General features: G+C 66.2%; 50 protein-coding genes (2 of these 50 cut by a window edge). 41 read left to right on the forward strand and 9 right to left on the reverse strand.

Annotated features, from left to right (window positions below):
* From BLR03_RS07995 to BLR03_RS08005, 3 genes are all read left to right on the forward strand, one after another.
* Window positions 1-752 carry the 3' portion of an ABC transporter permease gene (locus BLR03_RS07995; protein WP_091251480.1) on the forward strand. Its footprint begins 298 nt before the window's first position, so 752 of the gene's 1,050 nt are visible here — the last part of the coding sequence; its start codon lies beyond the left edge, outside the window; its stop codon occupies window positions 750-752.
* A 13-nt stretch (window positions 753-765) separates the two neighbouring features.
* Window positions 766-1,683, forward strand: a complete 918-nt coding sequence (locus tag BLR03_RS08000; RefSeq protein ID WP_091251482.1) for an ATP-binding cassette domain-containing protein — start codon at window positions 766-768, stop codon at window positions 1,681-1,683.
* Window positions 1,684-1,763: 80 nt separating this feature from the next.
* On the forward strand, window positions 1,764-2,798 hold the full coding sequence (locus tag BLR03_RS08005; protein WP_091251483.1) for a Gfo/Idh/MocA family oxidoreductase: 1,035 nt from the start codon (window positions 1,764-1,766) through the stop codon (window positions 2,796-2,798).
* 90 nt (window positions 2,799-2,888) lie between these two features.
* Here BLR03_RS08005 and BLR03_RS08010 read toward each other — a convergent pair whose 3' ends face one another.
* The gene (locus BLR03_RS08010; protein WP_091251485.1) at window positions 2,889-3,662 is read right to left on the reverse strand and encodes a gamma-glutamyl-gamma-aminobutyrate hydrolase family protein; all 774 of its coding nucleotides are present in this window, start codon (window positions 3,660-3,662) and stop codon (window positions 2,889-2,891) included.
* A 40-nt stretch (window positions 3,663-3,702) separates the two neighbouring features.
* Here BLR03_RS08010 and BLR03_RS08015 point away from each other — a divergent pair, with 40 nt between their 5' ends.
* The 8 genes from BLR03_RS08015 to BLR03_RS08050 all read left to right on the forward strand — a co-directional run bounded on the left by BLR03_RS08015 (window position 3,703) and on the right by BLR03_RS08050 (window position 12,330).
* Window positions 3,703-4,158 (forward strand): SRPBCC family protein, encoded by a 456-nt coding sequence (locus BLR03_RS08015; RefSeq protein WP_091251487.1) that lies wholly within the window; start codon window positions 3,703-3,705, stop codon window positions 4,156-4,158.
* Between the two features lie 68 nt (window positions 4,159-4,226).
* Entirely contained in the window at window positions 4,227-4,934 is a 708-nt protein-coding gene (locus tag BLR03_RS08020; protein WP_091251489.1) for a FadR/GntR family transcriptional regulator, read from the forward strand.
* Between the two features lie 239 nt (window positions 4,935-5,173).
* Window positions 5,174-6,544 carry an MFS transporter gene (locus BLR03_RS08025; protein WP_091251591.1) on the forward strand — a complete coding sequence of 457 codons (1,371 nt, stop codon included), beginning with the start codon at window positions 5,174-5,176 and terminating at the stop codon, window positions 6,542-6,544.
* 28 nt (window positions 6,545-6,572) lie between these two features.
* On the forward strand, window positions 6,573-7,349 hold the full coding sequence (locus BLR03_RS08030; RefSeq protein ID WP_091251491.1) for an SDR family NAD(P)-dependent oxidoreductase: 777 nt from the start codon (window positions 6,573-6,575) through the stop codon (window positions 7,347-7,349).
* A 664-nt stretch (window positions 7,350-8,013) separates the two neighbouring features.
* Entirely contained in the window at window positions 8,014-9,441 is a 1,428-nt protein-coding gene (locus BLR03_RS08035) for a glycosyltransferase family 2 protein (protein WP_091251493.1), read from the forward strand.
* Window positions 9,442-9,443: 2 nt separating this feature from the next.
* Window positions 9,444-9,782, forward strand: a complete 339-nt coding sequence (locus BLR03_RS08040; RefSeq protein ID WP_091251494.1) for a hypothetical protein — start codon at window positions 9,444-9,446, stop codon at window positions 9,780-9,782.
* A 78-nt stretch (window positions 9,783-9,860) separates the two neighbouring features.
* Window positions 9,861-10,928: a glycoside hydrolase family 26 protein gene (locus BLR03_RS08045; RefSeq protein ID WP_091251496.1), complete on the forward strand. Its 1,068-nt coding sequence runs from the start codon at window positions 9,861-9,863 to the stop codon at window positions 10,926-10,928.
* A gap of 268 nt (window positions 10,929-11,196) precedes the next feature.
* Window positions 11,197-12,330 carry an LOG family protein gene (locus BLR03_RS08050; protein ID WP_091251498.1) on the forward strand — a complete coding sequence of 378 codons (1,134 nt, stop codon included), beginning with the start codon at window positions 11,197-11,199 and terminating at the stop codon, window positions 12,328-12,330.
* A gap of 18 nt (window positions 12,331-12,348) precedes the next feature.
* On the opposite strand, the gene BLR03_RS08055 is transcribed toward BLR03_RS08050, so the two are convergent.
* Together BLR03_RS08055 and BLR03_RS08060 are read right to left on the reverse strand one after the other, a co-directional pair.
* Complete coding sequence (locus tag BLR03_RS08055) at window positions 12,349-13,305, reverse strand: matrixin family metalloprotease (RefSeq protein ID WP_254788275.1); 957 nt, start codon at window positions 13,303-13,305, stop codon at window positions 12,349-12,351.
* Window positions 13,305-14,432, reverse strand: coding sequence for a VIT1/CCC1 transporter family protein (locus tag BLR03_RS08060; protein WP_091251594.1), 1,128 nt, complete (start codon window positions 14,430-14,432; stop codon window positions 13,305-13,307). Before BLR03_RS08060 ends, BLR03_RS08055 begins: the two co-directional genes overlap by 1 nt.
* A gap of 410 nt (window positions 14,433-14,842) precedes the next feature.
* Here BLR03_RS08060 and BLR03_RS08065 point away from each other — a divergent pair, with 410 nt between their 5' ends.
* On the forward strand, window positions 14,843-15,076 hold the full coding sequence (locus tag BLR03_RS08065) for a hypothetical protein (RefSeq protein WP_091251500.1): 234 nt from the start codon (window positions 14,843-14,845) through the stop codon (window positions 15,074-15,076).
* A 99-nt stretch (window positions 15,077-15,175) separates the two neighbouring features.
* Here BLR03_RS08065 and BLR03_RS08070 read toward each other — a convergent pair whose 3' ends face one another.
* Window positions 15,176-16,699 (reverse strand): sodium:solute symporter family protein, encoded by a 1,524-nt coding sequence (locus BLR03_RS08070; RefSeq protein WP_091251502.1) that lies wholly within the window; start codon window positions 16,697-16,699, stop codon window positions 15,176-15,178.
* A gap of 281 nt (window positions 16,700-16,980) precedes the next feature.
* Here BLR03_RS08070 and BLR03_RS08075 point away from each other — a divergent pair, with 281 nt between their 5' ends.
* The 14 genes from BLR03_RS08075 (at window position 16,981) to BLR03_RS08145 (ending at window position 35,078) form a co-directional block, all read left to right on the forward strand.
* Window positions 16,981-17,556 carry a helix-turn-helix domain-containing protein gene (locus tag BLR03_RS08075; RefSeq protein ID WP_091251504.1) on the forward strand — a complete coding sequence of 192 codons (576 nt, stop codon included), beginning with the start codon at window positions 16,981-16,983 and terminating at the stop codon, window positions 17,554-17,556.
* A gap of 131 nt (window positions 17,557-17,687) precedes the next feature.
* On the forward strand, window positions 17,688-18,452 hold the full coding sequence (locus BLR03_RS23910) for a hypothetical protein (protein WP_139184484.1): 765 nt from the start codon (window positions 17,688-17,690) through the stop codon (window positions 18,450-18,452).
* A 241-nt stretch (window positions 18,453-18,693) separates the two neighbouring features.
* The gene (locus BLR03_RS08090) at window positions 18,694-20,133 is read left to right on the forward strand and encodes an ammonium transporter (protein ID WP_091251512.1); all 1,440 of its coding nucleotides are present in this window, start codon (window positions 18,694-18,696) and stop codon (window positions 20,131-20,133) included.
* Window positions 20,130-20,471, forward strand: coding sequence for a P-II family nitrogen regulator (locus BLR03_RS08095; protein WP_091251513.1), 342 nt, complete (start codon window positions 20,130-20,132; stop codon window positions 20,469-20,471). Before BLR03_RS08090 ends, BLR03_RS08095 begins: the two co-directional genes overlap by 4 nt.
* A gap of 178 nt (window positions 20,472-20,649) precedes the next feature.
* Window positions 20,650-21,729: an agmatinase gene (speB, locus tag BLR03_RS08100; RefSeq protein WP_091251515.1), complete on the forward strand. Its 1,080-nt coding sequence runs from the start codon at window positions 20,650-20,652 to the stop codon at window positions 21,727-21,729.
* Window positions 21,726-23,378: a thiamine pyrophosphate-binding protein gene (locus tag BLR03_RS08105; protein WP_175460452.1), complete on the forward strand. Its 1,653-nt coding sequence runs from the start codon at window positions 21,726-21,728 to the stop codon at window positions 23,376-23,378. The genes speB and BLR03_RS08105 overlap by 4 nt, the downstream gene beginning before the upstream one ends.
* Before the next feature lie 262 nt (window positions 23,379-23,640).
* Window positions 23,641-24,126, forward strand: coding sequence for a MarR family winged helix-turn-helix transcriptional regulator (locus BLR03_RS08110; RefSeq protein WP_091251596.1), 486 nt, complete (start codon window positions 23,641-23,643; stop codon window positions 24,124-24,126).
* A gap of 103 nt (window positions 24,127-24,229) precedes the next feature.
* On the forward strand, window positions 24,230-26,299 hold the full coding sequence (locus tag BLR03_RS08115; protein WP_091251517.1) for an MDR family MFS transporter: 2,070 nt from the start codon (window positions 24,230-24,232) through the stop codon (window positions 26,297-26,299).
* 337 nt (window positions 26,300-26,636) lie between these two features.
* Window positions 26,637-28,370, forward strand: coding sequence for an ABC transporter ATP-binding protein (locus BLR03_RS08120; protein ID WP_091251518.1), 1,734 nt, complete (start codon window positions 26,637-26,639; stop codon window positions 28,368-28,370).
* Complete coding sequence (locus tag BLR03_RS08125; protein WP_091251520.1) at window positions 28,367-30,457, forward strand: ABC transporter ATP-binding protein; 2,091 nt, start codon at window positions 28,367-28,369, stop codon at window positions 30,455-30,457. The genes BLR03_RS08120 and BLR03_RS08125 overlap by 4 nt, the downstream gene beginning before the upstream one ends.
* An 89-nt stretch (window positions 30,458-30,546) precedes the next feature.
* Entirely contained in the window at window positions 30,547-30,978 is a 432-nt protein-coding gene (locus tag BLR03_RS08130; RefSeq protein WP_091251521.1) for an acyl-CoA thioesterase, read from the forward strand.
* 110 nt (window positions 30,979-31,088) lie between these two features.
* Window positions 31,089-31,346 carry a hypothetical protein gene (locus tag BLR03_RS08135; protein WP_175460457.1) on the forward strand — a complete coding sequence of 86 codons (258 nt, stop codon included), beginning with the start codon at window positions 31,089-31,091 and terminating at the stop codon, window positions 31,344-31,346.
* Window positions 31,347-31,438: 92 nt separating this feature from the next.
* Window positions 31,439-33,670, forward strand: a complete 2,232-nt coding sequence (locus tag BLR03_RS08140; protein ID WP_091251523.1) for an McrB family protein — start codon at window positions 31,439-31,441, stop codon at window positions 33,668-33,670.
* Between the two features lie 130 nt (window positions 33,671-33,800).
* The gene (locus BLR03_RS08145) at window positions 33,801-35,078 is read left to right on the forward strand and encodes an McrC family protein (protein WP_254788277.1); all 1,278 of its coding nucleotides are present in this window, start codon (window positions 33,801-33,803) and stop codon (window positions 35,076-35,078) included.
* Window positions 35,079-35,091: 13 nt separating this feature from the next.
* Here the strand turns inward: BLR03_RS08145 and BLR03_RS08150 are convergent, their stop codons facing one another.
* The 3 genes from BLR03_RS08150 to BLR03_RS08160 form a co-directional block, all read right to left on the reverse strand.
* Window positions 35,092-35,451: a hypothetical protein gene (locus tag BLR03_RS08150; RefSeq protein ID WP_091251525.1), complete on the reverse strand. Its 360-nt coding sequence runs from the start codon at window positions 35,449-35,451 to the stop codon at window positions 35,092-35,094.
* A gap of 188 nt (window positions 35,452-35,639) precedes the next feature.
* On the reverse strand, window positions 35,640-36,074 hold the full coding sequence (locus BLR03_RS08155) for a very short patch repair endonuclease (protein WP_091251526.1): 435 nt from the start codon (window positions 36,072-36,074) through the stop codon (window positions 35,640-35,642).
* Between the two features lie 134 nt (window positions 36,075-36,208).
* Window positions 36,209-36,643 (reverse strand): pyridoxamine 5'-phosphate oxidase family protein, encoded by a 435-nt coding sequence (locus BLR03_RS08160; protein ID WP_091251527.1) that lies wholly within the window; start codon window positions 36,641-36,643, stop codon window positions 36,209-36,211.
* A 327-nt stretch (window positions 36,644-36,970) separates the two neighbouring features.
* On the opposite strand from BLR03_RS08160, the gene BLR03_RS24875 reads away from it, so the two are divergent.
* Window positions 36,971-37,564 (forward strand): DUF6318 family protein, encoded by a 594-nt coding sequence (locus tag BLR03_RS24875; RefSeq protein WP_254788285.1) that lies wholly within the window; start codon window positions 36,971-36,973, stop codon window positions 37,562-37,564.
* Window positions 37,565-38,040: 476 nt separating this feature from the next.
* Complete coding sequence (locus tag BLR03_RS08170; RefSeq protein ID WP_091251530.1) at window positions 38,041-38,487, forward strand: PKD domain-containing protein; 447 nt, start codon at window positions 38,041-38,043, stop codon at window positions 38,485-38,487.
* A gap of 19 nt (window positions 38,488-38,506) precedes the next feature.
* On the opposite strand, the gene BLR03_RS08175 is transcribed toward BLR03_RS08170, so the two are convergent.
* Entirely contained in the window at window positions 38,507-39,850 is a 1,344-nt protein-coding gene (locus BLR03_RS08175) for a helix-turn-helix domain-containing protein (protein ID WP_368086955.1), read from the reverse strand.
* A gap of 210 nt (window positions 39,851-40,060) precedes the next feature.
* Between BLR03_RS08175 and BLR03_RS08180 the strand changes: the two genes are divergently transcribed.
* From BLR03_RS08180 to BLR03_RS08230, 12 genes are all read left to right on the forward strand, one after another.
* Window positions 40,061-41,851 (forward strand): NAD(P)/FAD-dependent oxidoreductase, encoded by a 1,791-nt coding sequence (locus BLR03_RS08180; RefSeq protein WP_091251534.1) that lies wholly within the window; start codon window positions 40,061-40,063, stop codon window positions 41,849-41,851.
* Between the two features lie 143 nt (window positions 41,852-41,994).
* Window positions 41,995-43,050, forward strand: coding sequence for a 2,3-butanediol dehydrogenase (locus BLR03_RS08185; RefSeq protein ID WP_091251536.1), 1,056 nt, complete (start codon window positions 41,995-41,997; stop codon window positions 43,048-43,050).
* A gap of 82 nt (window positions 43,051-43,132) precedes the next feature.
* On the forward strand, window positions 43,133-44,203 hold the full coding sequence (locus BLR03_RS08190; protein ID WP_091251539.1) for an alkene reductase: 1,071 nt from the start codon (window positions 43,133-43,135) through the stop codon (window positions 44,201-44,203).
* 496 nt (window positions 44,204-44,699) lie between these two features.
* A complete protein-coding gene (locus BLR03_RS08195; RefSeq protein ID WP_091251541.1) occupies window positions 44,700-45,410 on the forward strand; it encodes a GntR family transcriptional regulator in 711 nt (236 codons plus the stop codon).
* A 146-nt stretch (window positions 45,411-45,556) separates the two neighbouring features.
* A complete protein-coding gene (locus tag BLR03_RS08200) occupies window positions 45,557-46,561 on the forward strand; it encodes a sugar phosphate isomerase/epimerase family protein (RefSeq protein WP_091251543.1) in 1,005 nt (334 codons plus the stop codon).
* A gap of 98 nt (window positions 46,562-46,659) precedes the next feature.
* Window positions 46,660-48,447, forward strand: coding sequence for a dihydroxyacetone kinase family protein (locus BLR03_RS08205; RefSeq protein WP_091251544.1), 1,788 nt, complete (start codon window positions 46,660-46,662; stop codon window positions 48,445-48,447).
* Window positions 48,444-48,926, forward strand: coding sequence for a ribose-5-phosphate isomerase (locus tag BLR03_RS08210; RefSeq protein ID WP_091251546.1), 483 nt, complete (start codon window positions 48,444-48,446; stop codon window positions 48,924-48,926). The genes BLR03_RS08205 and BLR03_RS08210 overlap by 4 nt, the downstream gene beginning before the upstream one ends.
* A gap of 2 nt (window positions 48,927-48,928) precedes the next feature.
* A complete protein-coding gene (locus BLR03_RS08215) occupies window positions 48,929-49,951 on the forward strand; it encodes a 3-hydroxyacyl-CoA dehydrogenase family protein (protein ID WP_302846576.1) in 1,023 nt (340 codons plus the stop codon).
* Window positions 49,952-49,988: 37 nt separating this feature from the next.
* Window positions 49,989-50,756: an SDR family NAD(P)-dependent oxidoreductase gene (locus BLR03_RS08220; protein ID WP_091251548.1), complete on the forward strand. Its 768-nt coding sequence runs from the start codon at window positions 49,989-49,991 to the stop codon at window positions 50,754-50,756.
* Window positions 50,757-50,768: 12 nt separating this feature from the next.
* Complete coding sequence (locus BLR03_RS25175) at window positions 50,769-50,897, forward strand: hypothetical protein (protein ID WP_302846577.1); 129 nt, start codon at window positions 50,769-50,771, stop codon at window positions 50,895-50,897.
* Between the two features lie 154 nt (window positions 50,898-51,051).
* Window positions 51,052-52,401, forward strand: coding sequence for an MFS transporter (locus BLR03_RS08225; RefSeq protein ID WP_091251550.1), 1,350 nt, complete (start codon window positions 51,052-51,054; stop codon window positions 52,399-52,401).
* A 60-nt stretch (window positions 52,402-52,461) separates the two neighbouring features.
* Window positions 52,462-53,319, forward strand: a complete 858-nt coding sequence (locus tag BLR03_RS08230; RefSeq protein ID WP_091251552.1) for a triose-phosphate isomerase family protein — start codon at window positions 52,462-52,464, stop codon at window positions 53,317-53,319.
* Window positions 53,320-53,431: 112 nt separating this feature from the next.
* Here the strand turns inward: BLR03_RS08230 and BLR03_RS08235 are convergent, their stop codons facing one another.
* Entirely contained in the window at window positions 53,432-57,058 is a 3,627-nt protein-coding gene (locus BLR03_RS08235) for a TM0106 family RecB-like putative nuclease (RefSeq protein ID WP_091251553.1), read from the reverse strand.
* A gap of 160 nt (window positions 57,059-57,218) precedes the next feature.
* Here BLR03_RS08235 and BLR03_RS08240 point away from each other — a divergent pair, with 160 nt between their 5' ends.
* Window positions 57,219-57,671: the 5' portion of an SOUL family heme-binding protein gene (locus tag BLR03_RS08240; RefSeq protein ID WP_091251555.1), read on the forward strand. It continues 153 nt past the right edge of the window; only the first 453 of its 606 coding nucleotides appear in the window; its start codon is at window positions 57,219-57,221; its stop codon lies off the right edge, out of view.

Raw genomic sequence — 57,671 nt, forward strand, 5'->3', positions numbered from 1 at the left:
CGCTGTTCAGCTGGTACTTCACCACGAACGTCTGGGTCGGTGTCGGCCTGGCCCTGGTGGTCTCGTTGTCCATCGGCTTCATCAACGGCTGGATCCTGATGAAGACCAAGCTGCCTTCCTTCATCGTGACCCTGGCGACGTTCCTGATGCTGACCGGCCTGAACCTGGGCCTGACCCGGTTGATCGGCGGCTCGGTGTCCTCGCCCTCGATCGCGTCCATGGACGGCTTCGACTCGGCCCGGGCGGTGTTCGCCTCCTCCATCAACATCGGCGGCGTCGACGTCAAAATCACGGTGTTCTACTGGTTCGCGCTCGTCGCGGTGGCCACCTGGGTGCTGATGCGGACCCGCGTGGGGAACTGGATCTTCGCCGTCGGCGGCGACGCGAACGCGGCCCGCGCCGTGGGCGTGCCGGTCAAGGCCACCAAGATCGGCCTGTTCATGGCCGTCGGGTTCTGCGGCTGGATCCTGGGCATGCACAACCTCTTTGCCTTCGACACCGTGCAGTCCGGTGAAGGAGTAGGCAACGAGTTCCTCTACATCATCGCCGCAGTAATCGGCGGCTGCCTGCTCACCGGCGGGTACGGCTCGGCGATCGGCGGCGCGATCGGCGCGTTCATCTTCGGCATGGCCAACAAGGGCATCGTCTACGCGCAGTGGAACCCGGACTGGTTCAAGTTCTTCCTGGGCCTGATGCTGCTGCTGGCCACCATCGTCAACCTCATCGTCAAGCGCCGCGCGGAACTGAAGTAAAAGGGGCCCGGAAATGAACGCCAAAGAGATCGACCAGCAGACCCTGCTGCAGAACGAAAAAGACCCCCTCACCCACACCCCGGTGCACCTGCTCTCCCTCGACGGGATCGCCAAGCACTACGGCAACATCATCGCCCTGTCCGAGGTCACCATGGCCGTGGACAACGGCCGCGTCACTTGCGTCCTCGGCGACAACGGTGCGGGCAAGTCCACCCTGATCAAGATCATCGCCGGCCTGCACCAGCACGACGCCGGGGTAATGAAGGTCATGGGCGAGGAACGGAAGTTCACCTCGCCCCGTGACGCCCTGGACGCCGGCATCGCCACGGTCTACCAGGACCTCGCGGTGGTGCCCCTGATGCCGATCTGGCGGAACTTCTTCCTCGGCTCGGAACTCACGTCCGGCTTCGGCCCGTTCAAGAGCATGGACGTCGAGAAGATGAAGGACATCACACTCAAGGAACTCGCCGCGATGGGCATCGACCTGCGCGACGTCGAGCAGCCCATCGGCCAGCTTTCCGGCGGTGAGCGCCAGTGTGTCGCGATCGCCCGGGCCGTGTACTTCGGCGCGAAGGTCCTGATCCTGGACGAGCCCACCGCAGCCCTGGGTGTGAAGCAGTCCGGGGTGGTGCTGCGCTACATCCTGCAGGCCCGCGACCGCGGCCTCGGGGTCATCTTCATCACCCACAACCCGCACCACGCCTTCCCGGTCGGTGACCGGTTCCTGCTGCTCAAGCGCGGCAAGTCGATCGGCTACTACGACAAGAAGGACATCACCCTCGACGAACTCACCGCCCAAATGGCCGGCGGCGCCGAACTCGCCGAACTCGCCCACGAACTCGAACAGCTCGGCGGCCACGGCGACATCGTCAAGGAAGTCCAGGGCGAGGTCGCTGACGTGGCCGAGACCACCGGCAACACGTACGCGTAGCGGCCATGCCCCAGCCTTGAAAGGGCTGGGGCGTCCCGGGCAGCATCCACCGTGCCCGCACCACACATGAGAGTAGAAGCATGAAAGATGTAATCCTGGGGCTCGTTGGCGTTGGGCGGATCGGCGTCATGCACGCCAACAACATCGCCGCCCTCAACGAGGTCCTGAACCCGCAGGGGATCCGTGTCCGCCTCCGGCTCACGGATGTTGCCGTAGAGCATGCCCGGACGGTGGCATCCGGTCTCGGTGCCGAATTCCTGCCGTCGGTCGAGGCACTGCTTGCCTCCGGGCTGGACGGTCTGGTCATCGCCACGGGAACCGGAACCCACCCCGAGCTCATCAAGGCCGGTGTGGACGCCGGAATCCCGGTCTTCTGCGAAAAGCCCGTGGCCCTGAACGTGGACGACGCCCTGCCGGTGCTCGATTACATCCGGGACCGCAACGGCGTGGTGCAGATCGGGCATCAGCGCCGGTTCGACGCCGGCTACCTTGAGGCCCGCCGCGCCTACCAGGCCGGCGAGCTGGGCTGGATCCATTCCCTGCGCGCCGTCACGTGCGACATGACGCCGCCCCCGGTCGAATTCCTGGCCAGCTCAGGCGGCCTGTTCCGGGACTGCTCAGTCCACGATTTCGACATCCTGCGCTGGCTCACCGGCCGCGAAATCGTCGAGGTCTACGCCAAGGGCTCCAACAACGGGGATCCGGCGATCGGTGAGGCCGGCGATGTGGACACCGCCCTCGCGCTGGTGACGTTCGACGACGGCACCGTGGGCACGGTCTCCGCGACCCGCTACAACGGGGCAGGCCACGACGTCCGGCTCGAAATCCAGGGTTCCCGCAGTTCGCTGATGGTGGGCCTGGACGACAAGACGGCGATGGCCTCCGCCGAAGCGGGGATTACTTTCCCCTCTGGAAAGCCCCACCAGACGTTTGCCGAACGGTTCGACCAGGCGTACCGCTCCGAGATGGAGGCTTTCGTCGAACTGATCCTTGGCCGCCGGGACAACCCCTGCACCCCGGAGGACGCCGTGGCGGCGTCCCGGGTGGCGGACGCGGCCCAGGAATCGCTGGCCACAGGTGTCCCGGTCAAGGTGGCGGTGAGCGTCGTCAGCTGACCGGCGCCCCGTGCGGGACCCCTGGCCCGTATGGAATTGAACGAACCGGAACCCCCGGGGCCCAGAGCCCCGGGGGTTCCGCCGTCTCCCTCAGGGCCGGTTCCGGCACACCTCGACGAAGGCCCGGAACGGTGCCAGCCGCTCCGCCGCAGAAAGTTCCAACGCCTCGGGGTGCCACTGCACCGACGCCACCCAGCGGTCCGGATCCTCCAGCGCTTCAACGGTCCCGTCCTCGGCGACGGCCGTCACCCGCAGTGCTCCGGCCACCCGGGCCACGGCCTGATGGTGGCCCGAGGCGATCTTCACCGTCACGGCACCGGATCCACCGCCGTAGAGGGCTGCCACTTTGGAGCCGGCCTGGACCGCTACCTCGTGCCATGCCCACGGGCCCGCCCCGTGTGCCGGCGCGGGCTCGCGGTGCGCCACCGTCCCCGGAGCCATGTCCTGGATGAGGGTTCCGCCATAGAGGACATTGAGCAGCTGATGCCCCCTGCAGATGCCCAATAGCGGCAGGCCGGCGTCGATCGCCTGCCGCGCCACCTCCGCGTCCAGCTCATCCTGGGCATGATTTACGTCGTAACAGACTCCGCTTCGCTCCTCGCCGTAGAGGCCGGGGTCGAGGTCGCCGCCGCCGGGAAGCACGACGCCGTCGAGAGACTCCAGCGCAGCCGCGAGGCCGCCGTCGTCGGTCACCGCAGCGGTGAGCAGCACCGGTTCGCCGCCGCCCTCACGCAACAGCTCCACGATGTATTCGAACAATGCGTTGGCTTCCGCCACTCGCGGGTCGGGATCGGATGAGCTGGTGAGCCGGACAGGAACGCCTATGCGCGGCCGGTTGGCCGGGCTGCTGCGGAAAATCTGCATGCCTCATTCTGCAACACCCTCTCCGGACTAGGATTGCCAGATGAAAGCCCGCTATCTCGTGTCCCGCAGCCGGTTCACCGCCGCCGCCCCGGATGCCATCTTCGACGTGCTCGCCACGCCCGCCCTGCACAGCGCGATCGACGGCTCAGGCACCGTGAAGGGAGCCCAGCCGCGCGGGCCCGAACGGCTCTACCTCGGCGCCAAGTTCGGCATGCAAATGCGGATGCGGGTGAACTACAAGATCCTGAACAGGGTCTGCGAGTTCGAGGAAGGCCACCGGATCGCCTGGCGGCACTTCTACGGCCACGTGTGGCGTTACCTGCTCGAACCGTCCACGGGTCCGGACGGCACCGCCGGCACCCTCGTCACGGAACAGTGGGACGCGCGGCGGGTCCGCGGCAAGAGCCTGCTCCGGCTGGCCGGCTACCTTCGCCGCCATCCGGTCAACCTGGAACAGACGCTGGCCAAGCTCGACGCCTACATGGCTGCGCGGTGACTTGGGCGACGCAGGGACTTGGGTAATGTGGATGGAAGCACGAGCCGCGACTGAAGGTGGGAACTGGGATGGGCCGCAGGACACTGGTCGACGATCTCGTCGACGGCCTGCTGACCGAGATCCTCGATGGAAAGCTCCCGCCCCACACTGCGATTCCGCCGGAAGCCGACATCGCCAAGGCCTACGGCGTCAGCAGGCTGACCGCGCGTGAAGCCCTCAAGGCGCTCCGCGCGCAAAACATCCTCTATGTGAAGGCCGGCCGGGGAACCTTCGTCAATCCCACGGACAACTGGACCGGCCTGGACGCGATCTTCAGGGCGGCCTCGCACGGCAATGCGGCCGAGCAGGTCTCCGTGGGGCTGATCGAGATGCGCCGCATGGTGGAAACCGGGGCGGCTGCACTCGCCGCCACACGCTATACCCCGGAGCACGCCGAGCGGATGCGCGAGTGCATCGAGGACATGAAGCGCTCCCACGAGTCCGGCGACCTGGACCGCTTCGTGGAAGCGGATATTGGATTCCACGACGCCGTCCTGAGGGCCTCCGGCAACCCCTTTGTCCGCGCCCTGTTCGCCCAGCTGGGCCAGCTGCTGTACATGACGCGACGCGAAACATCCGCCGTCGACGTGATCCAGCAGCACGCCATCGACTACCACCAGAGGGTCCTGGACGGCATCCTGAGCGGCGACGCCGAGCGCTCGCGGCAGGCGATGGATGCGCACATGGACCAGACCAATGCGGACTACGAACGCTACGTACGGGGCGCCAAGTCCTGACGCCCGCCTGCGGACTCCTGGCGTAATCCAACAGACTCTTGACGTAATCCAACAGACTCTTGACGTAATCCGAATCACATTCTAAGCTCGTGCCTAGTTCATGAGTCAGATGTCTGACATCTGACTCAAAGGTTGATCCTGATTCCGCAGTCGCAGCTGCGGACAGGACGTCCCCCACATACCCACGAATCCCTGCCCGGCAAAGCTGCCCCAGGGAACTGCACGTAAGAAGGTCGATGATGACTCTATTAGCACCCAAGTCCTCGGGACTCGGCGAACTGGGTGACCGCACGCTCCGCAAGGTCCGCCGCCGCGTCATGCCCCTGATTGTCCTGCTCTACTTCGTTGCCTATCTGGACCGCAACAACGTCGGATTCGCCAAACTCACCATGAGCGAGGACATCGGCCTGAACTCCGCTGCCTACGGCCTTGGCGCCGGAATCTTCTTCCTCGGATACGCACTCCTTGAGGTTCCCAGCAACGCGGGCATGTACCGGTTCGGGGCCCGGAAGTGGTTGGCGCGCATCCTGATCACGTGGGGGCTCTTCGCCACCGCCATGTGCCTGGTCAACGGCGAAAGCACCTACTACATCGTCCGGTTCCTGCTGGGCGCAGCCGAGGCCGGATTCTTCCCGGCGATTCTGTTCTACCTGACGCTGTGGTTCCCCGCTGCGCAGCGCGTGACCGTGCTGGGCATCTTCATCCTCGCCCAGCCCGTCTCCAACGCGCTCGGCGCCCCGGTATCCGGGCTCCTCCTGCAGCTGGACGGCGTCATGGGCCTCCAAGGCTGGCAGTGGCTCTACATCGTCGAAGGCATCCCCGCGATCCTCCTCGGCGTCCTGACGCCCCTCCTCATGACGGACCGCCCGCGGGACGCCAAATGGCTTGAGACTGACGAGCGCAGCTGGCTCGCCGCCACCATGGACGCTGAACTGGCGGCCAAGTCCCAGTCCGGAAAGCACAGCTTCCTGGCCGGGCTCAAGGACAAGCGCACCCTGGTCTACTCCGCCCTGTACTTCGGCCTGGTGTGTGGAATCTACGGCCTGGGCCTGTGGATGCCCACCATCGTCGCGGCCCTCGGCAAGTTCTCCACGGCCGAGGTCGGCTTCATCGTCTTTATCCCCTATGCCGTGGCCGCAGTATTCGTCTACTTCTGGAGCAAGCGCGCCGACCGGACCGGCAAGCGCGCCTGGCACTCCGCCGTCAGCATGGTGATCGCGGGCGTGGGACTTCTGGCCGCCGGCTACCTGCTGCCGGTCAACCCTGTCCTCGCGATGATCGGCCTGACGGTCTCGGCCATGGGGATCTACGGGGCCATCGCCCCGTTCCTCTCGATGCCCTCTGCCGCCCTGACCGGCGCGGCTGCCGCTTCCGGCCTCGCCCTGGTGAACTCCCTCGGAAACCTCGGCGGCTTCATCTCCCCGTACGCCGTCGGCCTCCTCAAGGACGCCACCGGCAGCAACCAGAGCGGACTGCTGTTCCTCTCCCTCTGCCTCTGCCTCACCGCGGCGGCCACGTACCTCTACGCCCGCAAGCGCCCTGAAGGTGATGCCGCCCTTGACCCCGCCGTCGCAGCGGCGGCCGCCGTCAACCCCGCCAAAGTCTCCTAACCCCGAAATCCCAGAAGGAACCTTCGTCATGACATCAATTACTCCTTTCCCGACTGAACGCACCGTGGTCCTGACCGGCGCCGCCTCGGCCCGCGGCATCGGCCGCGCCGCCGCCGACCGCCTGGCCAGCGAGGGCTGGTCCATTGCGATCCTGGACATCAATGCCGAGGACGCTGCCGCAGCTGCCGCCGAAATCGGCTCCAACCGCGCGGTCAAGGCCATCGGCGTCGGCGCGGACGTCTCCGACGCCGCATCGGTAGACCGGGCCATCACGGAGATCGAGGGCTCGCTGCCCCCGATCGTCGCCCTGGCCAACCTGGCCGGCATCAGCTCCCCGACGCCGTTCATGGAGACCACGGTCGAAGAATGGGACAAGGTCTTCGCCATCAACATGCGCGGATCCTTCATCGTCTCCCAGCGGGTGCTCAAGGGCATGATCGAGCGCAGGCTCGGCAGGATTGTGAGCATCTCCTCGATTTCGGCACAGCGGGGCGGCGGCACCTACTCCAAGGTCGCCTACAGCGCATCGAAGGCCGGCATCATCGGATTCACCCGCGCCCTGGCCCGCGAGGTGGGCGAATTCGGGGTCACCGTCAACGCCATCGCCCCCGGCCCCATCGACACCGACATCATGGGCGGCACGCTGAGCGAGGAACGCAAGGCCCAGATGTCCGAGGGCATCATGATGGGACGGGTCGGCAGCCGCGAGGAAGTGGCGGCGCTCATCGCCTTCCTACTCGGCCCGGACGCCGGCTACATCACCGCGGCCACCTACGACATCAACGGCGGCCTCCAGGTCTCCTGACCGTCTATCCACACCCCGTTGCGCTATCACTCTTGGGCCTTAAACATGCCGGAATGGCCGCCAAAAGTGATAGCGCAACGGGGTTCCTCTATGTTTTTGGTCGGGCACGCGGGCCGGGTCAGGGGCGCCCGGTGTGGGGTGGGTTTGGGTTGTCCGTAGCAGGGGCAGGAGAGGGGGTGCGGGGACCGTTCCCGTCTGGCGGCGAGGCACGGCACGGGTGGCTGGATTCGCGGGCTTGGCTGGCTCCGCCGCGAACGTAGGGGTTGGTGGAGTGCTACCTGGGTCTCAGGGCCTCGGCGGCTTCCGAAACGAGTGGCCGCGGGCCGGAAATACTTGGCACAACCATTCAGGGGCGCTTGGGCGCTACTTAGGTGGCGAGTAATTTGCGTTGGTTTTTCGAGTAGTCACTACTCGTGTGGTCGTGCGGTTCTCTTCCCTAGGGTCAGAGTCATTGAGGAAGCGGCCGGAAACGGAGCGAGCCCCGATGCATGGTTCCCGGTCGAGACCGCCGAGACCCAGATAATCGGGCCGCTCATTTGTTTCTGGTGTTCATCGTATCCCCGTGCGATGTCGATCCCCGTCGACCGGCGGCCATCCGGTAGCGGTGCATCTGAGCGTATTCCTCGTGCCCCGGAAAGCTGCCAATTCACTGGAACGGTGCCCCATGCCCGATTCGATCAGCCCTGTCCTGTCCATCCTCGGCCCCGTCGTGTTCGTCGGTGTTTCGATCATCGGTGTGCGGATGGCCTTCTACTGGTGGAGTTTCCTCTTCCGATGGAGGCGCTACCGGCGCGGTGATTCAGTGTCGACCAGAGCCCTCCACGCTGTCGACGTGCCGTTCGTCAAAATTCAGATCACCACACGTGGATCGGCCGGCAGCACCGGGGTGATTGCGCGGGGAATCCGCAACGTCGTCGCTCTGGCTCTGGAGGATCCGTCGTTCTATGGCCGGTTCCTGTCTGTTGAAGTGGTGACCGAATCGGCGGAGCAGTCCAAATACCTCCGGGAAACCTTCCACGGATCACCAATCACGGTCGACATCCTGGTGGTGCCACGGGACTACGAAACCCCGAACGGAACGATGATGAAGGCCCGGGGCCTGCATTATGTCGTGGAGCAGCGTCGCGCGCTGTGGAACTGGAAGCCGGGACGGACATTTATCGTCCACTATGACGAGGAATCCGTCATGACGCCGTCCGAGCTCCGCAAGCTCATTGACTGCCTGGCCACGACCGAAAAGAAGATCCTCGAAGGCCCGATCTACTACCCCCTCGAATACATGCGTGCCTCCGCACTCTGCCGTGCGATGGAAGCCAACCGGCCGATCGGATGCTATGAGTGCCGCCATGTCATGGAATCCGGGGCGCCCCTGCATCTGCACGGGTCCAACCTGGTGATCGAGGAGTCGCTGGAGAACGACATCGGCTGGGACATCGGGCGTTTGGACGGGCAGCCGTTCATTGCCGAGGACTATGTGTTCGGCATGAAGGCGTTCACCGCGTACGGGAAGGACGTGTTTGGCTGGCACGGGTGCGTCATGCTCGAACAACCTCCGTTCTCCGTCCATAGCGCCTTCAAGCAGCGCTACCGCTGGATCTTCGGGGTTCTGCAAGGCTTAACGGCAACGTGCCGCAACCCCCTCTTTGCGTTGCTGCCGTGGCGGACCCGAACAAGTCTTGTGTGGGGCACCCGGTACCGGATCGGCACCTTTGCGCTCGGGGCAGTCGTCGGCGCCCTGTCCGCGGTCATCTTTCCCATGTTCCTGATCCTTGCCATGAAGTCGCTGCTCCTGGACGACGAGGCACCATTGCCAGCTGCGGGCAGCGCCTGGCTCGCCCTGGTGGGAATCATGTGGATGGGCTCGGTCTTCATCGGAGCCTGGCACAACGTCGCCGACGCGGGCCTGGACCGGTGGACCCGCGCGGCGGAGATAGCCCGCGCCCTCGTCAGCGCTCCTGTCGCGGGACTCATCGAAAGTTCCGCTGCACTCTGGGCCGTGCTCGAATGGGCCGGCGGCAAACGAGAAGTCAGCTGGGTCCCCACCCCCAAGACCAAGAAAGCAGACCTTCAAAGCATCAGGAGCGGTGAATAGCCATGGAACACAACACATCAGTTCTCATAAACAGCGCGCAGACAGCTGCCGAGAGTAATTTCCTGGTAGAGACGCACCTCCACTCGCCCTTGGAAATGGTCCATCTGCTGGCACCGTCCGCGCGGCGGCGGGCCATCCTCAGGGCACGGGTCAGCGGTGCTGCGTTGATCTTCGCCGCGCTGGTGGTCGCGTCAGCTTACATCCTCGTCCCTCTCGCCATGGCCGTGCACGTCGCCATGCATCCGGTCCTTCTGGCACTGGCGATATCCGCAGCGGTCCTGATCGAAGTTGCGCTGGTCGTGACGTTCATCATCCTGAAAACCGAAGGCCCAGCGGAGTAAACGATGCTGCAGCCCACAATGTTCAGGCATCTCACACTTTTGATGTCAGCGGTCGCACTGAGCGCGGGCGGTCTCGCAATGACCCTCAATGAGGCATCCGGCCGGTTCCCCGTTCCCCCGGACGGCCGGACTTACTTCGGCATCCAGCTGGATTCCGAATTCGACACCGTGGGAGCATACGCGGGCCGGCTGGGAGCCACACCCGCCCTTTACGGGCGCTACGTGAACTTTCCGCTCGACGCCGCCGAGGAGGCATCTATCAGCAGCGAGATCCAGGACCTCGCAGAGCACCATTCGTCCCTGATGCTCACCATCGAACCACGCGAGGGGCTCATGGCGGTCACCCCGCAGTCGCTGACGGACCTGACCGGTGACCTCGCAGCTTGGAACCGCAAGGGTGTGTCGGTCATGGTCCGGTTCGGCCACGAGATGAACGGCTCCTGGTATCCCTGGGCCCAGCAGCCAACGGCCTACATCGAGAAGTTCCGCCAGGTCGCCGCCGCCGTCCATAAGGCCCCCGCATCGGCGATGCTCTGGTCCCCGAATGAGGCCGGCGGCTACCCCTTCGACGGCGGACCCCACGAAATCCAGCCCGGCAGCCCGGACTTCCAGGTTCTGGATACCAATCATGACGGGAAACTCACCATGGACGATGACCCCTACGCCCCATACTGGCCAGGGGACGACGCCGTGGACTGGGTCGGACTGTCCGTCTACCACTTCGGCAACGCCTACCCCTGGGGAGAGAACACCGTCCCGGAACCGGGAAAGCTCGCCGCCAAGATTTCCGGGACGTACAAGAGTGGCTACGTCGACGAAACCGCGCTGCCTGACTTCTACGCCGTCTACGCGGCCGGGCACCACAAACCGTTCGCGATCTCCGAGACGGGAGCCTTCTACAATACCTCGCGCATCGACGGCGCACCGGCCCTGTCGATCAAGGAAGCATGGTGGGACCAGCTCTTTGACCCGGGACTGCAGACCAGGTTCCCCCAGCTCAAACTCGCCGTCTGGTTCGAATTCTCGAAACAGGAAAACCAGCCCGGAAATCCCGTGGTCGACTGGAGAACCACGACAGATCCGCAGATCAGGGACGCCTTCACCACTGCGCTCCCCGGCAGGTTCGTCATGGCGCCGCTGAAATAAAACGAAAATCGTCCGGCGGCATGGCCGCCGCCGGCGGGCCGCCGGATCATGGACCGGCTGGCAGGAGGGCGGGGCCGGCGGAGCCGCACCGGTACACCCGGAAAGCAGGCACTGCCGGTCCCTCCCGGGCCTTCCGGACATGACCAGAGCCATTGTCATTGCCATGACGGGGCCGCCGGAGCTTCCGGTGACGGGGTAGGGAGCCGGGGTTAGAACGGCGACGACGTCCATCCGCATCGGGAGCCCGGCCACGGTCTAGGCTGGCTCCATGAGCGCCGCCCGCAGCCTGCACCCCAGCCCCCGCACCCTGGAGGTCGAGAGCCTGGCCGGGTTCGACCGGCTGGTCGCCGCCGGAGCGCGCAGCATGCACGGCTGGCATGTCCAGTCGCTGGACCTGCGGGGCCGCCGGCACCAGCTCGAGGTGCTGGACGTGCAGGGTGCGATCTTCCTGGGCTGCACGTTCGACGACGGCGTGGAGGATTCGCTGCGCAACCGGGGGGCCCTGCTCTTTCCGCGGCTCGAGGCCGTGCCGTTCAACCCCTACCGCGGCAAGCTGTACACGCCGCAGGAACTGTACGCCGGGATCAGCACGTCACGCTATGAGGACACTCTCGACGCGCGGATCTACCAGTGGAGCATCCGGCCCGGCCAGCGCCACCGCCTCGGTGCCACCCTGGCTGCGGCCCTGCACGACCACTCGATCGGCGATGCCCTCGACGAGCTGACCCGCTCGGACTTCTGCGCGAGCCGCACGATGGTGGGCGTCATGGGCGGGCACGCTGCCCGCCGCGGCACAGCCCTCTTCGAAGAAGCCGCCCTGCTCGGCCGGCTGCTGGCCCGGAACAACCGAGTGGTTGCCACCGGCGGCGGCCCCGGGACCATGGAGGCCGCCAACCTGGGCGCCTTCCTCAGCGAAGCCCCGGAGCAGGAATTCCGGCAGGCCCTTGCCGACCTCGCGGCGGTGCCGGCCTTCCGCCCCTCAGTGTCCGCCTGGGCACGGGCGGCCGCCGCCGTCGTCGAACGCTACCCGGGGGGAACGCCGTCGCTCGGGATTCCCACGTGGTACTACGGTCACGAGCCGCCCAACTTCTTCGCCACGCACGTGGCCAAATACTTCGCGAATGCCATCCGGGAGGCGATCCTGCTCGAGCTCTGCAACGGCGGTATCGTGTTCCTGCCGGGCTCCGGCGGCACGGTTCAGGAGATCTTCCAGGACGCCTGCGAAAACTACTACGGCGCCCCCGAAACCATCACCCCCATGGTCCTCGTGGGGCAGGAGCACTGGCTGCGGCGGTTCCCGGCATGGCCGCTCCTGCAGAGCCTGGCCTCCGGCCGCCGCATGGAAGGACGGATCTTCCTGGTCGACACCGTGGAGGAAGCGCTCGACGCGCTGGCGCGCTAGCTGTCCTGTGCCATCCGGCTAGAGGTCTTTGCGGCACTGGGCGTGGCCGAGCTCGTACAGACCGTTCAGGTCGCCGGCGGCAAGCCCGTCGGCGGTTCCAATCTCCGGATACATCAGCTGGGCGGGGTCATCGACGTGTTCCAGGCCCATGACATGGCCGAGTTCGTGCAGGATCACCGCTGTGGCATACGACGCACCCTCGGACCGGCCCAGATCTTCCGTGATTTGCGGGGCATCCAGTTCCAGGCTGCCGGTGACGAAGCTCTTGGGACCGTCGCCGAAACTGAAGTGGGTGCTGCCGCCGGTGCCGATCACCGGGCCCTTGAGCTGCGGGGCCTGTTCCGGTGTGGTCCAGGCAATCAGCAGCGGCGCCCACCTGTCCCCGTAGACGTCCTTCTGATATGGCGCACGGTTTGGTGAGGGGAGCTCGCCCGTGGGGCCGTCATTGATGAACTTGATCCCGGTGGCCTCCGAGATGGTCCGGATGGAGTCGTCCACGAGCCGTTCGGACCCTTGCGGAGCCAGGGCTGCATTGACTACATAGTGCAGCGGCCGGCACGGCGAGTAGCCCACCGGGCTGCCGTCCTTGTTCGTTGCGAGGAACTTGTAGGAGGTGCTGGCGACGTCCGGTTTCCGGGCCGAGCCGAGGGGTTTGTCCTGTTCCTCGAGCCCGGGGGGGGGAGTGTCGGTCCGGGATTCTCCGGCCGGAACGGCAGGCTGGCCCGACACCTGGCCGGTCCGCGGCGGCTGCACGTGAGCACCCTGGCTGTGGCCTGCATTCTGCCCTGCGTTGTGCCCTGTGCCGCGCGAGACCTCGAAGAGCCCCGTGAACCCGGGATCGCCGTAGATGAGTCCGGCCGCGAGGGACGCCGCACCGGCGATCACGGCGGCGGCGACCAGGTTCCTGACCACCCGCAATGCCGTGGCGGGCCGGCTGTGCTGCGGCCCGCGGTCCCGAAATTCAGGACCGTCCACTAGCCCACCACGGCGCCAAAGACCATGCCCAGCAGGTACGTCACGCCGGCGGCGCCCATGCCGATGCCCAGCTGGCGCAGGCCGCGGGTGGTCGGGGACGTGCCGGACAGCAGGCCCACGACTCCGCCGGTGAGCAGCAGCGCCAGGCCGACCAAGGTTGCGGAAACCACCAGCGCGGCTATTCCCGTCATGCCCAGCAGGAAGGGGATGATGGGCACGATCGCGCCGGAGGCGAAGAAGCAGAAGCTCGACGCCGCTGCTCCCCAAGCCGTGCCGACGGCCTCATGCTGGTCCTCGGCATCCGGCAGTTCCGGCTGCAGGGACAGGCTCGGATCGCAGTCGCAGTCCAGCAGGCCCATGCGCTCGGCGACGCGGTGCTCGGCAGCCTCCCGGGACATGCCGCGGGCCAGGTACACGAGCAGGAGTTCGTTGTGCTCAATGTCCAGCAACGGCGCCGCCGCCAAGGTGATCTGGGTGGGCCGGGTCGCGGCGAGGAGCTCCCGCTGCGAGCGGACGGAAATAAACTCGCCGGCACCCATGGACAGCGCACCGGCCAGCAGCCCGGCGACGCCGCTGAGTAGGACCACCTGGCTTCCAACGCCCGAGGCCGCCATGCCCATGACGAGGGACAGGTTGCTGACCAGCCCGTCATTCGCGCCGAAGACGGCCGCCCGGAAGGTTCCGGCCAGGCGGTTGCGGCCCCGGGTGGCCAGTCCGCGGACCACTTCCTCGTGGATCTGCTCGTCGGCGACCATTGCCGGCGTGGCAGAAGGGTCGTTGGCATACGGGGAGCGGCTCTCCGCGCGCTGGGCCAGGGCCAGGACGAAGACCGAGCCGAAGTGCCGGGCCAGGAAGCCAAGGAACCGGCTCCGGAGCGAGGCATGCCGGTCCTTGCCGGCGTGCTCGCCCAGCAGCTGAAGCCAGTGGGCCTCGTGGCGGCCCTCGGCCTCGGCCAGCGCGAGCAGGATGGCACGTTCCTCGCCGCTGCGGTTCTGCGCCAGATCGCGGTAGACCGATGCCTCGGCGCGTTCATCTGCGAGGTACTGCCGCCAGCGTTTGATGTCCGCGGCGCTGGGTGCGGCGCTCGGAGTTGCGGTTGGCGCGGTGCCGGGAGTTGAGCTGGGCACGGCGCTCGGAGTTGCGGTTGGCGAGGCGCTGGGAGTCGAGGCCTGCGGCGGCGCGGGGCGCGGGTCCGTGTGGCCGCGGTCCGAAGAATCCTGTGTCGGGTGGGGCTGCTGGGAATCGTTGTGGTCCGATTCGGTGTACTGAGACACGAAAAAACTCCTGGGTTTGGTCGGGCATGGTCCGGCCCCATTGCGACTCCAGAGTACCCCGTAATTCCGAGCTTTTCCGGCTGGCAATCCTTAGCGGAAAGTTTCGGGAAGCCGTAACCGGCGAGCAGTGGCAGGGCTGCCCGCAGATAGTTTCCGCCAACGATTGCGGGCCCTTGACCGCCCGGGTTCACGGTGTTCGAATGAAACCCAGGGCGGGCCCTCCGGGGCCCTTGCCGCCACCCCTGTCACACGGAGGTTGCACCATGGACAGCACCGGATCACCCATCCAGCCGGCCCGGGATTCCCTCGAGTCCGATCCCGCTTACGACTATGCCGAGGACGCGCCCGTGAGTGATGGCGTGGAGACCGAGGAGGAGGAGCTTCTCGAGGAGGCGGATCGGCTCGTTCCCTTGGACAGGGAGGACTTCCTGGGCGAGGAGAAACCGGTAGTGCCCCTCGAAGGGGAAGAATTCCTTGAACCCGAGGAAAACGAGTGATTCTCCCACCCGCGTGATGGTTCACTAAACGACGATCCAACAAACGACGACGGCGACGCCCCCGGAAGGGGGGCGCCGCCGTCGAGCTTTAACTTACTTTCAGTGTGTCAGAACGGGGACCTGTTCGTCCTCGGCTGCGCCGCCGGCGACGCGCCGGTGCCAGTTCTGCATAACCGCCGGATCCGTCGGCTTGGTCAGCAGCGACACCGCGATGTAGACGACCGCGGAGGCGATGAGGCCGTAGTAGATCGGTTCGTTGGCGTAGATGCCGTCCAGCGGAACTTCGGCGTTGATTTCCAGGATGATCATGGTGCCGAGAGTGATGACCGAGCCGACCGCCATGGACGCCGCGGCGGCAACTCCGGTGCCGCGCTTCCACACCAGGCCGCCGAGGATGGCCACGAGCAGGCCGCCGACAAGGATGTCGTAGGCAATGGTCAGGGCGGCGACGACGTCCTTGGTGATGATGGCGATCACGATCGCCACGACGCCGAGGCCCAGGACCCACAGGCGGTTGGCCTTGACGTCGTGCTCCGGGTTGTCGGTGTCATCGGTGTTGACGGTCTTGCCGAACCAGCCGGCGACGAACGGCAGCACGTCGGCGCGGGCCACGGTGGCGGCCGCGATCAGGGCACCGGAGGCGGTGGACATCATGGCGGCGACGGCGGCGGCGAGCACGAGGCCGCCGATCCCGATGGGCAGCAGGTGGGTGGCGACCTCGGCGTAGACGACGTCCTTGCCGAGGGCCTTGACGTCGATCTGCGGGAGGGCCACGCGGGCGCCGAGGCCGATCAGGGCACCGGCTGCACCGTAGAGGATGCAGTAGATGCCGGCCGTGGCACCGCCCCAGCGCGCCACTTCGGGCGTCTTGGCAGTGAACACGCGCTGCCAGATGTCCTGGCCGATCAGCAGGCCGAGGGTGTAGACCACGAAGTACGTGATGATCGTCTGGGCGCCGATGCCGTCGATCTGGAAGAAGGTGGCATCCACCCGGCTGCGGATCCCGTCGACGCCGCCGGCGGCGTTGAGCGTGAACGGCAGCATGAGGAAGAAGATGCCGACCGTCTTGATGACGAACTGGACCTGGTCGGCCAGCGTGATGGACCACATGCCGCCGATGGTCGAGTAGACCAGCACGATTGCGCCGCCGACGGCGATCGCGAGGGCGCGGTCCCAGCCGAAGAGCACCACGAAGATGGTGGCGTAGGCGCCGGTGGAGGTGGCGCAGAGCATCAGCGTGTAGGCGAGCATGACGATGCCGGAGGTCTGCGTGGCATTGCTGCCGTAGCGCAGGGTGAGCATCTGGGAGACGGTGTAGATCTTCAGCTTCTGGATGGTGCTGGCGAAGAGCAGGCTCAGCAGCAGGACGCCGGAACCGATGGCGACCACGAGCCACATGCCGGAAATGCCGAACTTGTAGCCCAGGCCCACGCCGCCGACCGTCGAGGCGCCGCCCAGCACGACGGCGGCCATGGTGCCGGTGTAGAGGAACGGCCCGAGACGGCGGCCGGCGACGAGGAAGTCGCTATTGTTCTTGGTGCGGGACTTGCCCCACCATCCGAACGCCAGCATGGCGAGCAGATACACCACCACAATGGCGATGTTGACGAAACTAGCGTCCATAAAAGGGCTCCTTGGAGCTGATGGGCAGCGTGCGCGGGCATTGCCGGGCCTCAACGGTGCATTCGGCAAGTCAGCTGCTGCGTGACGTGGGTGGAGGAGGACGTCCGTCGGAACCTCCGGTATTGCCCAATAGGCAACACATGTTGCCAAAGGGTATGTTGTGACTCCGGTAACAGTCAAGGCGCAGCGCGTGCCGCCGCCGGTTCCGCGTCACGAACGCCCGCTCCGGCTAGGATTGCTCCAATGATGGGGCCAAGCGGCCGGCCGTGAAAGGTTCCTAAATGAAGGCTCTACCAGTTGAACCGAGCAACGTTCCCGTTGCCATCGGTTCGCGGATCCGCGCCGCCCGGCAGTCCCAGCGGCTCACCATTGAACAGGTCGCCGACGCCACCGGGCTCACCAAGGGATTCCTCAGCAGGGTCGAACGGGACCTCACCTCGCCCTCTGTCGCCTCCCTGGTGACACTGTGCCAGGTCCTGTCCATCTCGATCGGCGACCTCTTCGCCGCCCCCGAAACCCATCTCACGAAGCGGGACGAGGGCCCCCGGATCTCCCTCGGGGGCGAGGGGATCGTCGAGCGGCTGCTGACTGCCCGCTCCGAGCGCCGCGTCCAGATCATCCAGGCGGTGATCGAGCCCCGCGGGCGCGGCGAGTCCGAACTCTATGCCGTGGACTGCGATGTCGACGTCCTCCATGTGGTCAAGGGAAGCATCCGGCTGATCCTCACCAACGAGGAATTCGAGCTCAGCACGGGTGACACGGTGACGTTCCCCGGCCGGGAGCCCCACACCTGGGTCAACCCCACGGACGACGCCGTCGAGGTGCTGTGGGTGCTGGTGCCGGCCGCCAGCCGGTAAGGCTGATAGGGCTGGTAAGCGTGAAGAAGTAGCCACTCCGGCTCTGCCGGAAATATCTGCCGGAAATATCTGTGCCGGAACCATACAGGACGAGCGGAAGCCGCTCACATTAGATTCAACTGGGGGATTTCATGAACCGCAACGACGTTTTTCTGTCCCTGGCGCTGGCCGCCACGCTCGCGGCCGGACTCGGCCTGAGCTCCTGTGCCGCGCCCGGCCAGCGTGCCGGCGAGACCGGCAGCGGCACGGCGAGCGCCACTGCGGCGGCCCCGACACAGCAGGAATCCGGACCCGCCGCGTCGGCGGAACCCTCCGCAACCGCGGCCACGCCGGCCCCGGCAGTCACTGCCACCTCCCCGGCCACGCCGACGGCGGGTGCTGAGGCCAGCGTCAAAACCTTCACGTTCCCGGATGGACATCTGTCCTTTTCCTACCCGAGCGACTGGTCCATCCGGGTGGTCGGCTCTCCCGAGGACGCCGCCAAGCTGCGTGGCGTGCAGGCGGTCCTTGCCGATGCCACGGGCAACCAGCTGGCGTCGATTATCAGCAGCACCAATGGCAGCAGTGCGTCCGGCCCGGTGGCCCGGACCGTCCTGGACACCGCTCCGGTCCCGGGGCTGAAAGATGTGGACGGCGAACAGTTGGCCTTCGGGTTCGCGTTTGACTCCTTCGCCGACAAGTCGGACTTCCACATGGGAGTGCGCAAAGAACGCGACTTCGCACCCTCGGTCACCGAAGCCGGCTACTCCCACGTTCAGTTCCCCAACGGCGGCGCCGAGGCCAAGGTACTGTTCGGCAGCCCGGCGTTCGCGTCCGTCGACTCCGCGAAAGCCTGGATGACCACGGAGCAGTACATCCAGCTCAAGCGCCTGCTGCTCAGCCTCAAGTACAGCTGACCCGCGCGCAGCCGACAGCTGCGAGTTTTGGTGAGATGTACGTCACATTCCGGTAACCTGCCGGAAACGGCGAATTCACGCCCGGGCCCCTCCCGTAACGCGCCCGCAAAACGAGGAAAGCCTTCCTGAAACACGCTGTGAGTAGCGTCATCTGCGGGGGGACACACAACAGTCCCATTCGTCTCATGGTTTCGCCGAATCGGCGCCCTCGGAGCGCCGGCCCTCGAGGAAGGCTCCCGCAATGAACTTCGCTGTGCTTGCAGTAGGAATGGACGTCGATCCGCAAACCCTTGACCCTGGATCGACGGCGTGGATGCTCACGGCATCGGCCCTCGTCCTCCTGATGACCCCCGGGCTCGCATTCTTCTATGGCGGGCTCGTCAGAATGAAATCCGTCCTCAACATCATGATGATGAGCTTCGGCGCCATGGGCGTGGTTGCCGTCGTCTGGGCCCTGTGGGGCTACGGTCTGGCGTTCGGGCCGGATACCTTGGGCGGCTTCGTCGGAGACCCCTTCACGAACTTCGGCCTCAGCGGGCTGACCACCAGCATCGGCACCAAGGCGGCAGGCCTGCCGGATATGGTGTTCGTCGGCTTCCAGGCCACGTTCGCCATCATCACCGTCGCCCTGATCAGCGGGGCGGTAGCCGAGCGCGTCCGGTTCGGACCCTGGCTCCTCTTTGCCGGGCTCTGGGTTACGCTCGTGTACGCGCCGATCGCGCACTGGGTGTGGGGCGGCGGCATCTTCGGGCCCACCGGGATTATCGGCAGCAAGATCTCGGCCCTCGATTTTGCCGGCGGCACCGTGGTCCACATGAACGCCGGCATGGCCGGCCTCCTGCTGGCGGTGGTGCTCGGCAAGCGGCTCGGCTTCATGAAGGATCCCAACATCCGCCCGCACAACCTGCCGTTCGTCATGCTCGGCGCGGGCCTGCTCTGGTTCGGCTGGTTCGGCTTCAACGCCGGCTCGGAACTTGCCGCCGACGCCACGGCCGCCCTGGCCTGGACCAACACGCTGCTTGCCACCAGCGCAGCACTGCTCGGCTGGCTGTTCGTGGAGCGGTTGCGCGACGGGCATGCCACGTCGCTGGGCGCCGCCTCGGGCGCTGTCGCGGGACTCGTCGCCGTCACCCCGGCCTGCGGGTTCATCGACCCCGTCGGGGCAATCCTGATCGGCACGATCGCCGGGGCCGTCTGCGCGCTCGCCGTCGGGCTGAAGTTCAAGATCGGGCTGGACGACTCCCTGGACGTCGTGGCCGTGCACTTCGTCGGCGGCCTGTGGGGGACCCTGTCCCTGGGATTCTTCGCCCTCCCGTCCGCCAAGACCGGCGGCGGCCTGTTCTACGGCGGCGGGCTGGCGCAGTTCTGGCCGCAGATCCTCACCGCGCTGATCGTCACGGCCTGGAGCGCAGTGATGACCTTGCTGATCGGCTTCGCGATCCATAAGACCATCGGCATGCGCGTCTCTGAGGCCGACGAGCTCTCCGGCATCGACGTGACGGAACACGCCGAAACGGCCTACGAACTCCTCATGGTTGGCGGCAGCTTCCACCCCGGAGACCCGCACAACCGGGCTGACGCTGCAGCGGTCCAGTCCCAGCCGGAAGTCCAGGCCCAGCCGGAGGCCCAGGCCGAAGCCCAGGCCGAAGGTGAGGCCGTCCGCGGCAAGGTGTCCACGTGAAGCTCGTGACCGCGATTGTGCGGCCGGAGCGGGTCAATGCCATCAGTACGGCCCTGGAGCGGTTCGGAGTCAACGGCCTGACGGTGAGCCAGGCCAGCGGCTACGGACGGCAGCGCGGCCACACCGAGGTGTACCGGGGTGCCGAATACAACTCCGACCTCCTGCCCAAAGTGCGGCTGGAAGTGCTGGCCAACGAGGACGCCCTGGACGGCGTCATGGCCGCCATCGAAGCGGGCGGCCGCACCGGACACTTCGGCGACGGCAAGATCTGGATCATTGAGGTGAACGACGCCGTCCGCGTGCGGACGGGGGAGCGGGGAGCCTCGGCCATCGCGTGAGGCCGCCCGGCCGGGGCGGCCGCCTCTGGCGGCACCACGGCGGGTCCGAAACATGTCGGACCCGCCTGGGGAAGCCCGCCGGCGGGCCGCTTTGGTAAACAAATGATGCGCGACATGAAACTTCGAGTGTATGATGGCTATCACAACCGTCGGTCAATCCTCGAAGGAGAGGCTTCTTTTGGAAGAGCTGCGCATCGAGGCCAATGGCAACCTTGGCCCCATCGATTCATCCCGCATCCCGCGCTACGCAGGGGCTGCCACCTATGCCCGCCTGCCGCGGCTGGACCAGGTGGCCAAGGCCGACGTCACGGTCGTGGGTGTGCCTTTTGACTCGGGCGTCTCCTACCGCCCCGGCGCCCGCTTCGGCGCCAACCACGTCCGTGAAGCCAGCCGGCTGCTCCGGCCGTACAACCCGGCCTGGGACGTCAGCCCCTTCGAGACCATTCAAGTTGCCGACGCCGGCGACATGGCCGTCAACCCGTTCAACATCAACGAGGCCATCGAAACCATCCAGCAGAACGCCCTGGACCTGACGGCGACCGGCAGTAAGCTGCTGACCCTCGGCGGAGACCACACCATCGCCCTGCCGCTGCTGCGCGCCGCCGCCGAGCGCGCCGGCGAACCCATTGCCATGCTGCACTTCGACGCGCACCTGGATACCTGGGATACCTACTTCGGCGCCGAGTACACCCACGGCACACCCTTCCGCCGCGCCGTCGAGGAAGGCATCCTGGACACCGAGGCCATCAGCCACATCGGCACCCGCGGCCCGCTCTACGGCAAGAAGGACCTCGACGACGACCACCGCTTCGGCTTCGGCATCGTCACCTCCGCCGACGTCTACTACCAGGGCGTCCTGGAGACCGTCGCCAAGGTCCGGGACCGGATCGGCAACCGCCCGCTCTACATTTCGGTGGACATCGACGTCCTGGACCCCGCGCACGCGCCCGGCACCGGCACGCCCGAAGCCGGCGGCATCACCAGCCGCGAACTCCTGGAAATCATCCGCGGCTTCCGCGGCATGAACCTGGTGGGCGCCGACGTCGTCGAGGTCGCCCCCGCGTACGACCACGCCGAGATCACCGGGGTGGCAGCAAGCCACGTCGCCTACGAACTCGTGACTCTCATGGCAGATCGCGCCGTCGAAGGCGACCGCTTTGGCGCCCCGAACGGCTACGCCGCCCAGGCCCTCGGTCAGGAATCCCGCCGCCCGGCCGGATTCGGCACCCCTGTGGCTTCGCCGGTGGCCTCGCGGTGACCGGCGTGCGCAACGGCGGGGACCTCGTCGTCGAGACCCTTGAGGCCCTCGGTGCCAAGACGGTCTTCGGCATCCCGGGCCAGCACGCCCTGGGCCTCTTCGACGCCATGGGCCGCGGCAACCTGCACTTCGTCTCCTCCCGGGTGGAAAACAACTCCGCATTCGCGGCCGACGGGTACTCCCGCGCCACGGGCGAGGTCGGCGTGCTGTTCCTCTCGACGGGTCCGGGCGCGCTGACGTCGCTGGCGGGCCTGCAGGAGGCCTACGCCACCGGCGTGCCGATGGTGGTCGTGGCGAGCCAGATCCCGCTCGAAGGACTCGGCGCCCGGCGCAAGGGCATGCTGCACCAGCTCGATGACCAGAAGGCCTCGGCCGCCAACGTCACCAAGAGCCAGCGGCTGATCCAGCACGCCTCCGGCATTCCCTCGGCGATCCAGGACGCGTGGACCGAGGCGATTTCCTCGCCGCAGGGCCCGGTGTGGCTGGAAATCCCGCAGAACGTGCTGCTGGACCCGATCGTGGTGCCTCCGGTGGAGGATGCCCTGGCCGAGGCCGCGGACAACCCGCCCCGGGTGGAGCTGGTCCGCGAGGCCGTGAAATGGCTTTCGGCGGCGGAACGTCCGGCCATCATCGCCGGCGGCGGCACCCGCCGCGGCCGGGCCGAGAAGTCCCTGCTCTCGATCGCGGAGAAGCTCCGCGCCCCGGTGATCTGCACGCCTGGCGGCAACGGCGCCTTCCCCTGGAACCATGAACTCTCGCTCCAGGCCTGGATCGAGGACCGGTACATGACCGAGCTTCTCGAGGACGCCGACGTCCTGATCGTGATCGGTTCCTCCCTTGGCGAGGTGACGTCGAACTACTTCACCTTCGAACCCCGCGGCCGGATCATCCAGATCGACGCCGAACCCCGCGTCCTGGAGTCCAACCGGCCCGGCCTGGGCATCCGCGCCGACGCCGGCCAGGCCCTCGCTGCCCTCGACGAGGCCCTCGTGATCGGCGAAGCCAGCCCCGACTGGCACGGCACCGCCCCCGAGACCCTGGTCAAGGAGACCCTGGCCAAGGTCACGGCCCGGCTCGAGTCCCAGGACCTGGCCAAGGAACTGAAGTTCATGGCCGACATCCGTGAGGCCGTACCCGCGGACATGCAGACGTTCTGGGACATGACGATCTCGGCCTACTGGGCTTGGAGCTGCTGGGACGCCCGGGACGGCCAGTTCCACTCCGCGCAGGGCGCCGGGGGCCTGGGTTTCGGCTTCCCCGCCGCGATCGGCGGTGCCGTCGGCCTGGAAACCACCGGCAAGCCCGGCAGGGTGCTGGCCGTTTCGGGGGACGGGTCATCCATGTACTCCATCTCCGAGCTCGCCACCGCCAAGCAGCACAACATCCCGGTCACCTGGCTGATCGTGGACGACGGCGGCTACGGCATCCTGCGCGAATACATGGTCGGCGCGTTCGGCAGGGCCACGGCCACCGAGCTCTCCCGGCCGGACTTCGTCAAACTTGCCGAGGCCTTCGGGGTCCCGGCGGTCCGGGTCGCCCCTGAAGACGTCGGGGATGCCCTGAAGGCCGGCTTCGCCGCCGACGGCCCCAACGTCGTCGTCGTCGAAACCCTGCTCAAAATGTTCGGCCCCACCCACCTGGCCACCTAAGCGGGCCGGCCCTCCGGCCGCTTGACTTGGGCCGGCCCTCCGGCAGCCTGGCACCGTAGGATCCTGCACGCTTACCGCGCGGACCTGGCGGGTCCACCCCTCACTGCGAGGGATGGACCCGGCAGGCCCGCGTTTGGCGTTTAAGCACCCATCTCCGGGATCGGCCCGGCACCTCACACGGCTATCAAAAAGGGTTAGTTTCCCGAAGTAACCATTTTGGTGATATGGTTGCCTAGGGCAAGCAAAAAAAGGGGTGTCCATCATGTCAGTTGAATCCAACGCTGCAGCCAAACTCGTTTACCAGATTTTCGACCTCCAGCGCGCGGTCCGCTGTGTTGCCACCGCTAACTTGCGCGGGCAGGACACCGGAGTGGCGCTGCAGGGTGTTCTCCGTTTTGTGGGGGAGGGCGAATCCCGGGCCACGCATCTTGCGGAGCGCCTCGGCGTTAGCGCTCCGGTGCTCAGCCGCCACATCGCCGAACTCGAAGAGCATGGCTATGTGGTCCGCCGGCCGGACCCCGAGGACGGCCGCGCGCAACTGATCGCCCTGTCCGCCACCGGCGCGGAGAAGCTGCGCGCCATCGAGGACCATCGCACCGCAACCATCCAGGACCTCCTGCAGGACTGGAGCCAGAACGACGTCGAAGAGACGGCGCGCACCCTGCAAAAACTTGCTGAGTCCCTCAGGACCTCAGCCCGGGCAACGACGGCCGGACCCACGAAGACGACCGAAATTGTTGAGGAGTAGACATATGGCTAGCCACGCTGCCGCCACAGGGCCGTCCCCGGTCCCATCGGGCATTCAGCCGGGGGCGCCCCGCGCATCCCAGCCCGCCGCAGAACCTGCGGCGATGACCCACCGCCAGATCATGGAAGCACTCACGGGGTTGCTCGCGGCGTTCTTCACGGCCATTTTGAGCAGCACGATCGTTGCCAACGCGCTTCCCACGATCATGTCCGAGCTCAAGGGCACCCAGACGGACTTCGCCTGGGTGATCACCGCGGCGCTTCTGGCCAACGCGGCAACCACCCCGATCTGGGGCAAGCTGGCCGACCTTTTCAACAAGAAGGTCCTCGTCCAGCTGAGCATCGTGATCTTCGTGGCCGGCTCCGTCATGGCCGGCCTGTCCCAGACCATCCCGCTGCTGCTGACCGCCCGCGTCATCCAGGGCATCGCCATGGGCGGCCTCACCGCCCTGGCCCAGGCCATCATCGGCTCGATGATCCCGCCGCGTGACCGCGGAAAATACTCCGGCTACATGGGCGGCGTCATGGCGGTAGGCACAGCCGGCGGCCCGCTGCTCGGCGGCTTCATCGTCGACAGCCCGCTCGGGTGGCGCTGGACCTTCTTCGTGTGCGTCCCGCTCGCCGTCGTCGCCCTCATCCTGCTGCAGATCACCCTGAAGATTCAGCACGTCAAGCGCCCGGCCAAGATCGACTGGCTCGGCTCCGTCCTGCTGACCTCAGGCGTCAGCCTGCTGCTCATCTGGGTCTCCTTCGCCGGCAACCCCGACTACTACGACTGGTGGTCATGGCAGTCGGTCGCCATGGTGGGCGGCGGCGTCGTGCTTCTGGGCCTGCTGGTGCTGGTGGAGTCCCGCGTGGCCCAGCCGATCATCCCGCTTAAGATCATCTCGGAGCGGACCACCGCCCTCGCGATCCTAGCCTCGGTGGCTGTCGGCGTCGGTATGTTCGGCTCCTCGACCTTCCTGGGCCAGTACTTCCAGGTGGCACGCGGTGCCTCCCCCACGGAAGCCGGCCTGCTCACGCTGCCCATGATCGCGGGCAACCTGATCGGTTCCGTGGCCTCGGGCATGCTCATCAGCCGCACCGGCAAGTGGAAGCGGTACCTGATCGCCGGGTCCATCCTGCTGATCGGCGGCCTTGGCCTGGCCGGCACCATGGACCACACCACCGACTTGTGGCTGACCGGCATCTACACCGCCATCCTCGGCATCGGTCTCGGCCTGCTGATGCAGAACCTCGTGCTCGCCGTGCAGAACACCGTCCAGGCCAAGGACATCGGCACGGCCAGCGCCTCTGTTGCCTTCTTCCGGTCCGTCGGCGGCGCCATCGGCGTCTCGGTCCTCGGAGCCGTCCTGGGCAACCGGGTCAAGGAACTCGTCACGGAGGGGCTCGCCTCCGCCGGCATCCAGGTTCCGGCGGGATCCTCGGGAGCCAGCATGGACCTCAAGGACATGCCCGCACCCATCCGCGACATCATGCGGGCCGCCTACGGTGACGCGATCGCGGAGGTCTTCATGATCTCGGCAATCATCGGCGTGATTGCCCTGGTGGCCATCCTGTTCATCAAGGAACGCCCGCTGCGCCGGACGGTCGATATCCGGCCCGAGTCTGCCGAGCAGGCAGGCGACGCCGCCGCCGGAGGCGCTTCTGCGACGGCACTGGGAAATACCGGAAACGACGCCGTCCAAGGCGCCTCGTCCGCCACCGGAACCGGCATCGTGGACCTGGACCGGGAATTCATCGAGGTGCTTAGCCGCGAGCGGGCCGAATCCCGCTTCCCGGACGCCGCCCGCCAGGAGGCAGGCCTGACTTCCGACCCGGCTTTCCGTCAGGGGGAGCCTCGCCAGGGGGAGTCCGCCGCAGAGCGTGCGGCCGAGAGGGAAGGCGCCCGTCAACGGTCCCGGACCCTCGTGGCCGATGACCGGCCCGAGGCAGCCGACGTCGTGCCCGTACTGCTGCAGACCCAGCAGTTGCTGGCCGAACAGCAGCTCCAGCTGGCCGAGGCGCTGCGCGCCGTGTACGACCAGGCTGCCGAGCAGCGTGCGATTGCCGCGGAACAGGCCCGTGTTGCCGAGGAGCTCACGGTCCTTCGCCGGCAGCTGGCCAAGCAGCGCAAGATGCAACGCGCGGCGGCCGACTACATCGCCACGCACGGCCGGCACCGGACCGAGTAGCGTCCGGTTCGGGGTCCGCCGGCCCGGACACTCAGGCCCCGCGGCCGCCCCTGGGCAGCCGCGGGGCCTTCGGCGTATCCGCCGGGGGCCGTCCTCTATCCGCGGGACGGCCACCAGCCACTAAGTACACCGTTTGGATGATATTTGGTGTCCCATGTTCCACCCGGGCGGGGGATTTCGTAGAGTTGGATGGCTGTGGCTGTCGGACCCAAGAGATAGTCTCCAATCAGCTCTTCAACGCACTTCATTTTCAGTTCTCGCAGCGTTCAGTCTTCGCTGTTCAGCCTTCTGATTCGTCAGACTCCCTCTCATTCGGTACTCCTAAGGACTCGTGGGCATGCTCGTCACCCTCATGCGGCGCTATTCCAAGCCGTATCTGCCATACATCGCGGCTGTGATCATCTTCCAGCTGGCGTCCACCATCGCGGCTCTGTACTTGCCCAGCCTCAACGCCCAGATCATCGACGAGGGCGTGTCCCGCGGCGACACCGACTACATCTGGCGCACCGGCGGCATTATGCTCGGCGTCGCCCTGATCCAGGTGGCCACCGCGATCGCCGGTGTGTACTTCGGCTCGAAGGCGGCGATGGCGTTCGGCCGGGACCTCCGCCGCGGGGTCTTCCGAAAGGTCAGCAGCTTCTCGGCCCGCGACGTCAACCTCTTCGGCGCCCCCACGCTGATCACGCGCGGCACCAACGATGTGCAGCAGGTCCAGATGCTCATGCTCATGACGCTGAACTTCATGGTGGCCACGCCCATTATGTGCATCGGCGGCATCTTCATGGCCGTGCGCGAGGACCTCAACCTGTCCTGGCTCGTCTGGGTTTCGGTGCCCCTGCTGGTGGTTGTAGTGGGCTACCTCGTGGTCCGCCTCATGCCGCTCTTCCGTTCCATGCAGGCCAAGATCGACCGGCTCAACGGGGTCCTGCGCGAGCAGATCATCGGCATCCGCGTGGTCCGGGCGTTCGTGCGCGAACCCCACGAGGCCGAGCGCTTTGGCGCCGCCAACAAGGACCTCACCGATGTCTCGCTGAAGATCGGCTCCTTGTTCGTGCTCATGTTCCCCGCCATCGGCATGATCCTGCACATCTCCACCGCAGCCGTGCTGTGGTTCGGCGGCCAGCGCGTCGACGCCGGCGAGATGCAGGTGGGCTCGCTGACCGCCTTCCTGCAGTACCTCCTGCAGATCCTCATGGCCGTCATGATGGGCACGTTCATGGCCATGATGATCCCCCGCGCCTCGGTCTGCGCCGACCGCATCGGTGAAGTGCTCGACGTCGAACCCTCCATCCACGACCCCCTCACCGCAGTGGCGCCGGCCGCCAAGGCCGGGCGCGTGGAATTCCGGAACGTGACCTTCGCCTACCCCGGCGCCGAAGCGCCCGTGCTGAGTAACATCAGCTTCACGGCCGAGCCCGGCCAGACCGTGGCCATCATCGGCTCCACAGGCGCCGGAAAGACGAGCCTGCTGGCCCTGCTGCCGCGGCTCTACGACGCCGAATCCGGCGAGGTCCTGCTCGACGGCGTCCCCGTCACCGAACTGGACCGGGCCGAGATCACCCAGCGCGTGGCCATGGTGCCGCAACGGCCCTACCTGTTCTCCGGAACCATTGAGCACAACCTGCGCTTCGGCAAGCCCGAGGCGACGGACCAGGACCTGTGGGAAGCCCTCACGGTCGCCCAGGCCGCGGATTTCGTACGCGAAAAGAAGGGCGGCCTTGCTTCCCGGATCTCCCAGGGCGGCACCAACGTCTCCGGCGGGCAGCGGCAGAGGCTCTGCATCGCCCGTGCCCTTGTCACCGAGCCCAAGGTCTTCCTGTTCGACGACTCGTTCTCGGCCCTTGACGTCGCCACCGACGCCAGGCTCCGCCGCGCGCTCAAGGCCAAGACGGCCGACGCCACGGTGATCATCGTCGGCCAGCGCGTGTCCACCATCGCCGATGCGGACCAGATCCTCGTCCTGGATAACGGCAGGATCGTGGACCGCGGAACACATGAGGAACTGTTGCAAAGCTCCAGCACCTACCAGGAAATCGTCGAATCCCAGTTGAGCGCGGAGGCAGTGGCATGAGCACCAACGAGAAAGTCTCCACCGGCTCGGCCCAGGCTCCGGACGGGACACCACTGGACTCGACAGCGGCCGGGATGCCGGCAACGGACGTGCTGGACGATGATTTCCTCGAAGAGGAGTTCACTCCCGGCGAAGCCGACGGCGGCATGTTCGGCGCCGTGCCGGCCAAGAAGGCCCAGCACTTCTGGCCCTCGGCCAAACGGCTCATGGGGTTGCTGAAGCCCGAGCGTGCCGGCATCATCGCGGTTCTCGCGATGGTGACAGTCGCCGTCGTCCTCAACGTCATCGCCCCGCGGATTCTCGGTCAGGCTATGGACGTGATCTTTGCGGGCGTGGTCGGCAAGCAGCTCCCGGCCGGCGCCACCAAGGAACAGTTCATCGAAGGACTGCGCTCCCAGGGCCAGGACAACTTTGCCGACATGCTGACCAAAATGGATGTGGTGCCCGGCGCGGGCATCGACTTCCAGAAGCTCGCGTTCCTCATCAGCGTGGTGCTGGTGATGTACTTCGTCGCCAACATCTTCTTGTGGCTTCAGGGCTATGTCCTGAACGTGCTGGTCATGCGCGTGGTCCGCAAGCTCCGTGACGACACTGAGAAGAAACTCAACGAGCTGCCGCTGAACTACTTCGATACCCGCCAGCGCGGCGACGTCCTCTCCCGCGTCACGAACGACGTCGACAACATCCAGCAGGCGCTCCAGCAGGCCTTTGCGCAGCTCGTGAACTCGGCCCTGACGGTGCTCGGCATTGTGATCATGATGTTCATCGTGTCCTGGCAGCTGGCCCTCATCGCGCTCATCGCACTGCCGCTCTCCGGGGTCGCCGCCGGCATCATCGGCGCCCGCAGCCAGAAACTCTTCGCCGCCCAATGGAAGAACACCGGGGAACTCAACGGCCAGATTGAGGAATCCTTCTCCGGCCACGACCTCGTCCGCGTGTTCGGCCGCGACGCCGACATGCTGGCCCGCTTCGACGAACGGAACGAGGAACTCTACCGCGCCAGCTTCGGCGCCCAGTTCGTCTCCGGCATGATCATGCCGGTCATGCAGTTCGTCTCCTACCTCAGCTACGTGGGGATCGCCGTCGTGGGCGGACTGCGCGTGGCTTCGGGCAGCATGAGCCTTGGCGACGCCACGGCGTTCATCCAGTACTCGCGCGAATTCACCCAGCCGCTGGGGCAGATGGCCGGCATGGCCAACATGCTGCAGTCCGGCGTCGCGTCCGCCGAGCGGGTCTTTGAATTCCTCGACGCCGACGAACAGGACGCCGAGACCGCCACCGAGCACCTCCCGGCCAAGACCGACGGCCACGTCGAGTTCAAGCACGTCACCTTCAGCTACTCGCCGGACAAGCCGCTGATCGAGGACCTGTCCTTCACCGCCGAGCCCGGACACACCGTGGCAATCGTGGGCCCGACCGGGGCCGGCAAGACCACCCTGGTCAATCTCGTGATGCGCTTCTACGAACTGAACGCCGGCAGCATTACCCTGGACGCGGTGGACATCACCCGGCTGAGCCGGTCGGAACTGCGCGCCAAGGTCGGCATGGTGCTGCAGGACGCCTGGCTGTTCGGCGGGACCATCTACGAGAACATCCGTTACGGCAAATTGGACGCCACCGAAGACCAGATCATGGCGGCCGCCAAGGCCACCTTCGTGGACCGCTTCGTCCGCGCCCTGCCTGATGGCTACAACACGGTCATTGACGAAGAAGGCAACAACGTCAGCGCCGGCGAAAAACAGCTGATCACCATCGCCCGGGCCTTCGTGGCGAACCCGTCGCTGCTCATCCTGGACGAGGCCACGAGCTCCGTAGACACCCGCACCGAAGTCCTGGTGCAGAAGGCCATGGCCGCGCTCCGCACCGAGCGCACCAGCTTCGTGATCGCGCACCGGCTCTCCACCATCCGGGACGCGGACACCATCCTGGTTATGGAGGCCGGCCGGATCGTCGAACAGGGCCGGCACACCCAACTGCTGGCACTGCAGGGCGCGTACTACCGCCTGTACATGTCTCAATTCGCCGGGGAGGACGCGGACGCGGCCTCAGCAGAGACGGCAGAGGACGCGACGGCGGTGCACAGTTGAGCGCCGCAGGCCACACCGGGGAGACGGCGGCCCCGGCAACAGGGGAGGCGGCAGCTACCGAGCCCAGGCGCCTGGAGGTGGAGGTGCCGATGCGCTGGAGCGACATGGATGCGTACGGGCACATCAACAACGTCCAGATCGTTCGGATCCTGGAGGAAGCACGGATCGCCGGGTTCGGGCCGCCGCGCGGAGCCGGGCTGCCCGGGACCGAACCTCTGGTGTCGCTTTTCAACGACATCCCGGAGGGGACGCTGGCGCTCGTGGTGGAGCACAAGATCCGGTACGTCAGGACCCTGGAGTACCGGAACGTGCCCGCCGTCGTCCAGCTCTGGGTCGGCGCGGTCAAGGGCGCCAGTTTCGATATCCACTACCTGGTGCAGGATCCGGTGACCCGGGAGGACTGCGTCCGGGCCACGAGCCATCTGGCCTTCGTGGACGAGGCAACCGGACGGGTCCTGCGGCTGACGCCGGAGCAGAAGGAACGGCTGGCCCCCTATACCCGCGCCCACCCGGTCCAATAGCCCCTACCCCCGTTCTTGGCATGGCTCCTACAATGAACAATCCCGACGCATAAGGAGCAGTGGTCGCTGTGAACATGGGCAAAAAAATGCACAAGAACATGGGCAAGGACATGCACCAGAAGATGCACATGAGGCACCCCCGCAAGAAGACGTGGAAGGAGCTCTCCCCGAGGGCGAAGATCGGAACTATCGTCGGCGCGGTTATCCAACTGACGCTGCTCGTTGCAGCCCAACGCGACATTTCGCGTCGGCCTGCCGCGGAAATCCGCGGCAGCAAAGCGATGTGGAGGGCTGCCACCCTGGTGAACTTCATCGGTCCGGGATGCTATTTCACCTTCGGCGTGAAGCGCCTTCCCGCCACGAAATAGCCACGGCGAACCACCCGCCCGGGATCTACCGGCAGGTAGCTGGAGGGCGGCGTTAAATGCGCGCGTTCAGTTTAAGCCTGTAAATTGAACGTATGACCCCAACCAAAAAGCCTGCCCTGCACCGTGCCCTCGGTATCTCCAAGGAGATTGAAGACGCGGCGTGGTTCGTGCTGGGCCCGGGGTTGCTCGGCAAGGCGTCCGCCCTGGACGGCCGCACCAAGACATGGTCTGTCCCGGCGGCCGCGGAGTTGCTGGAACGTCTCGAACGAGGCGTTCCGGACCCCAAGGCGCCGATGATGACCAACCTGCGGCAGAACCTCGAAGACGCCACGCGCGGGGCGAAACAACTCGCGGTGGAGCTCCTGTTCCTCCAGTCCCTGCCGCTGGCCCACGAGGTCAAGTCACTCAAGGTCAAGCGGGCCCGTGTCGCCGAGGCCGCGTCCTGGCTGGAGCCCCCGCTTGAGCTCCCCGACGAGCTCTACGCCGGCATGACGGACCACGGCGTGATCCGGGACCGGACCGCGGAATTCAACTGGACCATCTGGGACCACCTGAAGTGGCTCTGCCGCTTCGTGCGGCACGTCGCCCAGCGGCCGGCCGGCGTCGTCCAGGCCGCGGTCAAGGACCCGCTGGCCTTCCACCGGCTGGTCGCCGGGACCCCGGATGACCAGCCGGCCATCCGCCGCAGCATCGAGTTCCTGGTCTGGCCCAGCTACTTCGAACCTGTCGTGGCCGACGTCGAACGGCAGGAAATCCGCGACGCTTTCGCGTCCCTCGTCGGCGGCGCCAAGGGGGACAGCGACGAGGAAATTTCCGCGGACATCCACCGCATCCGCCTGCACCTGGACCAGCAGGCCGGGCAGCGGATCGACTGGTACTCCCGCCAGTTGGTGAGCCAGTGGCGGAAGGTCGGCGACCCGGGTCGTCGCGCCTGGCTGCTGCGCACCCACCACGACAACGCCGAGCTGCTGGGGGAGTGGCGGGGCGAGGAAGCGGTGACGCTCGACGTCGAACACCTCCGCCTGCTGGACCCCGGCGTGACTGCCGGGCTGGTCCAGAACGCCGTTGACGAGGACTACAAGCACCTCGGCTACGTGGAGCGGGAGGACACCAAGACCGCCGTCTTCGCCTTCCTGACCGTGATGAAGCCGGGCGATCTCGCGCTCTACCAGAGCTCGGGCAAGGTCCGGATCGGGGTGGTCCTCGGCGAGCCGGAGCACGCCAAGGACAACCGCCAGCTCCGCCGCAAGGTCCGTTGGTTCGATGAGGAACACGACGTCACCGGCCTGCCCCGGCACGTGCAGCGGCAGCTGACCACGTCCGGCAACATCGTGGACATCACCCGCGTGATTCAGGCGCTTGAGGCGCTCCTGCCCGCAGAAGCCGAATCCGAGGCCGGCGACGGCGTCGAGCCGGACGCCCCCGTCGAACCGGTCTGTGAAGGTTTCCGCCCGCTGACGGAGGAGTTCGCCGCATCCCTGCACATGGACCTGGAGCCGCTGCAGGAAATCGCCGAACTCCTCGAGGAGAACCGGCAGCTCGTGCTCTACGGTCCGCCGGGAACCGGCAAGACGTACCTCGCCAAGCATCTCGCCGCTGAGCTCGCCGGCGACACCACGGACGAGCGGGTCAAGCTCGTGCAGTTCCACCCCTCATACGCCTATGAGGACTTCTTCGAGGGCTTCCGCCCGGACAAGACGGATGAGGGCCAAGTCTCCTTCAAGCTCGTGGCCGGTCCGCTGCGGCGGCTTGCCGAGGAGGCCGCCAAACCCGGCAACGAGAGCAAGCCGTACTTCCTGATCATCGACGAGATGAACCGGGCGAACCTCGCCAAGGTGTTCGGTGAGCTGTACTTCCTGCTCGAATACCGGGATGACCGGATCTACCTCCAGTACAGCCCCAATGAGCCGTTCACGCTGCCGGACAACCTCTACATCATCGGCACCATGAACACCGCGGACCGTTCCATCGCGATGATGGACGCGGCCATCCGGCGGCGCTTCTCGTTCATCGAGCTCCATCCGAAGACGGAGCCTGTGAAGGGCTCACTCTTGCGTTTCCTGCAGGCCCGCGACCTGGACACGACGCCGGCCTTGTTGCTGGACGCCTTGAACGACGCCATCGATGAATGGGACCGGGATCTGATGATCGGGCCCTCCTACTTCATGAAGAAGTCCGCGCAGACGCCCAAGGGCCTCCGCCGGATCTGGAAGTACGAGCTCATGCCGCTGCTGGAAGAGCACTATCACGGCCAGCTCAACCGCGCCCAGCTCGAGGAGCGGTTTGGACTGGAACAACTCCTCGGCCGCCTTGCGCACGTCTAGGCTGACGCCGTCCGGGGGCGCTGTGGCGCTGGACCGGAGTAAGGCCGACCGGAGCGCTGCGGACCGGGGTACGTCCGGGCCGGGCGCGCTCGGGCCGGGCGGGTCCGGAGCGGGCGGGACCGGACGGGGTATGCAGGCCCGGTCAGCGTCCGGGCAGGCCGTGCCCGGGCGCGGCGCCGCGGTGGCCGGGCGGCACATTGTCATTGACGAGCTCTCCGCCGGTGTCGTGGAGAGGCTTGATCCGGACACCGCGGCCTACGTCAATGCCAGCGGCCTGGCAAAAGCCTCGCCGATGGGCATGGGCCTGTACCGGATCGAACCCGTCGGCAAGGTGGGCTCGGTGCGCACCCCCACCGTCCAGCTGGAGGTACGGCCGAAGGGACGGCTCGGTCTGAACCGGCTCCTGTTCCTGCTCGGATACGCGGGGGATCAAGGGTTCCGCGACGAATCCGTCGCCGCCCTGGAGCACGCCGATCTCTGGAGCGCGCTGGCCGAATCCCTGGCACAGCTTGCCGACCGGGCGCTGAGCCGCGGCGTGCTGCAGGGGTACCTGATGGTGGAGGAATCCCTCCGGACCGTCAAGGGCCGGATCCGGATCTCGGACCAGATATCCCGCCGGCCGGGAATGCTGGTCCCGCTGGAAGTCTCTTACGACGAATTCACCGAGGACATCGCGGAGAACCGGATTCTGCGCGCCGCGCTGGAACGGATGTCCCAAGTGCCGCGCGTGCGGCCGGAAGTCCTCAGTCGGCTGCGCCAGCTGAAGGGAAAGCTCGACGCCGTGACGCGCCTTCAGTCCGGCGCGCCGCTGCCGCAGTGGCGGCCCAGCCGGATGAACACCCGATATCACGCGGCTCTCCGGCTCGCCGAGCTGATCCTGCGAAACGCCTCGGCGGAGGCTGGCGACGGCAAACAGCAGTCGGCGTCGTTCGTGGTGGACATGGCAAAAGTGTTCGAGGACTTTGTCGGGACGGCCCTGCGCGAAGCCATGGCTGCCTTCCCCGGCGAGATGCGGCTGCGCTACAACGCACTGCTCAACGAGGCCGTCCGCGACTCGGACAGGATCGTCGTGCAGCCCGGGGCAGTCCATTTCCTCGGCGGCCGGCCCGTCATGGTGTACGACGCCAAGTACAAAGCAGCAGCCGACGCCGGCGCATCGCTCTCGGGCGACCACTACCGGATGCTGGCTTACTGCACATCACTGCGGGTGCCGACGGCATGGATCATTTACCCGGGCGCCGGGGAGATCAAGCTGCGCCGGATTCTCAACACCGACATCGACATCGTCGAGTTCCCGCTGGATCTGTCCTTGCCGCCGTCGGAAATTCTGGCCTCGGTGGCAGATCTGGCCCAGCAGTCCTGGGGCGAAGTGCTCCGGCAGGCCAGTATCGATAGGTCAGCCAGCTAAACTGCTCAGCGAGTTAGGCGGATTCGTCCTGCCGGACGCCCACGGTCAGCAGGTGGTCCAGAAGCGCTTTTTCCGGCTGGCCCGGGTTGTTGGCGACATGCCACAGAAGCTTGTCCTGCGCTTCAGCATCATCCGGGTTGGTGGACGCGAGAACTTCATTAATGATTGAAGTCGACTGCCGACGCAAGGGTTCAAGATCCGGGTCCGCTCCGCGGAACCGGCGGGGCCGGACGGCACGGTGTGTGGAGTGGCTGAGGGGACGGAACTGCAGGACTGTGGAACTGGGATCTGTGGGACTGGAATCTGAGGGACTGGAATCTGCCGGCGCAGCAGCCGTGTCGGGCTCGTCGTTGGACATCAGCAAGTGCGGCATGCGCTCTCCCGTGTTTGCAGTACGTAGTGGTACTGACCGAATAGTGCCTAAGGTCCCCGATTTCGAATAGTAGCGGAGACCAGCTGCTTGAACCGGAAGCTGGGCCGCGCGACACGCAGGACTTCTCATGGTTCTTGCTGATTCAAGGTGGAGGCCGATGCCGGCTTAGGCCGGACGTCGATGCCGGTTCATGCCGGCGGCGTGGGCTGCAGGAAAGCCTCGAGGCGTTGCTCCAGCGCCGATGGGTTCTTTAGCTCGCATTCCCAGACGGTGAGCACCTCCCAGCCATCGCGTTCGAGCTGGAGCCGTTGCTCGGCGTCGCGGTTCCGGGTCCGCGTGCGCTTAGTTTCCCAAAATTCCGCATTGGCTTGGGGCGCGTGCTGGCCCGCCCGGCAATCGTGGAAATGCCAGAAGCAGCCGTTGACGAAGATGACTTTATGCCGGCTGGCGAAGACGAGGTCCGGGTTGCCCGGGAGTTTTCCGCCGGCTGCGCTGCCGTGCAGCCGGTACCGGTAGCCCTTTGCGTGCAGCAGCTTGCGGACCAGCAGTTCGGGCTTCGTATTCTTGCCCCGGATGTGGGACATGTTCCAGCTGCGCCGCTCGGGGGTCAGCTTGTCCGCCATCATTCAAGTCTAGGCGGCCGCCGCGGGCAGGTCCCGGGAAGGTCCCTGGCGTCAGCGGGCGGACGATGGCCGATGGGCACCGAGACCACGGCGATGCCGGACGCCGAACGGCGGCCGGGAGACGACGTCGGGCCTTAGATCTCCCGTTCAGGGTGTTCGCCGAACTGGAAGTGTCGGCCACTGACCGACGACGGCGTAATTTCTACGTAGAAGTCCTTCAATGTTGGAACCCAGGGTTTCAGTCCGAGGGCCTCGGCTTCGGCGATATCGGCCGATTGGTCAAGGACGCGCGCAGTGCCTCGCAGGACCACAGACCACGCTTCCTCGGACAAAATGCCGTCCGTTTCGAAGAGCACCTTCGAATTGATGGTGAGCTCGGCCAGTTTGTTTCCCGGGGCGGTGCGGAGGAACAATTTCCGGCCGCTGACCGCGTAATTCACAGGGAAGATGTCGGGGTCTCCGGCCACCGTGACCACGAGCCTGCCGTGTTTTGTGCCCTCGATCAGTTTCCAGCTTTGCTCGTCATCCAGTTTGAGGATGGGATTGCCGTCTTCGTGTTCGAACATCATGAGTTCATTGTTCTGAAACGAGCCGACGATTGCTAGGGGCAAAAGGACTGACGGCCCGCTGTCCGGGGCGGCGAAAGCCGCGTCCCGGCAAGTCCGCACGGCTGAGTTGGTTGCGCTTCGGGTGACACCGCCGGGCGGCGAAAGCCTCGTCAATCAGGCGCCTGTGGATAACTTTGTTGCCCAAAATGTGACGTCGGTTACCCTTAAGCAATTGCTTGGCTTCGCGCGTCTTGATTTCTATCGGGGGAGTAGCTGACCATGACATCTTGCAGTTCGTTTTCCGGTTCCTGGCGCGCCTGCGCGGTCGCCGCGGTGTCGCTCTCCCTGATGTCGGTCTCAGCCTGCACCGGAGGTGGAGCGCCACCTCCCGACTCCTCACCTTCCGAGTCCCAAAGCCCGGCCGCATCTTTCGCGCCGAGTGCCACTCCGACGTCCTCGGCCGTTTACAAACCCGCCGACGCCTCGGGGAGGGCCCAGAACGTCCCTGTTCCAGTACTGCCCGAGGCAGCGAAGGCGGAGACGAAGGAAGGGCTTGAGGCGTTTGCCCGGTACTGGTACGCGACGCTCTCCTACGCATACGAGACCGGAGACATCGAACCGCTGGAATTGGTGTCGAGTTCGAAATGCGTCTCTTGTGGACGGGTGAAGGAAGTCGTCCAAGGATGGCATTCCGAGGGTAGGTGGCTGGCCGGTGGAAAAATGGTTGTGGAAGGTGTGCAAACCAATTTCATTGAAACAGGACCGGCTGAGTACCAAGTCCTGATTCAGGTATATCAGGACGCCCTGTCCTACTATCGCGGCGACAAAACGCTGGACGAAAAGACTGAGACAGGCCCCGCAACTGGCGACATCATGATCGCATCCTACGGCGGCGGAGCGTGGAAAGCCGTAACCGTTGAGCACCTGGCAAAGGGCGGGTGATCACCATCGCCGGCAGAGCACTTCCAGTCCTTGCGGCTCTGATTCTTCTATCCGGGCCAACAACGCTTGAGGCCAGAGCCGACTCCTCAGACTCTCCCGTGAAAGGGGGCTGGGACCAAACCGGCGCCACCGTGTCTTCATGGCACCTCGACTCTGGTTCGGGTGTTTGGGTGGATGCGCCAGGTGCTTTGTCGGAAGACCCGAACATTTATCGATTTGAATACCTCTGTCTTGACGCCACAAAGAACAACTTCGACATTGCTTGCCTGGCAGGTGCAGTGCGGTGTGACCAAGGGACTGACGGGCGCCCCGTAAGGTGGTATTCATCGCTGAAAGTTTTCATTCCCCCGATATGGTCAACGATTCGTCCCGATCGGTGTGTCTATGCGGAGAATCCTGACGATGTACTCGGCAGAATCGCGGCGCAGATCCAGACTAAATTTCAGCAGCTGCCAGTCAGCCCGGGAAATGCCGTCATGCAGCCGAGTCCACACACTCTCCGAGGCGCCGAGACAAATTTCTATGCGGAAGCCGTCGAGCAAACCTTTGGTGTCGACATGCTGGGCCAGAGGGTCTCGATTGTGGCGAAACCCGTCGAGTACACCTGGAACTATGGCGACGGCACGTCGCTTGGTCCGCAAACGGCGGCCGGCGGCCCGCTTCCGCAGGACCGGTGGGGCGAGAAGACCCTGACGAGCCACGTCTACGCCCAGACCGGCGACTTCCCGGTGGTCCTGACAACGCATTTCCAAGGTACCTACTCGGTAAATGGAGGACCGGCGCTGCCGATTCCCGGCCAAGGACAATTCAGCTCGCCGCCGCAGACCATCAGCGTCTGGCGGTCGATCACCAGGAATTACGCAGACACGTGCCTGCAGAACCCTCAGGGCCAAGGCTGCCCCGGCGTCGCGCCGCCGCCCTGACGCGCACCACAGCCCGTGGCTAGGCTCGCAACTCCCGGTCTACCCTGTCCATCCGGGCGCTCACCAGCTGGCAGCGGGGATCGCCCGGTCCGAGCAATGCCGCCGCGGCCGCCGCCGTCGCCGTGTCGGAGGATCCCATATCGCTTGTGCACCATTGCAGCATCAGCCGGGCATCACCGCTGGACCGTACGGATGCCCCCACCGCCAGGTTGAGCTCGTCGCGCATAAACCCGAGCGCCAAATTGGTCGAACGGGTGAGCAGTTTTGCCGGGTAAGCCGCAAAGGCCTCGGCCACCCGCCCCTCCCGCAGACGGCCAGCCACAACGGAGGCATCCGTCACGACGGTGACGGATGGCGAGAATCGGTAGGGGTTCGCTTCCACGACATCGCCCAGGATGCTGCGGATCCGGTGCATCTCGGTCCGGATCGCCGCGCCGGTGCCCGCGTCGCCATGGATCTCGTACGCCAGTTCGTCGGCACTCCAGCCCTGGTCGCGCGAGGCCAACAGGGCCAGGATCTCGGCACGGCGCAACGTCAACGGGCGTCCGGTCCCGCCGTCGAGCGCCGCCGACGGCGAGTCGCCCAGTAGCCGCAGCAGCAGTTGTGTCCGGGCGCCGCCGTCGCGCATTATCCGCTCGTCAGCCCGCGCCCGCTGCCCCGGACGCCGGACGCCGTCGCCGGGAGCCGGAACCGATTTCAGCAGTTCCTCCGCGAGCCGCACTCCACACCGGACCAGCCGCAGGCTGTCCGGCGTGACTGATTCGAACGGGCCGGAGACGTCCAGGACGCCGACGATTTCGCCCGTCAAAGGATCGCGAATGGGGGATGCGGTGCACGCCCATTCATGATGGGTCCGCACGAGGTGCTCGGCCGAGAAGAGCTGCGCCGGGGCGCCTGTCACTAACGCCTCGCTGATGGCGTTGGTGCCGACGCCGGACTCGGACCAGTCGGCGCCCTCGACGAACTCCAGGGAGTCCGCGAGCCGCAACGCCTGTTTGCTGCCAACGCGCCAAAGGACTTCGCCCTCGTGGTCAGTCACGATCAGCAAATGGCGCCCGGTCACGGTCTCATCGGCCAGCAACTGCGACAGCGCGGGCATGACGGCAGCCAGCCGATGCCCGGCACTCAGGGAGCGCGCCTCCGAGACCTCATGCCGGTGGGGCGGCCGGTGCTGGTCCGGATTGATGCCCAATGCCAGGGACCGCTGCCAGGACTTGATGAGCGACGGCGGCAGGTGCGGATCCGGATGGCCGGAAATCGTGGCCTCGTGCGCCGCCCGGAGTGTTCGGGCGTACTCCGCCGGCGCGGAAAACCTGAGGTCTGAGGGGTGCGTGATGGAGCCGTTGCCCTGCCGCATGCTCATTCTCCCAACTCGCCCTCGAATCGTCGCACCCGGCCGGTTCCCCGCCGCTTCCCCGCCGCCGTCGGCTGCTGTGAGCGGCGGACAACAGCTTGAGAGCTCCGTGTAACCCGATTGTAACCCCCGGCGACTTTTACTTGTGATGCGGGTCACTGCGTGGTCTAGGGGTCACGTAACGGGAGCGACCCACTGTTAGCAATGGAAAGAGGAATCATGCCTGAGACACCAAACGGCGTCGTCGGGGCGTGGCTGGCGCAGTTCGATGAGGCACTGCGCAGCCACAACACGGACGCCGCACTGGAACTTTTCGACGACGATTCGTACTGGCGCGACTTCGTCTCCTTCACCTGGAACCTCAAGACCCTCGAGGGTAAAGAGGACATCCGCCGCATGCTGGAGGCGACCCTTGGCGATGTGCAGCCAATCAACTGGGCCCTCGCCGAGGACGCCACCGGGGACGCCGCGAACGCCGAGGCCTGGGTCAATTTCGAGACCGCCCAGGCTCGCGGCTACGCCCATCTGCGTCTCCGCAACGGCAAATGCTGGACCCTGCTCACCACCATGCAGGAGCTCAAGGGCTTTGAGGAAAAGAAGGGGCCGAACCGGGAGAAGGGGGTGGCCCATCAGATCACGAAGGGCCGCAAGTCCTGGTTGGAACTGAAGGAAGAACAAGAAGCGCGGCTCGGCTACGAAGACCAGCCCTACACCGTGATTATCGGCGGCGGCCAGGGAGGGATCGGGCTGGGTGCGAGGCTGCGCAGGCTCGGCGTGCCCACCATCATCATCGAAAAGAATGAGCGCGCGGGTGACTCGTGGCGCAACCGCTACAAGTCCCTGCACCTGCACGACCCTGTCTGGTACGACCACCTGCCCTACATGAAGTTCCCCGACGACTGGCCGGTTTTCGCGGCGAAGGACAAGATCGGCGACTGGCTCGAGAACTACACCCGGATCATGGAGCTGAACTACTGGTCCAAGACCGAGTGCACCAACGCCCGCTTCGATGAAGCGTCCCAGGAGTGGGTGGTGGAGGTGGTGCGCGACGGCGAACCGGTCACCCTGCGTCCGAAACAGCTCGTTTTCGCCCTGGGCGTCTCGGGGTACCCCAGCGTCCCCGCGTTCGACGGCGCCGAGTCCTTCCTGGGCGAGCAATACCACTCGTCCAAGCACCCGGGCGGCGGAGACTGGACCGGGAAGAAAGCCGTGGTTATCGGTTCCAATAATTCCGCGCACGATATCTGCGCCGACCTCTGGGAGCACGGCGCGGACGTCACCATGGTCCAGCGGTCCTCCACGCACATCGCCCGCAGCGAATCCCTCATGGACCTGGCGCTCGGCGGTCTGTATTCCGAACAGGCGCTCGCCAACGGCGTCACCACGGAGAAGGCCGATCTGCTGTTTGCCTCGTTGCCGTACCGGATCCTGCCCGAAGCTCAGATCCCGGTGTATGCGGAGATGGCCGAGCGCGACGCCGAGTTCTATTCCGAGTTGGAGGCTGCCGGCTTTGACCTGGACTTCGGTGTTGACGGCTCCGGACTGTTCCTGAAGTACCTCAGGCGCGGCTCCGGCTACTACATCGACGTCGGCGCCTCCCAGCTGATCATCGACGGCCGGGTCAGGCTGGCCAACGGCGAGGTCGGCAAGATCACCGGGAATTCCGTCGTGATGGCCAACGGCACGGAACTGGACGCGGACGTCATCATTTACGCCACCGGCTATGGCTCCATGAACGGCTGGCTGGCCGATCTGGTCTCGCCCGAGGTGGCCGACGCCGTCGGTAAGTGCTGGGGCTACGGATCGGAGACGCCGAAGGACCCGGGGCCATGGGAGGGCGAACTGCGCAACATGTGGAAGCCCACGAACGTGGAGAACCTGTGGATCCACGGCGGCAATCTGCACCAGAGCCGGCATTACTCCAACTACCTGGCGCTGCAGCTCAAGGCAAGGATGGAAGGACTGCCGACGCCGGTCTTCGAGCTTCAGCCCACACACCACGCGCGCTGAATTGAACTGACCCGAACAGGCCGTGACAATCACAGCCGCGGCAACCAGACTGGGGTTAAGGCTCCGTTGTGAGAGACCAATGACATTCCGTGGATGCGCCTTACCGGGCGCATCCACGGCCTGGAATGCAAAGGCGAAACATCATGAAAGCAGCACGATTTCACGCCCGTAAGGATCTCCGGATCGAAGATATCGCTGAGCCTGAGCTGCGTCCGGGTGCGGTCAAGATCGCCGTCGCCTGGTGCGGCATCTGCGGCACAGACCTCCACGAATTCCTGGAAGGGCCTATCTTCACCCCGCCGCCGGGCAACCCCCACGTACTGACCCACGAGGCCGCGCCGGTCACCCTGGGGCACGAGTTCTCCGGCACGGTCGAGGAACTCGGGGAAGGAGTCAGCGGCCTGGCGGTCGGAGACAGCGTCGTCGTGGAGCCGTACTTCGTCTGCAATGAATGCGGCCCCTGCCTCAGCGGACACTACAACCTCTGCACAAAGATCGGCTTCATCGGATTGGCGGGCGGCGGTGGTGGCTTGAGCGAGAAGATCGTTGTCGACGCCCGATGGGTGCACGCGGTCGGAGACATCCCCCTGGATGAGGCCGCGCTCATCGAACCCCTCGCGGTGGCGTATCACGCCGTCGGCCGCAGCGGGCTCAAGGCCGGGGACGTCGCCGTCGTCGGGGGAGCCGGACCTATCGGCCTGCTCACCGCCGCGGTCCTCAAAGGCATCGGCATCACCACGATCGTCACCGAGCTGTCGACCGCCCGCAAGGACAAGGCGGCCTCGTCCGGGGTTGCTGATCACGTTCTGGACCCGAGCTCGGATGACGTCAAGGCGCGCGTGCTGGAACTGACCGGCGGCGCAGGGGCCAACGCGGCGTTTGAATGTGCCGGCGTGAATGCCGTGCTGGACACGATGCTCGACGTCGTCAAGCCTGCGGGCGTCGTCGTCAACGTGTCGATCTGGGGGCACCCGGCCACGGTGGACATGCAGAAAGTCGTGCTGAAGGAAATCGATCTGCGCGGCACCATCGCCTACTGCGGCGACCATGCGGCCGCCATCAAGCTCGTCCAGGACGGAAAAGTCGACCTCAAACCCTTCATCACCGGAAGAATCGCCTTGGATGATTTGGTGGACCAAGGCTTCGATACGCTGATCAACCACAACGACACCGCGGTGAAAATCATCGTCCACCCGTAGTGATCCGAGTCTCATCAGGAATAGTTGCAGACGCCTCGCAGTTGCCGCCAGTGAACCCATTTCACTGTGAAAGGAATTGCGCATGCTGTTTTCCCCGATGACCCTCGGCGAACTGGAACTGCCCAACCGTCTCGTGATGGCGCCGCTGACCCGTCTTCGCTCCGGCCGGGAAGGAATCCCGGGGCCGCTGGTCGTTGAACACTACCGCCAGCGCGCCTCGCTCGGCCTGATCGTCAGTGAAGGGACCTACCCGAGCCACGCCGGCCAGGGCTTCCCGGGCCAGCCGGGCCTGGTGACCCCGGAGCAGCTCGAGGGCTGGTCCAACGTCACCGCGGCCGTCCACGCCGAAGGCGGCCGGATCTTCGCCCAGGTCATGCACGCCGGCCGTGTCACGCACCAGGACACCAATGGTGGTCATGAGGTTGTGGCGCCCAGCGCCATCGCGATCGACGGCGAAACCCGCACCTACGCGGGCAAGCAGCCGTTCCCCGTTCCGCGCGCCCTCACCACCGAGGAACTGCCGGGCATCGTCGAGGAATTCGTCACGGCGTCGCGCAGAGCTGTCGAGGCAGGGTTCGACGGCGTGGAGCTGCACTCCGCCAACGGTTACCTGCTCCACGAATTCCTCGCTCCGTCCGCTAACCAGCGCGATGACATCTACGGCGGTTCACCCGAGAACCGCGCCCGCTTCGTCCTCGAAGTGGTCGAGGCCGTTGTTGCAGCCCTCGGCGCGGACCGGGTGGGCATCCGCATTTCGCCGGAACACAACGTCCAGGGCGCCCTCGAACTGGATGCTGCCGATGTCCGGGAGACCTACGGCCGGCTGGTCGACGGGCTGGCTCCCCTGAAGCTTGCGTACCTCAGCGTCCTCCACAAGGAGCCCACGAGCGCACTCGTCCAGGACCTGCGCGCTCGCTTCGGCGGGACTTTCCTCGTGAACACCGGCTTTGGCGTCATCACGACGCGCGACGAGGCAGTGGCACTCGTGACGGACGGCCACGCCGACGCCGTGGTGGTCGGCCGCCCGGCCATCGCGAACCCGGACCTTGCCCGCCGCTGGCGCGAAGGCCTGCCCGTCAACGAGCCCGACCCCTCCACCTTCTACGCCGCCGGCGCCGAGGGCTACACCGACTACCCGGCCTACCAGAACTAGACAGCGACGGGGCCACCGGCTGTACGTGCCTGCGGGCTCGCATCGCGTAGCACACGCCCGCGCCGCACCCGCGGTTGGACATGTTCCGCCGGAGCACCCTCTCGCGGCTGGACATGTCCCTCGCGGCACATCATGGCCAGTGGACATGCTCAGCCGCAGCTACGAGCAGTGGACAGAATGCCATTCTGTCCACTGCTTGCATTTAACAACGAGCATGTCCCTCGTCGAGCGGTCCTGCGACTGGACATGCTTCGCGATGACACGTGCGGCTGGACTTGTCCCGCTCCGCGTTCCTGGGGCACTGGACATGTCCACTGGTGCAACGCGCTACAGGGCATGTGCCTTGGCTGGTCGCGTGGCTGGGCATGTCCCCGTGGTCGTTTGCCGCTGGTGGAGCCCCGGAGAGGGGCATGTCCGCTCTTGAGCGGTGCGAATGAGCATGTCCCGGGGGAGCCTCCCCACGCACGCTTCCACCCCAGTCCTATAGGATCTGAACATGCAACTAGCTTCCACCGGCAGCGCCTCTGAGGGGCGTCCCGCGGGCCGCCCCGTCAGCCGGCAGGTCCTGGCGGACCACGTCTATGAAGAACTTCTGGCGTCGCTGATGGATGGCCGGCTGGAACCCGGTGCCGCAGTGAGCATCGACGGGACCGCGCGGGAGCTCGACGTTTCTCCCACGCCCGTCCGCGAGGCGCTGGCCAGGCTGGAACACACCGGCATGGTGCGGCGGGTCGCGCTCAAGGGTTACCGGGTCGCTCCGGTGTTCACCCAGGAAGACTTCGCCGAGCTCATGGAGGCCCGGCTTGCGATCGAGCCCGTCAACGCCCGCCTGGCGTGCGCCCGGCTGACGCCGAATGACCTCAGGGAACTGGAACAGGCCGTGGCCGACCTCAAGGACGCGCCGCGCGGGCCGTCCTTTGCCGAATTCCGCGGCTACCTCGAAGCCGACGAGCGGTTCCACCGGCTCATCGCAGAGCACACCGGCAACCAGTTCATGGTGGCCGCCTATGCCGCCCTCGGCGGACAGATCCAGCGCTTCCGCCTGTTCGGGGGAGTAGGCATCACCGACGCCGACCACGCGATCGCCGAACACCAGGCCGTCCTGGATGCATTGGCCTCGGGGGACCCGCAGAAGGCTGAAGCCGCCATGGCGGAGCACGTGCGCAAGGTGCGCGGCCGGGCCATTGCGGACGCGCCGGCAGACTGACCACCCAGCATTTCTGGAGTTCCCTTCACGACAACGATGAATCCCTATAGGATCTTCGATTGTTGCCAATGGCCCCGATGTGACCTTGACAACATCCTTTCGATAGTAAATCCTATAGGAAACAGGATTCCACGAAGGAGTGACCCATGGCTTACACCGCCGAAAACTGGCCAATCACCGCGGCGCTGCTGCAGTTCCCGGGCACCGACGCCCTGGGCACCCACGTCAACGACGCCCCGGCGTCCGTCTGGGCCGAGGTGCTGCAGGAGGTCAAGGACGCGGGCTTTGCCAACGCGGACCTCACGGACAGCTGGGTCCGGCCGGGCGACCTCAGCGCCGCCCGGCTTGCGGAGTTCAAGCAGACTGCCGGGAACGTGGGCATCGGCATCCCCGTCATTTCAGCCATCCGCCGCAGCGTGATCGAGGCCGGCAACTGGGAAGCCAACCTCGCCTACAGCCACCGCACCATCGACGCCGCCGCCGAGCTCGGCTGCGAAGTGGTGTCCTTCGGACTGCACCAGGCCATCACCGCCGAGCAGCAGAAACAGCTTTGGTTCTGGACCGTCGAAGGCTACAAGGACCCGGTAGGGGACAAGGAAACCTGGAACAACGCCGTGACCCGCCTGCGGGAATTGGGCCGGCACGCGGCCGACGTCGGCGTCCTGCTCTCGCTTGAAATGTACGAGGACACGTATCTCGGTGCCGCGGATTCGTCCGTCCAGCTGGTCCAGGACATCGGACTGGCCAACGTCGGCCTCAACCCGGACCTTGGCAATCTCATCCGGCTCCACCGACCGATCGAGGACTGGCGCGAGATGGTCGCCAAAACCCTCCCGTACTCCAACTACTGGCACATGAAGAACTACATCCGCGACGAGGACGTTGCCCGGAACACTTACGTCGCGATGCCGGCCCCGATGGAAAGCGGCCTCATCAACTACCGCGAGGCGTTCAAGGTGGCGCTCTCGGTCGGTTTCCAGGGGATCCTCTGCACCGAGCACTACGGCGGCGACGGACTCAGCGTCACGGCCAGCAACCAGGACTACCTCCGCCGCCAGGTCCTGCCCAAGACCGACGGCTACGCCCTCGGCCAGAGCCAGGTGGCCCAAGGACGGCAGCAGCCCGCGACGGCGGAACTCGCCCGCGTTTGACCCGGCGCCTGGTGCGGCCGTCTAGCCAATTGGGGGCGGCCGCACCACCCCGTTTCACCCCAGATCCACTTCTCCAACACGGATTCAATGAGGAAACCATGACCCAGATCTTCGACAACCCCGCTGACTTTGCGGATGAGGCACTGGACGGCTTCGTGGCAGCCAACCGCGGCTACGTGGCCCGTGTCGACGGCGGCGTCGTCCGCTCCACCGAGGTCCCGACCGGACAGGTTGCCCTGGTGGTCGGCGGCGGCTCCGGGCACTACCCGGCGTTCGCCGGCCTCGTCGGGCCGGGACTGGCCACCGCCTCGGCCTGCGGCAACATGTTCGCCTCGCCCGCGGCCGGCCAGGTCTATCGGGTAGCCAAGGCGGCCAACGCCGGCGGCGGCGTGCTGCTGAGCTACGGCAACTACGCCGGTGACGTCCTTCACTTCGGCCAGGCCCAGCTGCGCCTCAACGCCGAAGGCATCGAGACCCGCACCGTCCTGGTCACCGACGACATCGCCAGCGCCCCGCTGGACCAGATCGAGAAACGCCGCGGCATCGCCGGCGACCTGACAGTCTTCAAGGTTGCCGGCGCCGCCGCGGAAGCGGGACTGAACCTGGACGACGTCGAACGGTTGGCCATCCGGACCAACTACCGCACCCGCTCCCTCGGCGTGGCCTTCGACGGCTGCACCCTGCCTGGCGCGGAAGCGCCGCTGTTCTCGGTCCCCGCGGGGCACATGTCCCTCGGCCTGGGCATCCACGGCGAACCGGGCATCTCCGATCACCCCATGCCCACCGCCTCTGAACTGGCCGAGCTCCTCGTCACCAATCTCCTGGCCGATAGGCCGCACGACGCCGGCACCCGTGTGGTCGCGATCGTCAACGGCCTGGGCACCGTCAAGTACGACGAACTCTTCCTGCTCTACGGCAAGATCGAGAAACTCCTCACCGCCGCCGGGCTCACCGTGGTGGAACCCGAATGCGGCGAACTCGTTACGAGCCTGGACATGTCCGGACTCTCCCTGACCCTGCTGTGGCTGGACGAGGAACTCGAACAGTACTGGGCCGCCCCGGCGGATACGCCCGCTTTCCGCAAGGGAAACCTGGCGCCCCGCGCCCGCCGCGAACTCGCCGGGCCGGATGCCGAGGAGGCGGCCGACGTCGAACCCCCCACCGCGGCGGCTGCAGCCCTCGGGCGGCTGGCCGCTGAACTCCTTGGCCGGACGCGGGACGTGATCGTTGAGCACGAAGAAGAACTGGGCCGGCTGGATGCCATCGCCGGGGACGGAGACCACGGGATCGGCATGCGCCGCGGCGTGGACGCGGCCGTCGCGGCGGCTGAGCAGGCTGCGGCGAACGACGGCGGCTCGTCACCCGCGCGCGTCCTGACCGCCGCGGGGGAGGCCTGGAGCGAACGCGCTGGCGGGACCTCGGGCGCGCTCTGGGGCTCTGCGGTCATCGCGGCCGGGCTGGCCCTGGGCAACCGGGGCAGCTACGGCGGCGGGGACGCGGCGGCTGCGGTCACGGCCTTCACCGAGGCCATCACAGCACTCGGCAAGGCCGAGCTGGGGGACAAGACCATGGTGGACGCCCTGCTGCCGTTCCAGGATTCCTTCCTCACGGCGTTCGACGGCGGTGCAACGGTGGCCGGCTCGCTCGCCGCAGCGGCGGCCGCCGCCACGGATGCCGCAGACCGGACCGCCGAGCTGCGCCCGCTCAAAGGCCGGGCCCGCCCGCTCGCCGAAAAGAGCCTCGGCCACCCCGACCCCGGCGCGGTGTCCTTCGCCCTGATCGCCACCCGGATTTCTGCACTCACCGACACCTCAGACACGAACACTTCGCCCACAGCATCCCGGCTCGCCAACCCCGAGCCGGCGGAACAAGGAGCACAAGCATGAGCACAGCAACAGGCTGGCGCGTGGTCATCGGCAACGATGAGGCCGGCGTCGAATACAAGATCGCGCTAAAGGCGCTGCTCGAAGCCGATCCCCGCGTGGCTTCCGTCCAGGACGTGGGAGTCGGCGCCAACGACTCCACCGCCTACCCGCACGTGGCCGTCGACGCGGCCAGGAAAGTCGCCGACGGCGACGCCGACCGGGCGCTGCTGATCTGCGGCACCGGCCTGGGCGTGGCGATCGCGGCCAACAAGGTCCCCGGCATCCGGGCCGTCACCGCCCACGACGCCTACTCCGTGGAGCGATCCGTCCTGAGCAACAACGCCCAGGTCCTCACCCTCGGCCAGCGCGTCATCGGCCTGGAACTCGCCAAGAAGCTCGTGAGTGAATGGCTGGGCCACCGCTTCGACGAAAACTCCTCCTCCGCCGCCAAGGTGGACGCCATCTGCTCGTACGAGCCCGACTACACGAAGGCAGTCTGACCATGACCGAATCAACAACCAACGCCCCGGCTCCTGAAACGAGCACAGCACCGGAGACCCCAGGCGCCATCAACGCCGCCCGCAAGATCGCCGTCGTCGGCTCCGGCTACATGGGCGGCGGGATCGCGCAGGTGCTGGCCCTCGGCGGCGCACGCGTCGCGCTGGCTGACGTGTCCGCCGAAGTGGCACAGAAGAACTACGAGCGGTTGCTGACGGAATCGGACGAATTCGTTGCCGCCGGGCTGTTCCCGCAAGGCTCCACGGAGCTCCTGAAGGAAAACCTGTGGCCCGCCAAGGACATCGAGGAAGCCGTGGCCGACGCCGACTTCATCGAAGAGGCCGTCCCCGAGGTCATCGCGATCAAGCACCAGACCCTGGCCCGGATCAGCGCAGCCGCCCGCCCGGACGCCATCATCGGATCCAACACCTCCACCATCTCCATCGCGGAGCTGTCCGAGCCCGTCACCAACCCCGAGCGGTTCCTGGGCGTGCACTTTTCCAACCCGTCCCCGTTCATCCCCGGCGTCGAAGTGATCCCGCACGCCGGGACCTCGGCGGCCACGGTCGGCGCGGTCCGCGACCTGGTGCACGCCGCCGGGAAGCAGACCGCCGTCGTCAAGGACGTCACCGGGTTCGTGCTCAACCGGCTGCAGTACGCGCTGTTCCACGAGGCGGCCCAGCTGGTGGAGCAGGAGATCGCGACGGCGGAAGACATCGACACCCTGGTCCGCACCACGTTCGGGTTCCGGCTGCCGTTCTTCGGACCGTTCGCCATCGCCGACATGGCCGGACTGGACGTCTACAACTTCTGCTACAAGTCCCTTCAGACCGACTTCCCCGAACGATTTGCGACGCCGAAGATCCTCACCGAGCTGGTGGATGCAGGCAAGCTGGGCACCAAGTCCGGCGCCGGATTCCTCAACGTGCCGGCCGAGCGAACACCGGAGCTGATCGCGTACCGCAACAAGGCGTACGTGGCGATGCAGCAGCTCCTGGAGGACCTTGGCCCCGCCCCGATCAACTGAACCCACTTCTTCTTTCGCACTCTTCAGGAGTATCCCCATGAGCATTTTCCCGGCAGAACGCACGGCAATCGTCACCGGCGCCGTGTCCGAGCGCGGCATCGGCCGCGCCACCGCCAGCTACCTCGCGGCGCAGGGCTGGAACATTGGCATCATTGACCTCGACGATGCCCGCTGCAAGGCAACGGCCAAGGAACTGGCCGCGGAGCACGGCGTCAAGGCCTACGGCGCGGGCGCCAACATCGGCGACGAGGCATCGGTCCGTGCCGCCATCGACGAGATCGAGGCCGAGCTGCCGCAGATTGTGGCCCTGGCCAACGTGGCCGGCGTCAGCTCGCCGGTCCCGTACCTGGAACTCGACGCCGCCGAATGGGACCGGGTGCTCAGCATCAACCTCAACGGTGTCCACTACGCCACCCGCCGCGTGGCCGAGTCCATGGTCAAGAACGGCATCGGGCGGATCGTCAACATCTCCTCGGTCTCCGCCCAGCGCGGCGGCGGGACCTACTCCAAGACACCGTATTCGGTGGCCAAAGCCGGCGTGATCGGCCTGACCCGGTCCACCGCACGGGAACTGGGCCCCCACGACATCACGGTCAACGCCATCTCCCCGGGCCCCATCGACACCGACATCATGGGAGGCACGCTCAGCGAGGAACGCAAAGACGAACTCACCAAAGACCTCGTGGTCAACCGCGTCGGTTCCACCCGGGACATCGCGGCCGCCATCGCCTTCCTCATCAGCGAGGACGCCGGCTACGTCTCCGGCCAGACGCTGAATGTTGATGGCGGACTCTACATGCACTAAGGAAGAAGTCCCGTGCCACACCACAGCAAGACTGCCGCTCCCGCCGGATTCGCGAGCTGGGGCAAAGGACGGAAGATCTATCTCGCGGTCGGGATCCTGGCCTGCATGGCCGGAATCCTGATGATGGCCTTCTCCCGTTAGCCGGCGCTTCGCCCGCTCGCTTCGCCCGTCTGCGTTGGACGGGTGCTTTGGACGGGTGTTTTGGACCTCAGCGTCACCCACCCGCTCCATCTGCACGTTCGACCTGTTCTACCTTCCTGATCTACTCAACTGATTCACTCAATGAGGAGTTTTGATGTCCGTAGCAACAACCTCCACCAGGGATCTCCTGGAGACACCGGTCCTGAAATCGGCAATCTCCAAGGCGTCCCGGCGGCTCATGCCGATGCTCGTCATCCTGTACGTGGTGGCGTTCCTGGACCGCACCAACGTGGGCTTTTCCGAGGCGGCCCTCGGAGTGGACAAGGGCATTAGCGCCGGCGCCTTCGCCTTGGGCGCCGGGATCTTCTTTATCGGTTACGCCCTGTTCGAAATTCCGAGCAACCTGCTCCTGACCAAGTTCGGGGCCAAGGTGTGGCTGGCCCGCATCGCCATCACCTGGGGCATCGTTTCCGCCTGCTTCGCGTTCGTGCAGGGCGAGACGTCCTTCATCATCCTGCGCTTCCTGCTGGGTGTGACCGAGGCCGGGCTCTTCCCGGGCGTCATCATGTTCCTGGCCGCGTGGTTCCCCAACAAGGTCCGGGTCAAGATGTTCGCGATCTTCTACCTCGCGCAGCCCTTTTCCCAGATGATGGGCGCACCGCTGTCCGGCTGGCTCATCAACATCGGCGACCAGGTCCCCGGTGTCCAGGGCTGGCAGGTCATGTTCTTCGTCGAAGGCATGCTGGCCGTCCTGGCCGGTGTCGCGGCGTACTTCTTCCTTATCAACAGCCCGCAGGACGCCAAGTTCCTGGAGAAGGACGAGAAGAAGGCGCTCCTGGACGTCATGGCCCTGGAGGACGGCGTCAAGGAAGAATCCGGCCCGCGCGGTGTGCTGGCCGCCATGAAGAACGGCAAGGTCTGGTACTTCACGGTCATCTACTTCTGCCTGCAGGTCGCCGTCTACGGCGTCACCTTCTACCTGCCGCAGCAGGTGGCGCAGCTGACCGGGCAAAAGGTGGGTCTCGCCGTCGGACTCATGGCGGCAATCCCGTGGTTCTTCGGTATCTTCGCCTGCTACTTCATCGGCAAGGCAGCCAACACGGTGATCCGCCGCAGGGTGTGGGGCACCGGACTCTTCATCTCCACCGGACTGTGCATCTTCGGCTCGGCCTGGGCCGGTGCGAACCACATTCCGGCCCTCGGCATCATCTTCATCAGCCTGGCCGTCTGCAGCTTCCTGTCTATCGGTCCCATCGCGTGGTCCTACCCGACGGCGTTCCTGACCGGAACGGCTGCAGCAGCGGGCATTGGCCTGATCAACTCGCTGGGCAACCTGGGCGGTTTTGTCGCCCCGATCCTGCGGACCTCGGTCAACCAGATCACGGCATCCGACACCGGAACCATGGGTGTCTACGCCCTGGGTGTGCTGCCGTTCCTGGCCGCGGCGATGATGTTCGCGACCAAGAGGTTCAGGAACAAGGCCGACGAGCTGCTGGAGCAGTAACCGGCTTACACGTCGCAGCCCAAGACCGCAGTCCGTGGACCCAGCAGAAAGCAACCCGCAATGCAGCAGACTTCCAGCCGCCAGCCTTGCCGCCAGAGCATTCTGGTGGGCGTCAGCACCAAGATGTACCTGGGCTACCGGGACAGCCTGGCGTGGCTGGAGCAGTTGCGGAATGAAGTGGACGCCCGTCCGGCCCTCGCGGCCGGGCGGGTTGTGCCGTTTGTGATTCCGTCCTTCCCCGTCCTGCCCGTGGCAGCCGGGCTGTTGGAGGGGTCGCCGCTGCTGCTCGGGGCGCAGAACTGTGGCTGGGCCGACGGCCCGTGGACCGGGGAAGTGGCTCCGTCCATGCTCGCGGAGCTCGGCGTCCGCCTCGTGGAAATCGGCCACGCCGAACGACGCCGGCACTTCGGCGAAGACGACGCCATGGTGGCCCTCAAGACCCGGGCAGCAGACGACGCCGGGCTTACGCCCCTGCTGTGCGTGGGGGAGACCGAGGCCGGGGAGCCGGCTGCCGCGGCGGACTGGGTGTACGCCCAGATCGCATCGGCCGTCGACGGCGACTGGGACAGCGCCAGCCGATTGGTGGTTGCCTACGAACCCGTCTGGGCCATCGGCGCGGCAGAGCCGGCGGCCGCGGCCTACGTGTCCGACGTCGTCCGGGCACTCCGCGGGCGCCTCGCCACGGCCGGGGTGCCCGAGCTTCCGATCATCTACGGCGGTTCGGCCAAGCCCGGTCTGCTGCCGACGCTTGAGGGTGTCTCCGGCTTGTTCCTGGGCCGCTTCGCGCACGACCCCGCGAACTTCGGTCGCGTGCTCGACGAGGCACTGCTGCTCGCGGGAACCCGCGGGACATGTCCAGCCCTGACCGCGAGCGATGGACATGATGCCTTGATGTCCCTTGGTCAAGGCAAGGAATGAGCATGCTCCTCGAAATGACGAGTGAACAATGAGCATGTCCTGTGTTGTAGCTACCTTTGAACGAGCAGGTTCCATGAAGATGCGGGTCAAGAATGAGCATGTCCCCTTGGAGCTAGGCGCGCACTGACCTTTGGCACAGGCCGATGAACCGGCCCAGCTGTTCCAGGCCCGCGGGATGGGTGGGGAGATAGTTGGTCAGCTCCGGGGCGCGGACAATGACCGCACGCCACTGCCCGCGGGAAACCGCCACGTTGATCCGGTTCGTCGAGAGCAGGAACTCCATGCCCCGGGGCGCCTCCGCCACCGCCGAACATGCCATGGACACGACCACCACGGCGGCTTCCTGACCCTGGAACTTGTCCACGGTTCCCACCTTCACCCGTAGCAGCCCGGCAGCATTGAGGGCCTCGCGGATCAGGTTGACCTGCGCGTTGTAGGCCGCCACCACGAGGACGTCGGTTTCAGCCAGCGGCCGGGTGCCGTCGTCCGTGTGCCAACTGAGGCCCACATGCCGCTGCACCTGCCGGACCACTTCGTCAGCCTCCTCCCGCGAGGACGTGACGTTACCCTGGTGCTCGACCATCACCGTTTCGATACCCGCGGCAACACCGTCCAGGCGCCGGGCGTCCGCGGCCGGCGCCGAGACGAGCCGCCCCTCGTAGGAGAGTTCGGACACGGCCCGGCACAACGGTGACGTCATCCGCCACGAGTCCGCCAGGAAGTATCCGAGTTCAGGCGGCAGGGTGGGGTGACCGGCGGAGATCCAGCCGAGGGCCGATTCGTCGACCGGCTCAGGATGTGAACCCTGGCTGACCTGGGGAAGTTGCTGCGGGTCGCCGAGCAGCAGGAGCCGGCTGCTGGCCTGCGCCACGGCGAGGGTATTGGCCAGCGAGAACTGGCCGGCCTCATCGATCACCAGCAGATCGAGCGAGCCGCGCGGCACGGTGGCCCCGGTCATGGTCCACGCGGTACCTCCGATGAGGGCGCCGCCAGGGGACTCGAGCAGCCGCGCCACATCCTGGGCCGAACGCTGGTTCCAGGGCAGCGGATCCCGGTGCTTCACGTCCTTCGCGACCCGGGCGGGGTCGACGCGGGCCTTCGTGACCGCGGTCCGCAGCAGGTTTTCGACCACCGCATGCGACTGGCCGACGACGCCAACCTTCCACCCGCGCGAGACGAGCCGGGCGATCACGTGTGATCCCACATGGGTCTTGCCCGTCCCCGGAGGCCCTTGGACCGCCACGTAGGAATGGTCCAAGGCCCCGACGGCCTCCGTGATGGCGTCAACGAAGCGTTCCGGGCCCTGTCCCGGCGACGGCAGGGGCGCCCCCGACGCAAGCCGCGGAGGCACTCTGCGCACGAGGTCGAGGGCTGGATGCTTCCCGAACCGGCTGGCCCCGGAACGGGAAGCGCGCAAAACCGCCGCGACGTCGTCGGCCAGCGCCGCCAGCGACTCCTCCAGATTCTTGGTGGCGATGGGCTGGTCTTCGGTCAGCGCCATCGGCAGTTGGGCGTACGGCTCGATGTTCCTCTTGAGCTTGTCCCGGATGATGACCGTGTCCCGGCCGTCTTCCTCGCCGAGTTCTAGAACTTCGGTGCCGAACCAGCCGTTCCGGCCAGTCCCGTAGATGCCAGTGCCCGCGAGTCCCGCGGGGAGCGGGGGCTCGTACATGCGGAACCAGATGCTGCCTTCACGCAAATCCGAGCCGGCGGTCACGGTGCCGATCAGCTTCACCCTGCGTTCGGGCAGCTTGGTCCCGTCCCTCCACCAGTCCTCGAGGGCCACGGCGTCCTCGACCAGGAACACGTTGCGGTCCTGCGGGTGGCGCGCGTCCGGTCCGTTCTCGCACCGGTCGAAGTGCGCCCACCAGAACGCCTTGCGCTCGCGACGGTGGTAGCTTACGGCCGCAGCCAGGATGGCGACCGCTTGTCGATCCGCGTCCGGCAGTCCCGAGCCGGGCTCGACGAACTCGGCCAGGGCAAGCTCAGCGGGTCCGAGGCCGGCATCCGCCCCGGCGAGATCGGCGGGGGCGCGAAGTTCGGCCGGGACCATTTCCGCTCCGGTGCCCTGTCCGGTGCGCTGTTCGATCCCGCGCTCCCGGGCCAGACCCACGAGCCAGTTCCGCAGCTCCAGTGTGGAGAGGCAGTCGTACTCGTTGTAGTCGGAGATCCCGGCGAGGATTCGGGCTGCCTCCTCGGGCTGATCGGAGTCGCGGGCCTCGCAGTACTGGGCGTAGGCAACAACCGAGGCTCCGGCGTCTTTCACGTCCCCGGAGCGCAGGTTTGTCCCCATATACAGCGGCTCGAGCTTCTTGATGCTGTAGGAGTTCTCGGATATCCGGATGCTGTTCCGGACGATTTGGTAGAGGTCCACCAATAGCCCCTCGCGCAGCCAGCGGTCGACGGTGTCCTCTCCGGCCACGTGCATCACGGACAGCTTGCGGAGGGCCGTCTTCTCATAGGCGGCATAGTGATAGACGTGCATATCCGGGTACGTCTGCCGGCGTTGCTCCACATAGTCAAGGAAATCCAGGAACGCCTGCTTCTCGGCCTCCCGGCTGTGCGCCCAGAAGGGCCGGAAAACCCCGGGGACGCCGGGCCCCGTCGGTGCTTCGATGACGCCGAAAAGGTACTCCAGCCCCCAGACCCCCGTGGCGCTTTCCTGCCAGAGGGGGTCGCCCTCAAAATCGAAAAAGATGTCGCCCTCGCAGGGCGATGGCAGTTCCGCCAGCGCATTTTCCGGAAGCACCGCAAAGCGGATGATGTGCTCTTCGCCGTCCTTGACGTACCGGACTTCCCCGTCGGAGGCGCCAACGCCGCTTTGCATTCGGGCCTGGTCCTGGAGGCGTAGCAGTGCGCTGTTCGCCCCGGGAAGGTGTGCCTCGGCGAGCTCCTGGACCGTGAAGATTTTCCGTTCGTGCAGTGCCTTGCGTTGTGCGGAGTTCATCCGCGCCACGAGGAGGAGATCATCGGTGGCCTTGACCATCTCCTGGCAGTAATCGCACCGGCCGCAGGCGGTCAGCCCGGACGCACCCCATTGCGCGGTGTCGGGCTGCCCCATATGCGCAGAAGTCAGGGTGAGGAAGCGCTCGCGCCTCTCGAGGAACACCGGCAGGATGTCCGGCAAGTTGTGGTGGCTGCGGAGGTAGTCGAAGCCGCCGCCCGGGAGCGGGACGGTGGCCCCGAGAACCAGGGTGATTGACGGATCCGGTGTGATGCCGGCCTTCAGGAGCTGGTCCCCGTAGGCGGCAAGTTGAAGCAGCGCCGTCACCTTTGCGTGGCGCGCCAGTTTGGTGTCGAACACGGCGTAGCTTCCGTCCGGCTGCCGCACCAGGAAGTCGGAGCGGCCATGGAACTGGCCGTCGAAGAAGGCTGCTTGGAAGACGACGTCGGCGCCCGCCCGCAGTGCCTCGATGGACTCGGCGTGCTTGGCCGCCAAAGTGGCGCGATCTATGCTGTCGGCAGGAGCGACGTCGTACACGCCGCGTCCGGTGGCCGGATCCCAGGGGCCGAACTCTTCGACGAAATCCGCGAGGACCCTGTGCTCGTGGACGTCGCCCAGCTTGGCGGCGTGTTCGAGCATCTCGTCGACGCCGAAGTCCGGTTTGGGGGAGCGGCCCAGCTTCTCGTCGAGCTTGCGGAGCAGTTGGTACTCGCAGCTGGCAGCAACCACAAGATCGCTCGCGGAGTAGACCAGATCCGGTGATGATCCCGGCACTTCAGGTTCAAGGAAAAACACTGTGCCCCCGTTGTTGCTGGAATGAGCCTGGTCCGGCCTTCTGTTGTTCAAGGTATCAAAGCCCGCTGACAATCACGCCGGAACCAAAAACCACGAACCTGGAACAGGAAGCACGCAAGATCTGGTTCCTGTCGCAGGTTCGGCGTAGGGTCTGAGGACTATGACTGAACAGCAACCATATGAGCTGGTCCGGCGATACGCGCACTTCGAGTTGCGCCGGTATCCCGCGCATGTTGTGGCCGAAATACAGGTCAACGCGACGTTTGACCGGGCCGGGAATGCCGCCTTCCGGCACCTGTTCAACTACATCACCGGCAGCAATACGGCACAACGGAAGCTGGCGATGACGGCCCCGGTGATCCAGGAACTCGGTCCTTCGCAGAAGCTGGCGATGACCGCCCCGGTGCTGCAGAGCGGTCCGCTGCCGGGAAGCAAAGATCCTGCTGATTTTGTGGTGGCCTTTGTGCTCCCCGCCGGATTGACGGCGGAGACCGCCCCGGTCCCGGCGAACCCCGACGTCAAGGTGCGGGCCATTCCCGGGTCCGTGGCAGCTGCTCTTCGGTTCACGGGCAGCGGGTCGGAAGCTGCCTTTGAACGGCACAACACTGGCCTC

Origin of the sequence: Arthrobacter sp. ok909, assembly GCF_900104405.1 — a bacterium.
GTDB lineage: Bacteria > Actinomycetota > Actinomycetes > Actinomycetales > Micrococcaceae > Arthrobacter > Arthrobacter humicola.

What these genes read in the sequence shown, in the direction of transcription:
- BLR03_RS08035 (WP_091251493.1), top strand. Translation starts at nt 8,014, where the DNA reads ATGCCCGATTCGATCAGCCCTGTCCTGTCCATCCTCGGCCCCGTCGTG.
- BLR03_RS08005 (WP_091251483.1), top strand. Translation starts at nt 1,764, where the DNA reads ATGAAAGATGTAATCCTGGGGCTCGTTGGCGTTGGGCGGATCGGCGTC.
- BLR03_RS08220 (WP_091251548.1), top strand. Translation starts at nt 49,989, where the DNA reads ATGAGCATTTTCCCGGCAGAACGCACGGCAATCGTCACCGGCGCCGTG.
- BLR03_RS08120 (WP_091251518.1), top strand. Translation starts at nt 26,637, where the DNA reads ATGCTCGTCACCCTCATGCGGCGCTATTCCAAGCCGTATCTGCCATAC.
- BLR03_RS08225 (WP_091251550.1), top strand. Translation starts at nt 51,052, where the DNA reads ATGTCCGTAGCAACAACCTCCACCAGGGATCTCCTGGAGACACCGGTC.
- BLR03_RS08170 (WP_091251530.1), top strand. Translation starts at nt 38,041, where the DNA reads ATGCAGCCGAGTCCACACACTCTCCGAGGCGCCGAGACAAATTTCTAT.
- BLR03_RS08045 (WP_091251496.1), top strand. Translation starts at nt 9,861, where the DNA reads ATGACCCTCAATGAGGCATCCGGCCGGTTCCCCGTTCCCCCGGACGGC.
- BLR03_RS08185 (WP_091251536.1), top strand. Translation starts at nt 41,995, where the DNA reads ATGAAAGCAGCACGATTTCACGCCCGTAAGGATCTCCGGATCGAAGAT.
- BLR03_RS08050 (WP_091251498.1), top strand. Translation starts at nt 11,197, where the DNA reads ATGAGCGCCGCCCGCAGCCTGCACCCCAGCCCCCGCACCCTGGAGGTC.
- BLR03_RS08180 (WP_091251534.1), top strand. Translation starts at nt 40,061, where the DNA reads ATGCCTGAGACACCAAACGGCGTCGTCGGGGCGTGGCTGGCGCAGTTC.
- BLR03_RS08125 (WP_091251520.1), top strand. Translation starts at nt 28,367, where the DNA reads ATGAGCACCAACGAGAAAGTCTCCACCGGCTCGGCCCAGGCTCCGGAC.
- BLR03_RS08065 (WP_091251500.1), top strand. Translation starts at nt 14,843, where the DNA reads ATGGACAGCACCGGATCACCCATCCAGCCGGCCCGGGATTCCCTCGAG.
- BLR03_RS08075 (WP_091251504.1), top strand. Translation starts at nt 16,981, where the DNA reads ATGAAGGCTCTACCAGTTGAACCGAGCAACGTTCCCGTTGCCATCGGT.
- BLR03_RS08025 (WP_091251591.1), top strand. Translation starts at nt 5,174, where the DNA reads ATGACTCTATTAGCACCCAAGTCCTCGGGACTCGGCGAACTGGGTGAC.
- BLR03_RS08130 (WP_091251521.1), top strand. Translation starts at nt 30,547, where the DNA reads ATGCGCTGGAGCGACATGGATGCGTACGGGCACATCAACAACGTCCAG.
- BLR03_RS08195 (WP_091251541.1), top strand. Translation starts at nt 44,700, where the DNA reads ATGCAACTAGCTTCCACCGGCAGCGCCTCTGAGGGGCGTCCCGCGGGC.
- BLR03_RS24875 (WP_254788285.1), top strand. Translation starts at nt 36,971, where the DNA reads ATGTCGGTCTCAGCCTGCACCGGAGGTGGAGCGCCACCTCCCGACTCC.
- BLR03_RS08015 (WP_091251487.1), top strand. Translation starts at nt 3,703, where the DNA reads ATGAAAGCCCGCTATCTCGTGTCCCGCAGCCGGTTCACCGCCGCCGCC.
- BLR03_RS08145 (WP_254788277.1), top strand. Translation starts at nt 33,801, where the DNA reads ATGCAGGCCCGGTCAGCGTCCGGGCAGGCCGTGCCCGGGCGCGGCGCC.
- BLR03_RS08030 (WP_091251491.1), top strand. Translation starts at nt 6,573, where the DNA reads ATGACATCAATTACTCCTTTCCCGACTGAACGCACCGTGGTCCTGACC.
- BLR03_RS08010 (WP_091251485.1), bottom strand. Translation starts at nt 3,662, where the DNA reads ATGCAGATTTTCCGCAGCAGCCCGGCCAACCGGCCGCGCATAGGCGTT.
- BLR03_RS08175 (WP_368086955.1), bottom strand. Translation starts at nt 39,850, where the DNA reads ATGAGCATGCGGCAGGGCAACGGCTCCATCACGCACCCCTCAGACCTC.
- BLR03_RS08200 (WP_091251543.1), top strand. Translation starts at nt 45,557, where the DNA reads ATGGCTTACACCGCCGAAAACTGGCCAATCACCGCGGCGCTGCTGCAG.
- BLR03_RS08155 (WP_091251526.1), bottom strand. Translation starts at nt 36,074, where the DNA reads ATGGCGGACAAGCTGACCCCCGAGCGGCGCAGCTGGAACATGTCCCAC.
- BLR03_RS08040 (WP_091251494.1), top strand. Translation starts at nt 9,444, where the DNA reads ATGGAACACAACACATCAGTTCTCATAAACAGCGCGCAGACAGCTGCC.
- BLR03_RS08150 (WP_091251525.1), bottom strand. Translation starts at nt 35,451, where the DNA reads ATGCCGCACTTGCTGATGTCCAACGACGAGCCCGACACGGCTGCTGCG.
- BLR03_RS08230 (WP_091251552.1), top strand. Translation starts at nt 52,462, where the DNA reads ATGCAGCAGACTTCCAGCCGCCAGCCTTGCCGCCAGAGCATTCTGGTG.
- BLR03_RS08070 (WP_091251502.1), bottom strand. Translation starts at nt 16,699, where the DNA reads ATGGACGCTAGTTTCGTCAACATCGCCATTGTGGTGGTGTATCTGCTC.
- BLR03_RS08210 (WP_091251546.1), top strand. Translation starts at nt 48,444, where the DNA reads ATGAGCACAGCAACAGGCTGGCGCGTGGTCATCGGCAACGATGAGGCC.
- BLR03_RS08205 (WP_091251544.1), top strand. Translation starts at nt 46,660, where the DNA reads ATGACCCAGATCTTCGACAACCCCGCTGACTTTGCGGATGAGGCACTG.
- BLR03_RS08190 (WP_091251539.1), top strand. Translation starts at nt 43,133, where the DNA reads ATGCTGTTTTCCCCGATGACCCTCGGCGAACTGGAACTGCCCAACCGT.
- BLR03_RS08090 (WP_091251512.1), top strand. Translation starts at nt 18,694, where the DNA reads ATGAACTTCGCTGTGCTTGCAGTAGGAATGGACGTCGATCCGCAAACC.
- BLR03_RS08020 (WP_091251489.1), top strand. Translation starts at nt 4,227, where the DNA reads ATGGGCCGCAGGACACTGGTCGACGATCTCGTCGACGGCCTGCTGACC.
- BLR03_RS23910 (WP_139184484.1), top strand. Translation starts at nt 17,688, where the DNA reads ATGAACCGCAACGACGTTTTTCTGTCCCTGGCGCTGGCCGCCACGCTC.
- BLR03_RS08135 (WP_175460457.1), top strand. Translation starts at nt 31,089, where the DNA reads ATGCACCAGAAGATGCACATGAGGCACCCCCGCAAGAAGACGTGGAAG.
- BLR03_RS08110 (WP_091251596.1), top strand. Translation starts at nt 23,641, where the DNA reads ATGTCAGTTGAATCCAACGCTGCAGCCAAACTCGTTTACCAGATTTTC.
- BLR03_RS08115 (WP_091251517.1), top strand. Translation starts at nt 24,230, where the DNA reads ATGACCCACCGCCAGATCATGGAAGCACTCACGGGGTTGCTCGCGGCG.
- BLR03_RS08215 (WP_302846576.1), top strand. Translation starts at nt 48,929, where the DNA reads ATGACCGAATCAACAACCAACGCCCCGGCTCCTGAAACGAGCACAGCA.
- BLR03_RS08160 (WP_091251527.1), bottom strand. Translation starts at nt 36,643, where the DNA reads ATGATGTTCGAACACGAAGACGGCAATCCCATCCTCAAACTGGATGAC.
- BLR03_RS08140 (WP_091251523.1), top strand. Translation starts at nt 31,439, where the DNA reads ATGACCCCAACCAAAAAGCCTGCCCTGCACCGTGCCCTCGGTATCTCC.
- BLR03_RS08000 (WP_091251482.1), top strand. Translation starts at nt 766, where the DNA reads ATGAACGCCAAAGAGATCGACCAGCAGACCCTGCTGCAGAACGAAAAA.